The following is a 56,487-nucleotide window of genomic DNA, read 5'->3' as shown; positions in this document are numbered from 1 at the left end:
GAGAAGATGCGCAAGATCGCCGAGGCCATGGGGCCCAAGGCGCTCACCGCATCGATGAAGGACTTCGGCGAGCATTTCGATGCCACCACCTACCAGACCACCCACCTCAACGGCGGCGCGATCATGGGCACCGATCCCAAGACCAGCGCCATCAATCGCTACTTGCAGAGCTGGGACGTGCACAACGTGTTCGTACCGGGCGCCTCGGCCTTCCCCCAAGGGCTGGGCTACAACCCCACCGGGCTGGTGGCGGCGCTGACCTACTGGTCGGCACGGGCCATTCGCCAGGTGTACCTGAAGAACCCAGGTCCACTGGTGCAGGCATAGGAGGCCGAGCATGAAACGATTTCTGATCGCCGCCCTGAGCCTGGGCGTCAGTACCCTGTCGTACGCGGTAGACGCCGTCGACCCAGCGCTGGTGAAGCAGGGCGAGTACCTGGCTCGCGCCGGCGACTGCGTGGCCTGCCACACGGCCAAGGGCGGCAAGCCGTTCGCCGGTGGCCTGCCCATGGAGACGCCCATCGGTACGCTGTATTCGACCAACATCACCCCCCACCCGACCGGCATCGGCGACTACCGCTACGAGGACTTCGAGCGCGCCGTGCGCCAGGGCATCGGCAAGAACGGCAGTACCCTGTACCCGGCCATGCCGTATCCCTCCTACGCCCGGGTCAGCGACGACGACATGCGTGCCCTCTACGCCTACTTCATGCACGGCGTGCCGCCGGTGGAACAGGCCAACCAGGACAGCGACATCCCCTGGCCGTTGAGCATGCGCTGGCCGCTGGCGTTCTGGCGCGGGTTGTTCGCCCCCGAGGTCAAGCCGTTCGAGGCCGCTGGCCGCGACCCGGTGCTGGCCCGTGGCGCATACCTGGTCGAGGGCCTGGGGCATTGTGGTGCCTGCCACACGCCCCGGGCGCTGACCATGCAGGAAAAAGCCCTGGACGCCTCTGAGGGCGATGCTTACCTGTCTGGCAGTGCTCCGCTGGAAGGCTGGATCGCCAAGAACCTGCGTGGAGACCACAAGGACGGCCTGGGCAGTTGGAGCGAGGCGCAGATCGTCGACTTCCTCAAGACTGGGCGCAACGAGCGCACCGCGGTGTTCGGCGGTATGAGCGACGTGGTCGAGCACAGCATGCAGTACATGAGCGATGCCGACCTCACCGCCATTGCCCGCTACCTGAAGTCGTTGCCGCCGGTGAACCCGAACGACACGCCGTTCCAGGAGGACCGCCAGGTCGCCGAAGCCTTGTGGAAGGGCGATGACGGCAAGACTGGCGCGGCGCTCTACGTGGACAACTGCGCCGCCTGCCACCGTACGGATGGCAAGGGGTACGCGCGGGTGTTCCCGGCCCTGGCCGGCAACCCGGTCTTGCAGGGCGAGGATGCCACCTCGCTGATCCATATCGTGCTCGAAGGCGGGACCCTGCCGGCTACGGCGACAGCGCCTTCTACCTTCACGATGCCGGGCTTCGCCTGGCGGATGACGGACCAGGAGGTGGCCGATGTGGTCAACTTCATCCGCGGCAGCTGGGGCAACCAGGGCGCGACCGTGACGGCGCGCCAGGTGGCCGGTTTGCGCAAAGGGCCACGGCCTGCGCTGACGGTCGACTCGCTGATCGGCGATACGACAGAGGTGAAGGAGCCCTGACCTGCCAGGGGGCTGCAAGGCAGCCCCCGCTCAAGCACCGCGAAACACCACGCCGATACGCCTGCACTCCCATCGTTCTGCTCATCGCCCTCCCGGCCTGTCACCAGGGGCAAGGCCTGTAGCTGTGTTCGCAAAGCCACGAAACAGGCCGTGCAGGCTATTCTGACAAGCCAGCAGCCCGGACTATGCTTGCCAGCGAGAGGAACGAGCTTGCCACCTGCGGCAAATACGACAACTGCCGGCAGCACCTTGAACAGGGTGCCGTTGCTGGACACGAGGGAGAGCGTCCATGAGCGAGGAGTCCAGGCCGGTACCCGCCGGCTTCAGCGAGCAGCAACTGCACACCTTGTTCGACCTGATCAGCGACGGCATCTGGGACTGGAACGCCAATACCGGTTATGTCTACCGCAACCCCGGCTGGTACGCCATGCTCGGCTATGAGAGCCATTCCATGGCCAACAACGTGCTCACCTGGGAGAGCGTGATCCACCCGGAGGACTATCCACGGGTGATGGCCCACTTCGAGGCGTACATCAACCAGCGCAACGAACGCTACCGTATCGAATACCGCTGCCGTTGCCAGGATGGCAGCTATATCTGGATCGAGGACAGCGGCCACATCATCGCTCGCAACGAGGATGGTTCGGTGGCGCGCATGCTCGGCGCCCACCGCAACATCGACGCGGGCAAGCGCCTGGTGATCGAGCTCCAGCAGAAGAACCAGTCCCTGGAGAGCCAGGTGGCCGAACGGACGCGCGAACTGTCCTGGGTGAACCAGCAGTTGCAACGGCAACTGGACGAGAACCGCGAACTGGCCGAGCGCGATGCGCTGACCCGGACGGCCAATCGCTATCGCCTGGAAAAGACCCTGCAGCAGGAATGCGAAAGGGCCCGGCGCTTCCGCCAGTCGCTGGCGTTGATCGTCATGGACGTGGACGACTTCAAGCCGATCAACGACCACTACGGCCATGCCCGTGGCGATGCGGCGCTGCTCGAGGTGGTGGAGCGCATCCGCCAGTGCCTGCGCGACCAGGACCTGCTGGCGCGCTGGGGTGGGGATGAGTTCGTCGTGGTGCTGCCGCAGACAGGTCTGGAGGAGGCGCTGCAGGTGGCGAGGGCGATTCGCCAGGCCATGGAGGCGGTCGAGCCGGTGGGGGATTACCGCCTGACCATGAGCTACGGGGTGGTGCAGTGGCGGGAGGACGAAGACCAGTACTGCCTGCTGGCCCGTGCCGACAAGGCCCTGTACCGGGCCAAGGCGGCTGGCAAGGATACCGTGGGTGAGTAGGGGAGCCGAGGCGGCCACCCGCACATGAAAAAAGACCCGCGGCGCCTGTGGCGCAGCGGGTCAAGTCGGCTGTCGCCGCTTCAGTATCAGATGTGCAGGGCGTGGCCCAGGGCGCGCAAGGCCGCTTCCTGGACGGTCTCACCGAGGGTGGGATGGGCATGGATGGTGCCGGCGACGTCTTCCAGGCGCGCACCCATCTCCAGGGACTGGGCGAAGGCGCTGGCCAGCTCCGAGACACCCACTCCCACAGCCTGCCAGCCGAGGATCAAATGGTTGTCACGGCGCGCCACCACCCGCACGAAGCCACTCTTGGACTCCAGCGTCATGGCCCGCCCGTTGGCGGCGAAGGGGAACTGCGCGACGATGCAGTCCAGCCCCTCCTGGCCCGCCTGTTCCGGGCTCTTGCCGACCACTACCAGCTCCGGGTCGGTGAAGCACACCGCAGCGATCGCGGTGGGTTCGAAGCGCCGCGCCTTGCCGGCGATCAGCTCGGCGACCATCTCGCCCTGGGCCATGGCCCGGTGGGCCAGCATCGGTTCGCCGGTCAGGTCGCCGATGGCCCAGACATTGCGCATGCTGGTCTGGCAGCGCGCATCCACGGCCACGGCCGGGCCGTTCATCTTCAGGTCCAGGCACTCCAGGTTGAAGCCCTGGGTACGCGGCCGGCGGCCGACCGCCACCAGCACCTGGTCGGCCTCCAGGCGCAGTTGCCCGCCCTGGCCATCGCTGGCCAGCAGGCAACCCTCTTCGTAGCCTTCGACGCTGTGCCCCAGGTGCAGGGCGATGCCTAGCTTCTTCAGCGACTCGGCCACCGGTTGGGTGAGTTCGGCGTCATAGGTCGGCAGGATGCGCTCGCGCGCCTCCACCACGCTGACCTGGGCCCCCAGCTTGCGGTAGGCGATGCCCAGCTCCAGGCCGATGTAGCCGCCACCGACCACCACCAGGTGCCGGGGCAGGGCCTTCGGCGCCAGCGCCTCGGTCGAGGAGATCACCGGGCCGCCCAGGGGCAGCATGGGCAGCTCCACGCTATTGGAGCCTGTGGCCAGCAGCAGGTGCTCGCACTGGATGTGCTGGCCATCGACTTCCACGCGCTTGCCATCGATGATCTTCGCCCAACCATGGATCACCTTGACCCCATGCTTCTTCAGCAGGGCGGCGACGCCACTGGTCAGGCGGTCGACGATGCCGTCCTTCCATTCGACGCTGCGGCTGATGTCCAGGCGTGGCGAAGACACGCTGATGCCCAGGGCGGACTGCTCATTGTGCTGGCAGGCCTGGTGGAACTGCTCGGCGACATGGATCAATGCCTTGGACGGGATACAGCCGATGTTCAGGCAGGTGCCGCCCAGGGCCTGGCCTTCGACCAGCACGGTGGGGATGCCCAGTTGTCCGGCGCGGATGGCGGCCACGTAGCCGCCGGGGCCGCCGCCGATGATCAGCAGGGTGGTATTGAGGATCTGTTGCATGCTCACTCCACGAACAGGCAGGCGGGCTGTTCCAGCAGGCCGCGCACGGCCTGAATGAACAGGGCTGCATCCATGCCATCGACCACGCGGTGGTCGAAGGAACTGGACAGGTTCATCATCTTGCGCACGACGATCTGGCCGTCGATCACCATGGGCCGCTCGACGATGCGGTTGACGCCGACGATGGCCACTTCCGGGGTGTTGACCACCGGCGTGCTGGCGATACCGCCAAGGGCCCCGAGGCTGGTCAGGGTGATGGTCGAGCCGGACAGTTCCTCGCGGCTGGCCTTGTTGCTACGGGCGGCATGGGCCAGGCGGGCGATCTCGCTGGCATTGCTCCACAGGCTGCCCGCCTCGGCATGGCGCAGTACCGGCACCATCAGGCCGTTGTCGCCCTGGGTGGCGATCCCCACGTGCACCGCGCCATGGCGGGTGATGACCTGGGCCTCGTCGTCGTAGGTGGCGTTGATCTGCGGGAAGTCACGCAGTGCCACGACCATCGCACGCACCAGGAACGGCAGCAGGGTCAGCTTGCCACGGCTGTCGCCATGCTTCTGGTTGAGCTGCTGGCGCAGGGCCTCGAGGGCGGTGACGTCGATTTCCTCGACATAGCTGAAATGAGCGACACGGCGCTTGGCATCCTGCATGCGCTGGGCGATCTTGCGGCGCATGCCGATCACCGGCACCTGTTCACTGTCGCTGCGCTTGGCGTAGCCGCCCGGCGCCTGGCCGGCGCTGGTCTGCGGCTTGCGCATGAAGGCATCGAGGTCTTCGTGCAGGATGCGCCCGGCGGGGCCGCTGCCATGCACGTAGCGCAGCTCGATACCGGCATCCAGCGCGCGCTTGCGCACGGCAGGGGAGGCCAGCGGTTTCTCGTGGGCCTGGCGTGGCACGATGGGCGCGGCGGGCGCGGCGGGCGCGCTGGCGTGTGCGACGGGCGCCTGGGCCTCGACATGCGGCGCGGGCTCGGCCGGGGGCGGCGCGGCCTCGGCTGCCAGCGGCCTGGCCTGAGGCTCGTCGACATGGTTGCCGCTGCCTTCGACCTCGATGCGGATCAGCTCGCTGCCCACCGCCATGACTTCACCCGGCTGGCCGCCCAGGGACAGCACCTTGCCGCTGACTGGCGAGGGGATTTCCACGGTGGCCTTGTCGGTCATGACATCGGCCACCACCTGGTCCTCGGCGATCATGTCGCCGACCTTGACGAACCACTCCACCAACTCGACCTGCGCGATGCCTTCGCCAATGTCCGGCATCTTGATGACGTGCGTGCCCATTCAGACCTCCATGACCCGTTTCAATGCCGCGCCTACCCGCGAAGGGCCGGGGAAGTAGGCCCATTCCTGTGCGTGGGGGTAGGGGGTGTCCCAGCCGGTGACGCGCTCGATCGGCGCCTCGAGGTGATGGAAGCAATGCTCCTGGACCAGCGCCACCAGTTCGGCGCCGAAGCCGCAGGTACGGGTGGCCTCGTGGACCACCACGCAGCGGCCGGTCTTCTTCACCGACTCGACGATGGTCTCCAGGTCCAGCGGCCAGAGGCTGCGCAGGTCGATGACCTCGGCGTCGACGCCGGTCTCCTCGGCAGCCGCCTGGGCCACGTAGACCGTGGTGCCGTAGGTCAGCACGGTGACGTCGTTGCCCGGGCGGGCGATCGCCGCCTTGTCCAGGGGCACGCTGTAGTAGCCATCCGGCACGGCGCTGTGCGGGTGCTTGGCCCAAGGCGTCACCGGGCGCTCGTGGTGGCCGTCGAAGGGGCCGTTGTACAGGCGCTTGGGCTCGAGGAAGATCACCGGGTCGTCGCATTCGATCGAGGCGATCAGCAGGCCCTTGGCGTCATAGGGGTTGGACGGCATCACCGTGCGCAGGCCGCAGACCTGGGTGAACATCGCCTCCGGGCTCTGGCTGTGGGTCTGGCCGCCGTAGATGCCGCCGCCGCAGGGCATGCGCAGGGTCAGCGGGGCGATGAACTCGCCGGCCGACCGGTAGCGCAGGCGCGCCAGCTCCGAGACGATCTGGTCGGAGGCCGGGTAGAAGTAGTCGGCGAACTGGATCTCCACCACCGGGCGCAGGCCGTAGGCGCCCATGCCCACGGCGGTCCCGACGATGCCGCTCTCGGAGATCGGCGCGTCGAACACCCGCGACTTGCCGTACTTGTTTTGCAGGCCTTCGGTGCAACGGAACACGCCGCCGAAGTAACCGACGTCCTGGCCGTAGATCACCACATTGTCGTCGCGCTCGAGCATGACATCCATGGCCGAGCGCAGGGCCTGGATCATGGTCATGGTGGTGGTGGACATGGCGGTTTCCAGATGGATGCTGTTGTTGTGGTCGTTCATCTCAGACCCCCAGTTCCTGGCGCTGGCGGCGCAGGTGTTCGGGCATCTCCTTGTACACGTCCTCGAACATCGAGGCGGCACTGGGGATATGGCCATTGCTCAGGGTGCCGTACTGCTCGGCTTCCTTCTGGGCCTTGAGGACCTCGGCCTCGAGCTCGGCGGTGACCGCCTGGTGCTCTTGCTCGGACCAGTGGCCGATGGCGATCAGGTGCTGTTTCAGGCGAGCGATCGGGTCGCCCAGCGGGAAGTGGCTCCAGTCGTCGGCCGGGCGGTACTTGGACGGGTCGTCCGACGTCGAGTGCGGGCCGGCGCGGTAGGTCACCCATTCGATCAGGCTCGGGCCCAGGCCGCGGCGGGCGCGCTCGGCAGCCCAGCGCGAGGCGGCGTACACCGCGAGGAAGTCGTTGCCATCGACCCGCAGCGAGGCGATGCCACAGCCGACGCCACGGCCGGCGAAGGTGGTCGCTTCGCCACCGGCGATGGCCTGGAAGGTGGAGATGGCCCACTGGTTGTTGACCACGTTGAGGATCACCGGGGCGCGGTAGACGTGGGCGAAGGTCAGGGCGGTGTGGAAGTCGGACTCGGCGGTGGCGCCATCGCCGATCCAGGCCGAGGCGATCTTGGTATCGCCCTTGATCGCCGAGGCCATGGCCCAGCCGACCGCCTGGACGAACTGGGTCGCCAGGTTGCCGCTGATGGTGAAGAAGCCGGCTTCGCGCACCGAATACATGATCGGCAGCTGGCGGCCCTTGAGCGGATCGCGCTCGTTGGACAGCAACTGGCAGATCATCTCCACCAGCGACACGTCGCGGGCCATCAGGATGCTCTGCTGGCGGTAGGTGGGGAAGCACATGTCGGTGCGGTTCAGCGCCAGGGCCTGGGCGCTGCCGATGGCCTCCTCGCCCAGGCTCTGCATGTAGAAGGACATCTTCTTCTGGCGCTGGGCGACGACCATGCGGTTGTCGAAGATCCGCGTCTTGAGCATGGCACGCATGCCTTGGCGCAGGATTTGCGGGTCGATGCCTTCGGCCCATGGGCCCAGGGCATTGCCCTGCTCGTCGAGCACGCGGACCAGGCTGGAGGAGAGGTCTGCGGTGTCGGCGGGTTCGACATCGATGGGCGGTTTACGGACTTGCCCTGCGTCGTTCAGGCGCAGGTAGGAGAAATCGGTCTGGCAGCCTGGCCGGCCGGTAGGCTCGGGCACATGCAAACGCAGGGGGGCGTACTCGTTCATGCTTTTTACGCTCGCTCGGATGTTGTTTTTGTGAGCTTTGAAGCGGCCGCCGCTGGATACCGGCTTGTGACCGGTAGGTCAGCGTTAAATACAATCATAGGGGCATGGCAGGAGAATTTTTCTCTCAAGTTGATTGCCTTCGCCGCCAGACGCAGATAAATATTCTGTACAAACACAAGAAACAGGTGAATTTGTCTCATGCGCAAACTGGATCGCACGGATATCGGCATTCTCAACAGCCTTCAGGAAAACGCCCGGATCACCAACGCCGAGCTGGCCCGTTCGGTGAACCTGTCGCCCACGCCCTGTTTCAACCGGGTCAAGGCCATGGAGGAGCTGGGGGTGATCCGCCAGCAGGTGACCCTGCTGTCGCCCGAGGTGCTGGGGCTGGACGTCAACGTGTTCATCCACGTGAGCCTGGAGAAGCAGGTGGAGCAGTCGCTGCATCGCTTCGAGGAAGAGATTGCCGAGCGGCCGGAGGTGATGGAGTGTTACCTGATGACCGGTGACCCGGACTACCTGTTGCGCGTGTTGCTGCCCAGCATCCAGGCGCTGGAGCGTTTTCTCGACTACCTGACGCGCCTGCCGGGGGTGGCCAACATCCGCTCCAGCTTTGCCCTCAAGCAGGTGCGTTACAAGACCGCCTTGCCGTTGCCGGCCAATGGCATGACCTTGCGCGAGTGAGCGGGGGCAGTGTCAGCCCCTTCCCACAAGTTTCTCGCGAGATCAGTCCCCCGCTGTTCATAAATTGCTACGGAAACCTTCCGGGCTGCTTGATATTTTCAACGCCCAGCGCCTATGGTTGTGCCTGTCGCCGTTCACGGCATACGAAAACAATAAGGACAGTGTCATGACGACCAATGACCAGCGCTCGTTCGCCGAGCGCTTGACGGGCATTGACGAGATCGAGTGCATAACCCCCGACCTCAATGGCATCCCTCGCGGCAAGGTAATGACCGCCGAGGGTTTCCTCGAGGGCCGGCGCCTGCAGATGGCGCGAGGGGTATTGCTGCAGTGCATCATGGGCGGCTACCCGCCGGCCAGGTTCTATGGCAGCGACGACGGCGACCTGGCCCTGGTGGCCGACCCTGCGCAGGTCCACCGCCTGCCCTGGAGCGACGAGCCGCGGGCGCTGGCCATCTGCGACGCGGTCGAGTTGGACGGCGCGCCATCGCGGCTGTCCAGCCGTGGTCAGCTCAAGGCGGTGATCGCCCGCTACGCGGCCAAGGGGCTGGCGCCGGTGGTCGCCACCGAGCTTGAGTTCTTCGTCTTCGCGCCCAACCCGGACCCCACCCAGCCCTTCCTGCCGCCGCAGGGCCTGGACGGCCGCCGCGAACTGGGGCACTCGGCCTTCAGCGTCAGCTCCAACAACGGCCTGCGCCCCTTCTTCAACGAGGTGTACCGGTGCATGGCGGCCCTTGGTTTGCCGCGCGATACCTTCATGCACGAGATGGGCGTCAGCCAGTTCGAGATCAACCTGCTGCACGGCGACCCGCTGTTGCTGGCCGACCAGACGTTCCTGTTCAAGCACCTGCTCAAGGAGGTGGCGCTCAAGCATGGCCTGACCGTGGTATGCATGGCCAAGCCGCTGGCCCACACGCCGGGCAGTTCGATGCACCTGCACCAGAGCCTGGTACAGCTCGACACGGGGCGCAATGTGTTCAGCGACGCGCAGGGCCAGCCGACCGAGACGTTCCATCACTTCATCGGCGGCCTGCAGGCCTGCATGGCCGACTTCACCGCGCTGTTCGCGCCCAACGTCAACGCCTACCAGCGCCTGTGCCACCCGTACGCCTCGCCGAACAATGCCTGCTGGTCGCACGACAACCGTGCCGCGGGCTTGCGCATCCCGGCCAGTTCGGCGGCGGCGCGACGGGTCGAGAACCGCCTGCCAGGCGCCGACGCCAATCCTTACTTGGCCATTGCCGCCAGCCTTGCCGCCGGCCTGCACGGCATCGAACAGCGCTTGCAGCCGGAACCGGCCATCCAGGGCGAGTTCGCAGTGCCTGACCACCTCAGCCTGCCCTGCACCTTGCATGCGGCCCTGGAGCGCCTCAAGCGCAGCGCCCTGGCCCGGGAGCTGTTCGGCGAGGAATTCATCGATGGCTACGTCGCCACCAAGTCCCTGGAGCTGACCGACTTCCTCGATGAGATCACGCCCTGGGAGCGACGTGTGCTGGCGGCACAGGCCTGATCGCGACACAACCGGCACTGGACGCGCCCCCGGCGATTTTTTTCCGCGCCGGGGGCCTGCACCACCCTGGATTTCCCCTTATGCTTGCCCTGCAGTGGCCATGCAGGCCACCCGTCTTCTCCACCTGACCAGGGAGCCCACCGGGACGCATGCGCCAGATCTGGAAGTCTTTTCGTTCGCTGTATTTCGCCGCCCTGATGATGCTGATCGGTTCGGGCCTGCTCAGTACCTACCTGGCCTTGCGCCTGGCTGCCGACAACGTGGACAGCCTCTGGGTCGGTGCCTTGATGGCGGCCAACTATTTCGGTCTGGCGGTGGGGGGCAAGATCGGCCACCGGCTGATTGGCCGGGTCGGGCATATCCGGGCCTACGCCACCTGTGCCGGCATCGTCGGCGCCGCCGTGCTGGGCCATGGCCTGACGAGCTGGCTGCCGGCCTGGGTGGGCCTGCGGATGGTCGTCGGCCTGGGGATGATGTGCCAGTACATGGTCATCGAGAGCTGGCTCAACGAGCAGGCCGATGCCAAGCAGCGTGGCGCGGTGTTCGGCGGCTACATGATCGCGTCCTACCTGGGGCTGGTGCTCGGGCAACTGATATTGGTGGTACACCCGCAGCTCGGCCCCGAGCTGTTGATGCTGGTCGCCATGTGCTTCGCCCTGTGCCTGGTGCCGGTGGCCATGACCCGGCGGATCCACCCGGCGCCGCTGCGCCCGGCGCCGATGGAACCGAAGTTTTTCATCAAGCGCGTGCCCCAGTCGCTTTCCACGGTGCTCGGCGCGGGCCTGATCGTCGGCTCGTTCTATGGCCTGGCGCCGCTGTACGCGGCCAACCAGGGGCTCTCCACCGAGCAGGTCGGCCTGTTCATGGGTAGCTGCATCTTCGCTGGTCTGGTGGTGCAGTGGCCGCTGGGCTGGCTGTCGGACCGCTACGACCGCGCGGTGCTGATCCGCAGCGTGGCAGTGGGCCTGGCGCTGGCCGCGTTGCCGCTGGCGGTGCTGCCCAGTGTGCCGCTGGAGCTGCTGTTCGCCGTGGGCTTCCTGATCTCGTTGCTGCAGTTCTGCCTTTATCCGCTGGCGGTGGCGTTTTCCAACGACCACGTCGAGGGCGAGCGGCGGGTTTCCCTGACGGCGATGCTGCTGGTCACCTATGGCGTGGGCGCCTGTATCGGCCCTCTGGCGGCGGGGGTGTTGATGAAGCTGCTGGGGGCGCAGATGCTCTATGCCTTTTTTCTGTTCTTCGCCCTGGTGCTGGTCTGGCGTATCCGGCCGAAGGCGGTCACCGGGTTGCACCAGGTGCAGGATGCGCCGCTGGGTCACGTGGCCATGCCGGCGGCGGGTTCGCCATTGTCGGCGGCGCTCGACCCGCGGGTCGATGAGCAGACGGTGCAGGAGGTGATGCAGGCGCCGGTGGCGGCGGAGGACACCGAGGAAGAGGAGGAGCCTGGGGAGGATATGGCGCAGACGGAGGTCAACAGGACGGTTTGAGGTGGGGCGTGATGCGGCCTTAGCTACAGCGCACCCAAATAAAAACGCCACCCGGGCAGGTTAATGCTGTTCACTTAAGTCTGATGTGACATCGATTGGGGCTGCTTTGCAGCCCTTCGCGGGCAAGCCCGCTCCCACAGGATCGTGCATTTGCAGCGTACTTGTGGGAGCGGGCTTGCCCGCGAAGGGCCGCAAGGCGGCCCCAATTGCTTAAGTGAACAGCATTAACCCGGGCAGGTGGCGTTTTGCTCAGCGTACAAGCCTCAATAATCGTCCTTGTCGAACCGCCGCGCTTCGCGCTGCAACTGGTACACGAAGCTCTCGACCTTGCGCTGCATCTGCCCGTTGAGGTTGTGGAAGCGCACCCCGGCGAAGGTGGTGTTGAAACGCTCCTCGAAATGCAGGTGGCGCAGCTCCACCATGACCTGCGACATGCCCAGTGGGCCACTGGCGCCGAAGCGCTCATAGACCTGGCCCAACTGCAGGCGTTCGCCAACGTTACCGTCGAAACGCAACTTGCAGCCGGTGGCGGAGATGTCCAGCAGCTTGCCGCGCAGGGCGCCGTTGCCCTTGAGCTTGTCACCGTCGAGCACCACGTCGACCAATTGCGACAGCTTGAGCGCGGCCCGGAAGGCGTTGCGCCGCTGGTGGTAGGTCACCTCGGTGGGCAGGGGGCCACGGTAGCAGCGGTGGCCGTCGATTTCGCCGATGCGCAGCGGGGTGTCGCATTCCCAGGCGATGCGTACACCCTCATGGAAGCCTTCGACGCGGAACGGTTCGCCGTTCTCTATGTATTTCTCGCCATCACGCGGGATCATTTCGTCCAGCGCCAGGGTATTGCCGTCACGGTCCACCTGAACCACGTAGCTCTGGAAGCGTTGGCTACGTTCATGGAAGGTGATGATCAGCGGATCGTGGCTATCCAGCAGCTGGCGCAGGTTGGCTGCGATCTCCAAAGGAGTGGTGAGCACCTTTGGCGGCTGGGGAGCATCGGACTCATTGAACACGGGTTATCAATCTCCAGGCAAAAACGACACACGCAAGTAACGGCATTTTGCCAGTATGTTCCGTGCCTTGATAGAAATAATCACACTTGGCTGAGCGCCCGGGGCTTGGCCAGTGGCGAGGTGGCGCCACGGCTGTCGTAGAGCGACGGAGAATCGCCGCCCATGAGGATCCTGATCTGGTTGGCCGTGGCGTGCTGCTGCACCTGGATGATCCGCCCGTTGGTCTCGTTGACCTTCTGGCAGGCATCCATCAACTGGCTGAGCACGTCGAGCTGCTGCAGCAACACCGCGCCGTTGGGCGATTGCGCGGCCAGTGCCTGCACGCCGGCACGATCGGCGCTCAGGCCGAGGCTGGTGAGCAGGTGGTTGCGCCGCTGCCCTTGCTGTTCGAGCAAGGCGATCAACGACTGCTTGCGTGCCAGGATGTGCTCCAGCATCGCCATGTCCCGGCCGTGCAGGGCGACCGCTTCGTTCTGGAGCAGTTCGAGCAGTTGCTGGGTTGGCGCGATGTCGTTTTCGATCAGTTGCAGCAGGGTGATGTCGTGCATGGCTGGCTCTTGGCGTGTGGCGTCCTTGAAGTCAGCGCGCCGGAAGGTCAGCGCTGGGCTTCGAATTCAAGCAGTTTGCTGGCGACCCGGCCGGCATCGACCTGGTAGCTGCCGTCTGCGATCGCCTGTTTCAACTGGGCCACGCGGGCACTGTTGACTTCGGGCTGGTCGCGCAGCTTGTCGCTGATCTTCTGCAACTGCTGGGCCTCTTGGCTGAGGTGTACCGCTTCTCCGCTGACGCTGGAGCGCTTGGGCGCTTCGCTGGTTTCGCCGGCTTTCTCGGCGTTGCCGGCCGCGGTGTTGCCGCGAACGCCGCCCGTGACGGACGGAGAGTTATTCAAACGACTGAAGTCGATGACCATGATCAGAAACCTCTGGGGATTTGGACGCTTGCCATGTTTTCGGCCAACCCGAAAGAAACTTTAGCCGCGAATGCATCGCTGCCCGTCGGCAAGCTCGCACGACCCGTTTTCTGACACAGTTTAGGAAAAGCGGTTCCGCGCCGCCAGCCTTATATCCCCGGCGGTCGGGGCTGCCTTGCAGCCCATCGCCCCCCAATGACAGTTGAAACCGCTACATCGCCACCTCGACCTGCCCCGGCCCGGTCACCCGTGCCTTCACCACGCGCTTGGAGTTCAGGTTGCGCACCCGGATCTGTTCGGACAGGCCGCCCTTGGCCAATGCTTCGCCCGGCATGCGCACGCTCAGGCTGCCGCTGCGGGCGACGATCACGACATGGTCGCCCTTGCGCACCACCTCGGCCTGCTCCAGATGCTGCGGCGTGAGCACCTGGTCGAGCACGGCCGGGCGCAGCAGCTTCATGCCCACGGCCTGCTCCAGGTCGCTGAGGAAACCCTGGTTGAGCGTACCCACGTCGCGCTCGCGCAGGGCCACGTCGTCCTCGCCGATGACGCTTTCGCGCTTGAGCGGACGGGTCATCACCACCACGTCGCGAAACAGCCGCACCTGAGCTGGCACGAACACCGTCCACGGCCCGCTGCCGTTGCAGCGCAGCCGCACCGTGACCCGGCCCAGCGGCTGCGCCGGGCTCTCCAGCGAAGCGTCAAGTTGCTGGCTGCACAGCGGCATGCGCAGGCGCGGGTCGAGCGAGTTGACCTGGATCTCGTAGCGGCCTGGTGTCTGGCTGGTGGCCAGGTAGTCCTCCACGGCGAATTCAAGAAACCCTTGGGTGACGCCGATAAGTTGTTCAGGCAAGGTAAACGCATCCGCCAGCGTGCGGGCGCCGGGTGCCAGCAGGCACAGCGCGGCCAGCGAGCCGGTCAGCAGGTGCGTCAATCGTCGGGAAAATGTCGTTTTCGTGTACATGACGCTCAAAAAAGCAAAGCCCGTGCCGATCTGGTACATAGGCTGATACGTATGAAGGAGTCTGGCATGGCTGGTGTTATGGATTCGGTCAACCAGCGCACGCAACTGGTGGGGCAGAACCGCCTGGAGCTGTTGCTGTTTCGCCTCAATGGCGATCAGCTCTACGGCATCAATGTGTTCAAGGTCCGGGAGGTGCTGCAGTGCCCGGAGCTGACGCTGTTGCCCAAGTCCCACCCGGTGGTGCGCGGCGTGGCCAACATTCGCGGGGCGACCATCCCGATCCTCGACTTGTCGATGGCGACCGGCCTGCCGGCCCTGCAGGAGGAGGCGCGCAACAGCTTCGTGATCATCACCGAGTACAACACCAAGACCCAGGGCTTTCTGGTGCATTCGGTGGAGCGCATCGTCAACATGAACTGGGAGGAGATCCACCCGCCACCCAAGGGCACCGGCCGCGATCACTACCTGACCGCTGTCACCCGGGTGGACGAGCGCATGGTGGAGATCATCGACGTGGAGAAGGTTCTCGCCGAGGTCGCGCCTTCCTCCGAGGCGGTGTCGGCCGGGGTGATCGACGCCGAGGTGCAGGACAAGGCGGTGCTGCTGCGGGTGCTCACGGTCGATGACTCGTCCGTGGCGCGCAAGCAGGTCAGCCGCTGCCTGCAGACCGTCGGTGTCGAGGTGGTGGCGCTCAACGACGGGCGCCAGGCGCTGGACTACCTGCGCAAGCTGGTGGACGAGGGCAAGCGTCCGGAGGAAGAGTTCCTGATGATGATCTCCGACATCGAAATGCCCGAGATGGATGGCTATACCCTCACTGCGGAGATTCGCAGCGATCCGCGCATGCAAAACCTGCACATCCTCCTGCATACTTCCCTGTCGGGGGTATTCAACCAGGCCATGGTCAAGAAGGTCGGCGCCGATGACTTCCTGGCCAAGTTCAAGCCGGACGACCTGGCCCAGCGAGTGGTCGACCGGATCAAGGCGACGCATTGAAACGGCCGGGGCGTGCCCCGGCCTCAGCGATTGAAAAGAGGCGGTAGCCGTGTCTACGGGTAATTTGGATTTCGAACAGTTCCGGGTCTTCCTGGAGAAAGCCTGTGGCATCCTGCTGGGCGAGAATAAGCAGTACCTGGTCTCCAGCCGTCTCAACAAGCTGATGGAGCAGCAGGGCATCAAGACGCTCGGCGAGCTGGTGCAGCGCATCCAGACCCAGCCGCGCGGCGGCCTGCGCGAGCAGGTGGTCGATGCCATGACGACCAACGAGACCCTCTGGTTCCGCGATACCTACCCGTTCGAGGTGCTCAAGAGCAAGGTCATCCCGGAGTTCGTGCGCGGCAACCCGGGCCAGCGCCTGCGTATCTGGTCGGCGGCGTGCTCGTCGGGGCAGGAGCCGTACTCGCTGTCGATGGCCATCGACGAGTTCGAGCGCAGCAACCTCGGCCAACTGAAGATGGGCGCGCAGATCGTCGCCACCGACTTGTCCGGGGCCATGCTGAACAACTGCAAGACCGGCGAGTACGACAGCCTGGCCATCGCCCGCGGCCTGTCCCAGGAGCGCCTGCAGCGCTATTTCGACCCTAGGGGGGCTGGGCGCTGGGCGGTCAAGCCGGCGATCCGCAGCCGGGTCGAGTTCCGCTCCTTCAACCTGCTCGACAGCTATGCCAGCCTGGGCAAGTTCGACGTCGTGTTCTGCCGCAACGTGCTGATCTACTTCTCGGCCCAGGTCAAGAAGGACATCCTCATGCGTATTCACGGCACGCTCAAGCCGGGGGGCTACCTGTTCCTGGGGGCGTCCGAGGCGCTCAACGGGTTGCCGGACCATTACCAGATGGTCCAGTGCAGCCCGGGGATCATCTACCAGGCCAAGTAAAGGGCGGGGTCGCTGTGCGGCCCCGGCTTCATTTCATCCCCCCATTGCCGCTTTGCTGACGCCAAGCGGTAAGGCATTGCCGCTTTTCTGGCATTGCCGCCCCCGGCAAACGGCCCGGAGTGCCGGATTCATTGGGTCGTGCATGTTGGCACAGACCTTGCTCAAGCTTGCTCACGATTCTTCCGGTCACCTTCGAAGGTTTCCCCGACATGAGCATCAGTTTCGACAAGGCGCTCGGCATCCATGAAAAGGCCCTGGGCTTTCGCGCCCAGCGCGCCGAAGTCCTGGCCAACAACATCGCCAACGCCGACACGCCCAACTACAAGGCGCGCGACATGGATTTCTCTTCGGTGCTCGCCGCCGAGGCCGAGAAGCAGCAGGGCGGCCGCATCGCCCTGGACCGTACCAACACCCGGCACATCGAGGCCCAAGGCCTGGCCATGGGCGACGATACCCTCAAGTACCGCACGCCGATGCAGCCTTCGATCGACCAGAACACCGTGGACGCGCAGATCGAGCAGTCGAACTACGCGGAAAACGCCATCGGCTTCCAGGCCAGCTTCACCCTGCTCAACAGTAAATTCAAAGGGCTGGTTTCGGCCCTGCGTGGAGAGTGACCATGTCCCTTGCCAGTGTCTTCAACATTGCCGGTAGCGGCATGAGCGCGCAGAACACGCGCCTGAACACCGTCGCCTCGAACATCGCCAACGCCGAGACCGTGTCCTCGAGCATCGACCAGACCTACCGCGCACGCCACCCGGTGTTCGCCACCACCTTCCAGCAAGCGCAGAACGGCGCTGGCCAGTCGCTGTTCCAGGACCAGGGCGAGGCCGGCCAGGGCGTGCAGGTGATGGGTATCGTCGAAGACCAGAGCAACCTCGAGGCACGCTACGAGCCCAATCACCCGGCGGCGAACAAGGACGGCTACGTCTACTACCCGAACGTCAACGTGGTCGAGGAGATGGCCGACATGATCTCCGCCAGCCGCGCGTTCCAGACCAACGCCGAGCTGATGAACACCGCCAAGACCATGATGCAGAAAGTGCTGACCCTGGGTCAGTGATAAGGAATCCCGACCATGGCAGTCGATAGCACAGGTGTGAACCTCAACGATGTTCTCTCGGCGTCGGGCGTGAGCACCGGCACCAAGAAGACCACGCCCGAGAACACCGACAAGAATGCGCTGGGCAAGGATGCGTTCCTGCAGTTGCTCGTGACCCAGATGCAGCACCAGAACCCGCTGGACCCGCAGGACAACGGCGAGTTCATCGCCCAGCTGGCGCAGTTCAGCAGCCTGGAAGGCATCACCACGCTCAACGACACGGTCAACTCGATCGCCGGTGCCCTGGGCTCGTCCCAGGCTCTGCAGGCGTCATCGCTGGTCGGGCGTTCGGTGGTGGTGCAGAACGACAAGGCGGTGGTCGATACCGCCGAGAGCTTCAACGGCCAGATCGTCGTTCCGCAAGCGATCGGCGAAGCGAAGATCACCATCAAGGACAAGGACGGCAACGTGGTCAAGACCATCGAGCTGGGCGAGCAGAAGGCTGGCTACGCCGACTTCATCTGGGATGGCACCAACGAGAAGGGCGAAAAGGTCGATCCGGGCACCTACAGCTTCTCCGCCACCACCACCGTGGATGGCAAGGCGGTGGAGATGTACACGCTGCTGCCGGCCAAGGTCACCAGCGTCAGCATCAACCCGAGCGGCGAGATGATGCTCAACCTTGCAGGGCTCGGGAAGGTTCCCCTGTCCAGTGTGCAAACCATCGGTATCTAAGGCCGGTTTAACGCGGCACAAGGAGCGAATTCATGTCTTTCAATATCGGCCTTAGCGGTCTGTACGCAGCCAACAAGCAGTTGGACGTCACCGGCAACAACATCGCCAACGTCAACACCATTGGTTTCAAGTCGTCCCGTGCCGAGTTCGCCGATGTCTACGCCGGCGCCAACCGCCTGGGCGTGGGCAAGAACCAGGTCGGCAACGGTGTGCGCCTGGGGGCTGTCTCCCAGCAGTTCGGCCAGGGTGACATCAACAACACCGGCAACGTGCTGGACATGGGCATCCAGGGCCAGGGCTTCTTCGTCCTGTCCGACAACGGCTCGCTGGTCTACACCCGTGCCGGTGCCTTCCAGACCAGCAAGGACAACTACGTGGTCACCTCGGACGGCCTGCGCCTGCAGGGCTACGCCGCCGACTCGACCGGCAAGATCCAGAAGGGCGTGCTGACCGACCTGAAGATCGATACCTCGGCACTGGCACCCAAGGCCACCACCCTGATCGACCAGGGGATCAACCTGAACTCCTCGGCCACCGACATCCCGCTGGAAGTGGATGACGGCACCGGCACCATGATCCCGAACAAACCGTTCGACCCGGCTGACGAGACCACCTACACCAAGTCGTTCCCCACCAAGGTGTACGACAGCCAGGGCAACGAGCACACGATGGAGCAGTTCTATCGCAAGACCGGCACCAACGAGTGGACCATGTACACCCTGGTCGATGGGCGCAACCCCTTCGACCCTGCGAGCACCGCACCGCTGACCGGCACCATCAGCTTCAACAGCGACGGTTCGGTCAAGAGCATGACGGCTGACAGCACCGGCCTGCCGCCAGGCTCCTCCTTCACCGTGGCCAACAACACCTTCACCATGAGTGGCTGGATCCCGGCGGTACAGGATGCGTCCGGTAACTGGATCTCCAACGGTGCCGAGGGCAATGCCGACGGCATGCGTCTGTCGATGAACAGCACCACCTCGTACAACACCGAGACCGCACGCATGTCGCAGTCCCAGGACGGCTATGCCACTGGTATCCTGTCGAGCTTGTCGATCGACTCCACCGGTGTGCTGTTCGCCAGCTTCAGCAACCAGCAGTCCCGTGCCATCGGCCAGGTTGCCGTCGCCAGCTTCGCCAACGAACAGGGCTTGCAGCAGATCGGCGGTACCCGTTGGACGGAAACCTTCGCTTCGGGCATCCCGGGCATCGACGCGCCGAAGACCGGTACCCTGGGGAGCGTCGAGTCCAACTCGCTGGAGGCGTCCAACGTCAACCTGACCCAGGAACTGGTCGAGCTGATCAAGGCACAGAGCTACTACCAGGCCAACGCCAAGACCATTTCCACTGAAAGTACCGTCATGCAGACCATTATCCAGATGACCTGACGGTCGCTGGTTGGTCGAACCTGCACGAACCCCTTTCCCGAGAAGGGGTTCGTCGTTTTCGAGGGTGTCATGAAAAGACTGATCGTTGCGCTCGCCGCGCTGTTCTGCCTGTTTCAGGCCCAGGCTGCCATGGCGCCCTGGTGGCGCTGGGAAAGCCAGGCCGATGGTCGCCTGGTGTGCTCCCAGTGGTCGCCGGGGGAGGGCTGGAAGCGTTTTGCCGGGCCTTACAACAACGCCGGTTGCCGTGAGCGCTGATGCTGTGTCTGGGGCTGCTTTGCATGGCGCAGGATTTGTGAGCGCCGCGGACCCTGCGGGAGCGGGCTTGCCCGCGAATAAGCCGGCACAGCCTGCGCAAAGGCAATACCCTGGTCTGCCGCCTCGTTGCCACCTGCGGCAATGAGGCGCCGGATATCCGGCGGCAGCCCTTGCCAAGCACTCGAAAAAAGCCCGTATCCACGGGCTTTTTCGCGTTTCAGTAAAGTTGGTTCGGAACTTGCTTTAGTGCCTGCACAGCAGCGGCGAGCGGCAACCGGTCGCCAGTGCAGCGGAGGATGACTGTGGACAAGATGCTTTACGTGGCCATGACCGGCGCCAGCCAGAACGCGCTGGCGCAGAAGGCCCACGCCAACAACCTGGCGAACATTTCCACCAACGGTTTCCAGCGTGACCTGGAGCAGGCGCGCTCGATGCCGGTGTTCGGCGACAGCTTTCCGGCGCGGGCCTTCGCCATGACCGAGCGTCCGGCCACCGACTTCAGCGCCGGCCCCATGGTCGAGACCGGGCGTGAGCTGGACGTGGCCGTCAGCGGCGACGGTTTCATCGCCGTGCAGGCACCGGACGGCAGCGAAGCCTACGTGCGCACCGGCAGCCTGAACATCGACGCCCTGGGCGTGCTGCGTGCCGGCAACGGCATGCCGGTGATCGGCAACGGCGGCCCCATCGCCATTGCGCCGGAGCAGAAGGTGGAGGTCGGCGAAGACGGCACCATCAGCATCCGCGCCATGGGCGAGGACCCGCGGGTGATGGCTGAGGTCGACCGGATCAAGCTGGTCAACCCCGACACCCGCGGCCTGGTCAAAGGCCCGGACGGGCTCATCCACACCAAGAGCGGCCAGCCGGCCGACGCCGATGTGAACGTCAAGGTGGTGTCGGGCTTCCTCGAGGGGAGCAATGTCAATGCCGTCGAGGAAATGACCTCGGTGCTGGCGCTGTCCCGCCAGTTCGAGCTGCACGTCAAGATGATGAACACAGCCAAGGAAGGCGACGAAGCCATGGCTCGGGTTTTGCAAATCGGCTAATCACATTTGAACGGGTGCCGTAAAACAGGCGCACGAGGAGAACACTGAATGCTTCCGGCTCTTTGGGTCGCTAAAACCGGCCTGTCCGCCCAGGACACCAACCTGACGGTCATTTCCAACAACCTGGCCAACGTCTCGACCACCGGCTTCAAGCGCGATCGCGCCGAGTTCCAGGACCTGTTGTACCAGGTCAAGCGCCAGCCGGGCGCGCAGTCCACCCAGGACAGCGAACTGCCGTCGGGCCTGCAGGTCGGTACTGGCGTGCGCATCGTCGGCACCCAGAAGAACTTCCAGACCGGCAGCCTGCAGACCACCGAGAACCCGCTGGACATGGCGGTCAACGGCCGTGGCTTCTTCCAGGTGCTGCAACCGGACGGCACCGTGTCGTACACCCGTGACGGCACCTTCCACCTGAACTCCGACGGCCAGATCGTCACCGCCAACGGTTTCGCCCTGGAGCCTGCGATCGTCGTGCCGCCGGATGCCCAGACCTTCACCGTCGGCCAGGACGGCACCGTGTCGATCACCACCGCCGGCAACCCGGCCGCGCAGATCATCGGCAACATCCAGACCGCCGACTTCATCAACCCGGCTGGCCTGCAGGCGATCGGCAACAACCTGTTCCTCGAGACCGCCGCCAGCGGCGCGCCGCAGATCGGCACCCCGGGCCTGAACGGCTTCGGCACCACCCAGCAGCAGACCCTGGAGAACTCCAACGTCAGCACCGTGGAAGAGCTGGTGAACATGATCACCACCCAGCGCGCCTACGAGATGAACTCCAAGGTCATCTCCACCGCCGACCAGATGCTCTCGTTCGTCACCCAGCAGCTGTAAGCCCTAAGCCTGTTACACCCGTGAGGTAAGCGTCATGAATCGTCTGTTGTCCGTCTTCGCCCTGGGGGGCGCGGTGTTGCTGGCCGGTTGCGTCGCACCGACGCCCAAGCCCAACGACCCGTACTATGCGCCGGTCCTGCCGCGTACCCCGTTGCCGGCGGCGGCCAACAACGGTTCGATCTACCAGGCCGGTTTCGAGCAGAACCTGTACTCCGATCGCAAGGCGTTCCGGGTGGGTGACATCATCACCATCACTCTCAACGAGCGCACCTCGGCGAGCAAGAACGCCGGCTCGCAGATCCAGAAGGACAGCAACGCCAACATCGGCCTGACCTCGCTGTTCGGCGCCACGCCGAACACCAACAACCCGTTCGGCGGTGGCGACCTGTCGCTCAACGCCGGCTACAGCGGCGAGCGCGCCACCAAGGGCGACAGCAAGGCCACCCAGGGCAACACCCTGACCGGCTCGATCACCGTCACCGTGGCCGAGGTGCTGCCCAACGGCATCATCGCCGTGCGCGGGGAAAAATGGATGACCCTGAACACCGGCGAGGAGCTGGTGCGCATCGCCGGGCTGGTCCGTGCCGACGACATCGCCACCGACAACACCGTGCCCTCGACCCGCGTGGCCGATGCGCGCATCACCTACTCGGGCACCGGCTCGTTCGCCGATGCCAGCCAGCCCGGTTGGCTGGACCGCTTCTTCCTCAGCCCGCTTTGGCCTTTCTGAGTCCGGATGACCATGTTCAACGTAAGGCAGCTGATTGCCGCAACCCTTCTCTTGTCCTGTGCGTTCGGCGCCCACGCCGAGCGCCTGAAGGACATCGCCAGCATTTCTGGCGTGCGCACCAACCAGCTGATCGGCTATGGCCTGGTGGTGGGGTTGAACGGCACGGGTGACCAGACCACCCAGACCCCCTTCACCCTGCAGACCTTCAACAACATGCTCTCGCAGTTCGGCATCAAGGTGCCGGCCGGCTCCGGCAACGTACAGCTGAAGAACGTCGCCGCGGTGTCGGTGCATGCCGATCTGCCGGCTTTCGCCAAGCCGGGCCAGGTGGTGGACATCACCGTGTCGTCGATCGGCAACTCCAAGAGCCTGCGCGGCGGCAGCCTGCTGATGACCCCGCTCAAGGGGATCGACGGCAACGTCTATGCCATCGCCCAGGGCAACCTGGTGGTCGGCGGCTTCGACGCCGAGGGGCGCGACGGCTCGCGGATCACGGTCAATGTCCCGTCGGCCGGGCGCATCCCTGGCGGCGCCACGGTCGAGCGCGCGGTGCCGAGCGGCTTCAGCCAGGGCAACAGCCTGACCCTGAACCTCAACCGCCCGGACTTCACCACCGCCAAGCGCATCGTCGACAAGGTCAACGAGCTGCTCGGCCCGGGCGTGGCCCAGGCCGTGGACGGCGGCTCGGTGCGGGTCACCGCACCCATGGACCCGAGCCAGCGGGTGGACTACCTGTCGATCCTCGAGAACCTGGAGATCGACCCAGGCCAGGCCGTGGCCAAGGTCATCATCAACTCGCGTACCGGCACCATCGTCATCGGCCAGAACGTCAAGGTCTCGCCGGCGGCGGTGACCCACGGCAGCCTGACCGTGACCATCACCGAAGACCCGATCGTCAGCCAGCCGGGGCCGTTCTCCAATGGCCAGACCGCCGTGGTGCCGCGTTCGCGGGTCAATGCCGAGCAGGAAGCCAAGCCGATGTTCAAGTTCGGCCCGGGCACCACGCTGGATGAGATCGTCCGCGCGGTGAACCAGGTGGGCGCGGCGCCCAGCGACCTGATGGCGATCCTCGAAGCCCTGAAGCAGGCCGGCGCCTTGCAGGCCGACCTGATCGTGATCTGAGGACGCCACGCATGAACCCCAAGAGCCTGGTTTCCAGCCCCGTCGACAGCGGCGCCTACACCGACCTCAACCGCTTGAGCTCGCTCAAGCATGGCGATCGCGACAGCGACGCCAACATACGCAAGGTGGCCCAGGAGTTCGAGTCGCTGTTCATCAGCGAGATGCTCAAGGCCTCGCGCAAGGCCAGCGACGTGCTGGCCGCCGACAACCCGATGAACACCGAGACGGTCAAGCAGTACCGCGACATGTACGACCAGCAACTGGCCGTGAGCATGTCCCGCGAGGGCGGCGGCATCGGCCTGCAGGACGTGCTGGTGCGCCAGCTCTCGAAGAACAAGAGCGCATCGGTCAACACCAGCCCGTTCCCGCGTATCGAGGGCCATGCCCCGGCGTTGTGGGGCAGCAAGGTGGCCGCGCCGGTGCATGCCATTGAGTCGACCGCCACCCGCAACGACGTCGCCGCGCTCAACTCCCGGCGCTTGGCGTTGCCGGGCAAGCTCACCGATCGCCTGCTGGCCGGGATCGTGCCGTCGGCGAGCGCCCCTACCGCCGCTGTACCGGCCGGTGAAGGCCAGCCGGTCTCGGGCGTCGCCCAGGCTTTCGCCGCACCCGATAGCGGCCTGCGCATCCTCGGCCGCGCCGTGGCCCAACCGCCGCTGGCACCGAAGAAAGCCTTCGCCGACAGCGATGCGTTCGTCGCCACCATGCTGCCGATGGCCGAGCAGGCCGCCAAGCGCATCGGTATCGACCCACGCTACCTGGTGGCCCAGGCCGCCCTGGAAACCGGCTGGGGCAAGTCGGTCATGCGCAATGCCGACGGCACCAGCAGCCACAACCTGTTCGGCATCAAGGCCAGCGGCAACTGGCAGGGCGGGCAGGCGAGGGCGATCACCAGCGAGTTCCGTGGCGGGCAGTTCGTCAAGGAGACGGCGGCGTTCCGTTCGTACGATTCCTACCAGGACAGCTTCCACGACCTGGTGAGCCTGCTGCAGAACAATTCGCGCTATCAAGATGCGCTGAAGGCCGCCGATAAACCGGAACAGTTCGTGCGGGAACTGCAGAAGGCCGGGTACGCCACCGACCCGAACTACGCCAGCAAGATCTCGCAGATCGCAAGACAGATGAAGTCGTACGAGAGCTACGCGATGCTCGGTACCATCACGAAACTTTAAGGGCAGGAAACCATGGCGAGTTTGATCAATATTGGCATGTCGGGGCTTGGCGCCGCGCAGTCGGGGATGTACACCCTGGGTAACAACATCGCCAACGCCGATGTGGACAGTTACTCTCGCCAGCAGAACATCCAGAAGACCAAGGGCTCGCAGCAGTACGGGCAGGTGTTCATCGGCAGCGGCACGACCCTGGCCGACGTGCGCCGGGTGTACAACGCCTTTCTGGAAAACCAGCTGCGCACCACTACGTCGCTGTCCAGCGACGCCGCGTCCTACCTGAACCAGATCTCGCCGCTGGATACCGCCTTGTCGAGCAGCGACACCGGCATCACCGCCGCGCTGCAGAGCTTCTTCAGTGCCATGCAGGATGCCTCGGCCAAGCCCACCGAGGACGCCTCGCGCCAGCTTTTGCTGACCAGCGCCCAGACCCTGGCCAAGCGTTTCAATACCTTGTCGGCGCAGCTCAACCAGCAGAACAGCAACATCAACGCCAACATGGCCTCGATCGCTGACCAGGTGAACAAGCTCACCGCGACGATCGCCCAGTACAACGAGCAGATCGCGCGGATCTCGGCGGTGCAGGGCAGCCCCAACGACCTGCTCGACCAGCGTGACGGTGCCGTGCGCGAGCTGACCGCGCTGATCGGCGCCGACGTGGTGGAGCGCGACGGCAACTATGACATCTACCTGAAGAACGGCCAGGCCCTGGTGCTGGGCAAGACCACCCAGACCCTGGGTGTGGAGCCGAACGCGACCGACCCGACCCGCATGAGCCTGGTGCTCAACCGCGGCACCACCAAGATGGACATCACCAACAGCGTCACCGGCGGCGAGCTCGGTGGCCTGATTCGCTACCGCAAGGAAACCCTGGACCCGGCGCTCAACGAGCTGGGCCGCGTGGCGCTGGTGGTGGCCGATGCGATCAACAGTCAGTTGGCCCAAGGCATCGACAAGAATGGCGAGTTCGGCGCCATCCTGTTCGGCGACATCAACAGCGCCAAGGCCATCAGCGAGCGCAGCGTGCCCAAGCTGGGCAACAGCGCAGGTTCCGGCAACCTCGACGTGACCATCAAGGACACCGGCAAGCTGACCACCAACGACTACCAGGTGACCTTCACCAGCGCCACCGAGTACACCGTGCGCCGGCTGCCCGACAACACCGAAATGGGTAGCTTCGACCTCAACGACGACCCACCCCCGGTGATCGACGGCTTCACCCTGTCGCTCAATGGCGGTGGCTTGAGCGCCGGCGACAGCTTCAAGATCACCCCGACGCGCAATGCCGCGGCCAACATCGAGTCGGTGCTCACCGATCCCAAGCGACTGGCGCTGGCCTCGCCGCTGACGGGTACCAGCGGTTCGGGCAACCAGGGTACCGGGCTGATTACCCAGCCGAACCTGACTTCCGAGCTGGATATCTACGATGCCCTGCAGCGTGCCGACCTGCAGACGGGCCTCAAGTACTCCACGCCGGTCAAGCTGGTGTTCGGCGACGACAGCAGCTCGCCCCAGGCCTACACCGTGTACGACGCCAAGGGCAATGCCATCGGCAGCGGCACCATCGTTCCCGGCCAGGAAAACAAGCTGCAGATCTCGGTACCGATGGTCGACGGTAGCGGCAACCCGATCCTTGACGGTAGCGGCACGCAGAAGGCTTTCACCTTCGAGATGAACGTCTCCGGTGCGCCGAAGAACGGCGACAACTTCACCGTGTCGCTGACCGGCGCAGGCTCGGCCGACAACCGCAACGCCCAGTCGGTGATCGACCTGCAGACCAAGTCCACCGTCGACGTAGGGGCCGACGGCAAAGGCATCAGCTTCACCGACGCCTACGCCAAGCTGGTTTCCAATGTCGGTGGCAAGACCGGCCAGGCGCAGATGGACAGCAGCGCCACCGAGGCACTGCACAGCTCGGCGCTCGACAGCCGCAACTCGGTGTCGGGCGTATCGATCGACGAAGAGGTCGGCAACCTGGTCAAGTTCCAGCAGTACTACACCGCGTCGTCGCAGATCATCAAGGCGGCCCAGGAAACCTTCGCCACCTTGATCAACAGTCTTTAAGGAGCCGTAGACCGTGCGCATCTCCACTTCGCAGTTCTACAACACCAGCAGCGCCAACTACCAGCGCACCTTCTCCAACGTCAACAAGACGACCCAGGAGGCCAGCGACTTCCTGCGCATCCGCACTGCCGCCGACGACCCGGTGGGCGCCGCGCGCCTGCTGCAGCTCGAGCAGCAGCAGGACATGCTCAAGCAGTACAGCGGCAACATCGTCAACGTGCGCAACGCGCTGGGGACTGCCGAGAGTACGCTCAATGCCATCGGTACCCTTCTGCAGCGCGTCAACGAACTGGCGCTCAGCTCGGGTAACGGCGCCTTCACCGACGCAGACCGCAAGGCCAATGCCGACGAACTGGCTTCCCTGGAAGACCAGTTGTTCACCTTGATGAACAGCAAGGACGAGAACGGCAAGTACCTGTTCTCCGGCTCCAAGGGCGACACTCCCCCTTACGTGCGCAACGCCGACGGCACCTACACCTACCAGGGCGACCAGAGCAGCCTGATGCTGCAGGTCGGCGACATGCTCAGCCTGGCCGCCAACGAGACCGGCTACAGCGCCTTCGAGCAGGCCCTGAACACCAGCCGCAGCGAGACACGCTTGACTGCGCCGGCTACCGATGACGGCCGTGTCAGCCTGTCCAATGGCCAGGTTTCCGGCAGCGCGACCTACAACGATCGCTTCCGCAGCGGCGAGCCGTACAGCATCGAGTTCACCAGCAGCACCGAGTACAAGATCCTCGATGCCAATGGCAACGATGTGACCCTCGAAGCCAGCCAGGGCGGCAAGTTCGATCCAAACGGCGACAACACCACCATCAGCTTCCGTGGCGTCGACCTGCGCCTGAATATCTCGTTCAAGGCTGGCGACGAGGCCAATCCGGACGCAGCCATTGCCGGCCACACCTTCAGCCTGAGCTCCAAGGCCGATTCGATCGCCGGTACCCGTAGCCCGGGCAATAGCTCGTCGACCCAGATCACTGGCGCCAACATCACCGACCCGGCGCTCTACAAGGCAGCGTTCCCCGGTGGCGGCGCGGTGCTCAAGTTCACCAGTGCCACGGAGTTCGAGCTCTATGCATCGCCAGTGACTGCCGACAGCCGGCCAGTTTCCACCGGCACCCTGAGCGGCACCACCGCCACGGCGGCGGGGGTGAGCTTCGAGCTGTCGGGGGCGCCGAATGCCGGGGATTCGTTTGGGGTCAAGGTCGATACCCACCAGACGCAGAATCCGCTCGACACCATTGCACAGTTGCGCGCGGCGCTGATGACGCCCCAGGACAACGACCCAGTGGCCCGGCAGAATTTCCTGGCTTCGCTGGATTCGGCGATCGGGAATGTCGCCAGTGCGATCGACCAGGTGTCTTCGTCGGTCTCCTCCATTGGTGGGCGAGGGCAGGCCCTGGATGTGCAGGCCGAGACCAACGAGGCGTTGAGTACCGAGAACCTGAAGACCCAGAGCTCGATTCGTGACAGTGATCCGGCGGAAGTGATGCTGCGCTTGGAGATGCAGAAGAACATGCTGCAGGCTTCGATGCAGTCGTTTGCGAAGATTGCTGGGTTGTCGTTGGTTAATTATCTTTAAAATCTGCTGTCCTTCCTGTGTTATCTCCCGTGCGTCCAACTCCAGGTTGTGGTGCATGGGGTTCTATCCAGTTTGCGGTCTCGGTGTACGAGCGTCGATCATGTGGCGTCGTGCTGCATACCGACAATGACCGCTGCAGCAACCTGCTCAGGCACTGTTTCGACGGTCGCTGATCATTTGGTCGATTCTCCCTGTTCCGGCGCCTGGAGGCATGGCCGTTTGATGGCGTGTATGGCTTACCTCTACTATGGCTGGGAAGCCTTTACCCTCCCTTGCTGAAATCGACAAAAAGAGCGTGACCTGGGAGTCAGAACGCGCATCTTCACTGTATATTGTCGAAACCGGGAACCGCTGCGTCGTGCCCGGACAAGCCGTCAGGGGCCGGAACCCGTCCGTACCGTCTGGCGTTTTGCCCTTGAAGACGCAGCGGGTATTTCGCTGTTACTGAATTGGGAAGCCATATGATTGGCATTAAAAGCATCGCCAGTTACGTGCCTGTCGAGGGGGTGGACAACTACGCCCAGGGTGCGAAATTCGGCAAGGATCAGGATTTCATCTTCGGCAAGATTGGTGCGACCTTCTTGCCGCGCAAGGATGCCGGCCAGGAAACCTCCGACCTCTGCGTCGAGGCCGTCAGGACCCTGTTCGCTGCCAATCCATCGCTGGACCCGGCATCCATAGATGTCGTGATCGTCGTCACCCAGAACGGTGACGCCGAAGGCCTGCCCCATACCGCAGCCATCGTCCAGCACAAGCTGGGGCTGTCGACCCATGTCGCCGCCTTCGACATCTCCCTGGGGTGCTCCGGTTACGTTTATGGCCTGTATGCCATGAAAGGCTTCATGGAAGCCGCGGGCCTGAAGAACGGCCTGCTGATCACCGCCGACCCCTATTCGAAGATCGTCGATCCCGAGGATCGCAATACCACCATGCTGTTCGGTGACGCCGCTACCGCGACTTGGATGGCCGACGATGCTACCTGGCAATTGGGCCAGTCGCTGTTCGGCAGCGATGGCGCAGGCGCCGAGCACCTGCGTACGACCGAAGGCACGTTCTTCATGAACGGCCGCCAGGTCTATAACTTCGCTCTGGTGAAAGTGCCCGCCCACCTGCAGCAATTGCTCGAAGCCAGCGAGCTGAAGGCCGATGACATCGATCTGTACTGCCTGCATCAGGGTAGCGCGGCTATCGTCGATGCTGTTTCCCTGCGCTTCAATGAGGGCGCACAGCGGGCAAGGTTCGTCAAGGATATGGTCGAGACCGGCAACACTGTGTCGTCTAGTATTCCGCTGTTGCTGGAGAAGCATGTGCTCGGCTCGCAGCTCAAGCGCGTTGCCCTCAGTGGCTTCGGTGTGGGCCTGTCCTGGGGTTCGGCGATCATCGAGCGTCGTGATTGATCTGCTGCTCGCCAGCCTGAACGCCGCCGCTTTCCAGGCGGCGTTTTTGTTCCTGCCCGTTCGATCAAGAGAATGAGCATGCCAGTGGTTGTCGGTATCTTGGCGTCAAGTCCTTGATTTCACTGGGCTGGCAGGATGCCAGCAATTTTTTTTGAAAAATCCCTAAAGCAACCCGCCCTGGCGACGATAACAATTACGAAGGTTCTCTGTGCCACCCCCGGCGAATTGCCAAGGCCGGAAGCCGTAGTACCCATCCAACGAGGAATTCGTCATGGCTTTGACTGTAAACACCAATACCACCTCTCTGGGCGTTCAGAAGAACCTGAACCGTGCTTCCGACGCACTGAGCACCTCGATGACTCGTCTGTCCTCTGGCCTGAAAATCAACAGTGCCAAGGATGACGCCGCTGGCCTGCAGATCGCTACCCGCATGACTTCGCAGATCCGTGGTCAGACCATGGCGATCAAGAACGCCAACGACGGTATCTCCATCGCCCAGACCGCTGAAGGTGCGATGCAAGAGCAAACCAACATCCTGCAGCGTATGCGTGAACTGGCTGTTCAGTCGCGAAACGACTCCAACAGTGAAGACGATCGCGCAGCTCTGGATGCTGAATACCAATCTATGCTCGAAGAGATTGACCGGATTGCAGCCAGTACTCAGTTGAATGGAAAGTTCCTGCTGGATAGCACTGCTGGTTCGATGACATTCCAAGTTGGTTCTGGTGCGACCGCTAACGATCAGATCACAATCGACCTGTCCAAAGATATGAGTAGTGGTGGCGCGCTCAGTGATTTGGCTGGCACCATTATTACGGGTGCCGATAGTGCTACCGCTGAAACCAACTTCCAAGCTGCTATCGCGGCAATTGATACGGCTCTGCAAGAAATCAACACTACTCGTGCTGACCTGGGTGCCTCTCAGAACCGCCTGACCAGCACCATCAACAACCTGCAGAACATTAACGAGAACGCCGAAGCTGCCCGTGGCCGTGTACAGGACACCGACTTCGCCGCTGAAACTGCTCAGTTGACCAAACAGCAGACCCTGCAGCAAGCTTCGACCTCGGTTCTGGCTCAGGCCAACCAGCTGCCATCCGCTGTTCTGAAGCTGCTTCAGTAATCGCTGATGGTTATCGGCGGGGAAGTGCACGCGCGGCGCTTCCCCGCTTTTTCATTGTGAGGTGCTGGAGATGGACATGAGCGTCACGCTGAACCTGTCTTACCCGGCTGCGCGTTCAACTGAGCAGGTTGCCGAAAATCCGGCCGCCCGGTTGGTCGTTGATGCTTCCGGCGATGGCGAAAAGAAAAGCCCTGTCGAAGTGCAGGATACCGATAAGGTCAAGGATGCCGTCTCGGAGATCGAGAAGTTCCTGAAAGAGACCCGGCGCAACCTGGAATTCTCCACCGACGAGGATTCCGGCAAGATCGTGGTCAAGGTCATCGCCAGCGACACGGGTGAGCTGATTCGCCAGATTCCCTCGGAGGAGGCCCTGCGGATCGCCCACAGCCTGAGCGATGTCAAGAGTGTTCTGTTCGACGCCAAGGTCTGACCGGCGGCGAGCGAAATGACGTGATTCATGTCAGTCTTGCAGCAGCGAGGCTGACGCGTTAACGAGAGGGACAACAGCATGGCAAGCCCGATTACTTCTTCCACTGGCCTGGGTTCCGGTCTCGATATCTCGGGCATCGTCAAGGCCTTGGTCGAGTCCGACACTGCGGCGAAACAGGCGCAGATCAAGCGCCAGACCAGCAACAACAGTGCGATGATCTCGGGTATCGGTGCGCTGCGCAGTGCCCTCACGGCGTTCCAGGACGCCATGAAGAAGCTAAACGACAAGAATGCGCCGTCCTTCAATGCCTACGCGGCTAAGTCGGCCAACGAGGCTGTGATCAAGGTCAAGTCCAGCAATAGCGCAGTAGCTGGAAATTACGACATCGTCGTTAATCAGTTGGCCACCGGTTCCAAGGTCGCCAGTCAGCAGTTCGAGGGAGGCGCTACTTCCGCGATCACTGCGGGTGAGATGACCATCAGCCAAGGTGGCAAGACCTACAAGGTCGACGTAGCCAGCGACGCGACGTTGCAGAGCGTGCGGGACCAGATCAACAAGGAGCTGGGGGCCAGCGGTATCTCTGCCAACATCATCAACGAGGAGGGTGGTGCGCGGCTCGTGCTCAGTTCTGCCACCACCGGTGCTGGTAGCGATATCTCCGTGAGCGGGATCCCTGAGCTGGAAATCGATGGCACCGCGCAGATGAGTGGTACGGGGGCTGGCTATATCACAGCCATGGCTCAAGATGCCGAGCTGACGATCGATGGTCTGAAGGTCAAGAGCGCGAGCAATACCGTCAGCGACGCTATCAGTGGCATGACACTCGAACTCACGGGCGTCAGCGCCAAGGCCGCTGACGGTACCCGTTCGCCGACGGCGCTTACCATCGCAGCGGACAATGAGGGGTTGAAAAAGTCTGTCCAGAGTTTCGTCGATGCCTACAACACGTTGCAAAAGGCGATTATCTCGCTGACCACCAGCACTCGCGACGATGATGACAATCTACTGCTTGGTCCGCTTACCAACGATCCTACCACTCGCTCCTTGCTGGGCGACATTCGCAAGGTATTGAGCGAGGTGGGCGCCGGTGACAAGCTCACCTCTCTGAGTCAGTTGGGTATCAATACCCAGAAAGATGGCACGCTCGAATTCAATAGTGTCAAGTTTACTGCTGCGCTGGATGACAAGAAGCTCGGTCCCGAGATCCAAGAGCTTTTTACTGGCACGAATGGTGTCTTCGAGCGGATGAATAAGGCCATTGATCCGTACAATAAGACCGATGGTAGTCTGGCGACGCGCAAGTCCAACCTGGACAAGACCGCCAAGAACCTGTTGGATCAGCAGGAAGCCTTGGATCGTCGCACCGAGTCCCTAACCGAGTCGCTGACCAGGAAATACGTGGCCCTGGACGCCGCCCTGGGCAAGATGAAAGCCCAGGCCGACCAGATCACCTCGATCTTCGAAGCGATCAACGCCCAAGCCAAGAAGTCCTGATCGACGCCTGGTGCCAAAAGCCCGGCAGCGTCACGTTCGACGCGCCGGGCTTTTTGCTTCCCCGCTAAAGTTTTTTGACGTACCGACGATACACAGGTATACGCAACCTTTTCGCTGCAACGAGGTAGATCCATGAACCCGATGTTGGCCCTTCGGCAGTACCAGAAAGTCAATGGTGTGGCGCAGACCTCCGAGGCCAGCCCGCACCGTCTGGTGCAGATGCTCATGCAAGGCGGCCTCGATCGCCTGGCCCAGGCCAAGGGCGCCATGGCGCGCAACGATATCGCCCAGCGCGGCATCCTGATCGGCAAGGCCATCGACATCATCGGCGGCCTGCGCGAAGGGTTGGATCTGGAAAACCATGCTGACAGTCTGGCCGACCTGGACAGCCTATATACCTACATGAGCCGGCGCCTGGTCGAGGCCAACGTGCAAAACGATCCGGCGATCATCGATGAAGTGGCGCGCCTGCTGATCACGGTCAAGGAAGGCTGGGACGCGATTGGCGACCCGTCGCCATCCATCTGATTGGGAGATTGCCATGAGCGAGGTGATCGAGCGTATAGAGCAGACCCGTGAGGCGCTGCTGGCGGCACTGGATAGTCGGGATTGGGATACGATTGGCGAGCTCGATCTCGAGTGCCGGCTGTGTGTCGATGAGGTGCTGGTCGAAGCCTCGCTCAATGAGGAAGCGGTAAGGGGCAGTCTAGAGCAGCTGCTCGGCGTTTATCGGCAACTCATTGAAATTGCAAGTGGTGAACGTCAATCGATAGTCGACGAGATGACGCAGATTCGTCAGGCGAAAAATGCCGCAAAGGTATACCATTTGTTCAGCTGACGCTGGACGGTATAGAAAAACGCGCCATTAATTTGACAGTGTGCGTTTTTTTAACTTAACTAGTGACTGTTTTCGCAAATTCAGACGTCCGAGCACTGATCATCCAGTCGGAATGATGTCGAGCACGCCCTCGGGCGTCGAAATGACTAGGGAAGTTCCTAACGCATGTGGCGTGAAACCAAGATCCTCTTGATCGATGACGACAGCGAACGCCGCCGCGATCTGGCGGTGGTCCTGAATTTCCTCGGCGAGGAAAACCTCTCCTGCTCCAGCCTGGATTGGCAGCAGGTGGTCGAGTCGTTGTCTTCCAGTCGTGAAGTGCTGTGCGTGCTGATCGGGACTGTGAATGCTCCGGCAAGTCTCCTGGGGCTGCTTAAGACAGTGGCTGGGTGGGATGAGTTCCTTCCGGTTCTGCTTTTAGGTGAAATTTCTTCTGCGGAGTTCCCCGAGGACCTGCGACGCCGGGTGCTGTCGAACCTCGAGATGCCGCCGAGCTACAGCCAGTTGCTCGACTCCCTGCACCGTGCCCAGGTCTATCGCGAGATGTACGACCAGGCTCGCGAGCGCGGCCGCCAGCGCGAGACGAACCTGTTCCGCAGCCTGGTCGGTACCAGTCGGGCGATCCAGCATGTGCGGCAGATGATGCAGCAGGTGGCCGACACCGACGCCAGCGTGCTGATCCTGGGTGAGTCCGGGACCGGCAAGGAAGTGGTGGCGCGCAACCTGCACTACCATTCCAAACGCCGCGAGGCGCCGTTCGTGCCGGTCAACTGCGGGGCGATCCCGGCCGAGTTGCTCGAGAGCGAGCTGTTCGGCCACGAGAAGGGTGCCTTCACCGGGGCGATCACCAGCCGGGCCGGGCGTTTCGAGTTGGCCAATGGCGGCACCCTGTTCCTCGACGAGATCGGCGACATGCCGTTGCCGATGCAGGTCAAGCTGCTGCGCGTGCTGCAGGAGCGTACCTTCGAGCGGGTCGGCAGCAACAAGACCCAGAGCATCGACGTACGCATCATCGCCGCGACCCACAAGAACCTCGAGACGATGATCGAGGAGGGGGCTTTCCGCGAGGACCTGTACTACCGCCTGAACGTCTTCCCCATCGAGATGGCGCCATTGCGCGAGCGGGTCGAGGATATCCCGCTGTTGATGAACGAGCTGATCTCGCGCATGGAGCACGAGAAGCGGGGCTCGATCCGCTTCAATTCGGCGGCGATCATGTCGCTGTGCCGCCATGGCTGGCCGGGTAACGTGCGTGAGTTGGCCAACCTGGTCGAGCGCATGGCGATCATGCATCCGTACGGGGTGATCGGCGTTTCCGAGCTGCCGAAGAAATTCCGCTACATCGACGATGAAGACGAGCAATTGGTCGACAGCCTGCGCAGCGACTTGGAAGAGCGCGTGGCGATCAACGGCAATACCCCGAACTTCGCAGGCCACGCCATGTTGCCGCCTGAAGGGCTGGACCTGAAGGACTACCTGGGCAGCCTGGAGCAGGGGCTGATCCAGCAGGCCTTGGACGACGCCAATGGCATCGTCGCGCGAGCCGCGGAGCGTTTGCGCATTCGCCGCACCACCTTGGTGGAGAAGATGCGCAAGTACGGCATGAGCCGGCGGGATGGGGAAGAGCAGGCGGAAGGTTGACGCAGATCGCTGCGTTACACCGCCTGACTGCACCATCGGGGTTTGCAAGGGCTGCGAAGCGGCCCCAAAGACGGCTATCGAAGGCTTGACTGACATTAGAGCAATGTCTGCACAGGTTCGGTATTGTCCCGAGAAGCAGTGAGAGCCTTCGAGGCCTGGGGCTGCCTTGCAGCCCATCGCCGGTAAACCGGCTCCCACAGGGGGCTCTGCAAGCCCCATCATCCGTGATCGACTCGACCCCTTGTGGGAGCGGGCTTGCCCGCGAATAGGCCGGAACAGCCAACCAAAAGGCCATTGCCTTGCCCCGCCTTGCCCCAGCAGGCGCGCAGCGACCTGCCCGGCTCTTGATCTTGTCGCACGCCAGCTCAGGCGCCGCCAATCGCGACTTCAGGAGGCCGAGCAGAGGCATTGCGTAGTGAGGTGACGGCCATGGATGGCCGTCAAGCGCTGCGGGCCAGGACGGCCCGTCAGCGCGGTCCTCACGGGAGCAATGCCGGCGCGAGGGAACCCCGGAGCGCAGCGTAGGGGCCGTATGATGGAGCAGGCGGTTTTTGCCTACTTTTGCCCGAGAGCAAAAGTAGGTCGCCGTAAAGGCGAAAAGCGCCAGTGGCATCGCCGCCGCGAATGGATATTCACACCATCCCAATAATGTAGTGCCAGGGATTGCACAGCTCTGCCAGTGAAATGAGGTGGCCTATTCGCGGACAAGCTCCTACAGGGTTCGGTGTTGCCCCGAGACAGTCAGGGGCGTAATTGGTAAAGCAGCCCGCACATCCATGCTCCTCCGTCAGCCGAAAGTTCCCCCGCTCCCCCACCCGGCACGGCTATTGCTACACCGCTGGCACCATACCGGTTTTATGACGGTCAGCCACGCGAGAAAGCACGATGCCCCAGGCCGCCCACATTTCCCGAATCCCCGATCCGCAGGGCCGAACCCTGGTCGAGCAGGAAAGCCGACAGGGCCTCGAGCAGGCGTTCGCCCTGTTCAACCAGGTGTCCAGCCAGCTCAACGCGTCCTACAGCATGCTCGAGGCGCGGGTCAGCGAGCTCAAGGGCGAGCTGGCGGTGGTCAGCGCCCAGCGCATGGCCGAGCTGGGCGAGAAGGAACGCCTGGCCAACCGCCTGCAGAACCTGCTGGACCTGCTCCCAGGCGGCGTGATCGTGATCGATGGCCAAGGCTATGTGCGCGAAGCCAACCCCGCCGCGTGCGAGCTGCTTGGCGAACCCTTGGTCGGCGAACTGTGGCGCCAGGTGATCGCCCGCAGCTTCGCCCCGCGCAAGGACGATGGCCACGAAGTGTCCCTGCGCGATGGCCGACGCCTGTCCATCGCCACGCGCTCGCTGGATGCCGAGCCCGGGCAACTGGTGCTGCTCAACGACCTGACCGAAACCCGCCGCCTGCAACACCAGCTGGCGCGCCACGAGCGCCTGTCGTCCCTGGGGCGCATGGTCGCCTCCCTGGCCCACCAGATCCGTACCCCCTTGTCGGCGGCCATGCTCTACGCCAGCCACCTGGCCGATAGCGAAAACGACCTGCCAACAGAAACCCGCCAACGGTTCGCCGGCAACCTCAAGGAGCGCCTGCACGAGCTGGAGCATCAGGTCCGCGACATGCTGGTGTTCGCCCGTGGCGAGCTGCCGCTGGGCGACCGAGTGAGCCCGAAGGCATTGTTCCAGGCCTTGCAGCAAGCGGCCCAGGCCCATGTCCAGGGGCATGCGGTGCGTTGGCAGTGCGACAGTCACCTGGGCGAGTTGCTGTGCAACCGCGACACCCTGGTGGGTGCCTTGCTCAACCTGATCGAGAATGCCCTGCAGGCCAGCCAGGGGCCGGCGCGGCTCAAGGTGCACCTGTACCGCCGGGAGCAGTCGCTGCACCTGTGCGTCAGCGATGCCGGCTGCGGCATCGACGCCGAATTGCTGGCGCGCCTGGGCGAGCCGTTCCTGACCACCAAGGCCACCGGCACCGGCCTGGGGCTGGCGGTGGTCAAGGCTGTGGTGCGCGCGCACCAGGGCAGTCTGCAGGTGCGCTCGAAGGTGGGTCGTGGCACCTGCGTGCGGGTGGAGCTGCCGTTGATCGGCGCTGATCGGGCGGGGGGCGTGTGATGGCCATCAAGGTGTTGCTGGTCGAAGACGATCGCGTCCTGCGCCAGGCCCTGGCCGATACCCTGGAGATCGGTGGTTTCTCCTACCACGCCGTGGGCAGCGCCGAGGCGGCGCTCGAAGCGGTGGCTGGCGAGTCCTTCAGCCTGGTGGTCAGCGATGTGAACATGCCGGGTATGGACGGCCACCAGTTGCTGGCCCAATTGCGCCGCCATCACCCGCAGTTGCCGGTGCTGCTGATGACCGCCCATGCGGCGGTGGAACGTGCCGTGGAGGCCATGCGCCAGGGCGCCGTCGATTATTTGGTCAAGCCGTTCGAGCCCAAGGCCCTGCTCAGCCTGGTGGAGCGGCATGCCGCTGGGCGCATGGGCGGTGCCGATGAGGAAGGGCCGGTGGCTTGCGAGCCGGCCAGCCGGCAATTGCTCGAGCTGGCGGCGCGGGTGGCACGCAGCGACTCGACCGTGCTCATCTCCGGTGAGTCCGGCACCGGCAAGGAAGTCCTGGCGCGCTACATCCACCAGCAGTCGCCACGGGCAGCGCAGCCTTTCGTGGCGATCAACTGCGCGGCGATCCCCGACAACATGCTCGAAGCCACGCTGTTCGGCCACGAGAAGGGCGCCTTCACTGGCGCCATCGCCGCCCAGGAAGGCAAGTTCGAGCAGGCCGACGGTGGCACCCTGCTGCTCGACGAGATCTCCGAGATGCCCCTTGGCCTGCAGGCCAAGCTCCTGCGCGTGCTGCAGGAGCGGGAAGTGGAGCGGGTCGGCGGGCGCAAGCCGATCGCCCTGGACATTCGCGTGCTGGCCACTACCAACCGCGACCTGGCGGGCGAAGTGGCGGCCGGGCGTTTCCGCGAAGACCTGTACTATCGCCTGTCGGTCTTCCCCCTGGCCTGGCGCCCGCTGCGCGAACGCAGCGCCGATATCCTGCCGCTGGCCGAGCGCCTGCTGGCGCGCCATGTGGCGAAGATGAAGCACGCGCCAGTGCGCCTGTCTGCCGACGCCCGCGCATGCCTGGTAAGCCATGCCTGGCCGGGCAACGTGCGCGAGCTCGACAACGCCCTGCAACGGGCGCTGATCCTGCAGCAGGGCGGGGTGATCGAAGCGGCGGATTTCTGTCTGGGCGGTGCTGTTGCCTTGTCGGCCCCCGCGCCAATGGCCGTCACGCCACAGGCGGTCGAGGCGCAGCAAGTCGGCGCCCTGGGCGACGACATGCGCCGCCACGAATTCCAGATGATCATCGACACCCTGCGCGCCGAGCGCGGCCGCCGCAAGGAAGCCGCCGAACGCCTGGGCATCAGCCCGCGCACCCTGCGCTACAAGCTGGCCCAGATGCGCGATGCTGGCTTGGACGTCGACGCCAGCCTGTTCGGCTGAAGCGGCAACGAGCTATCAACTACAAGCAACAGCAGTCCGACGCACGCCCGCTCTTGCTTGCCGCTCGCCGTTCGAATCCAGCCCAGGCTGGCACTCTTGTTGCTTTACCCAGGCATTCGCCGCATGAGCGTCAAAAAAATGCGGCCGCCGGAGAGAGAAGTTCATGAACCAAGGTGTTGAATTCAATCGTCTGATGTTGGACATGCGCGCCATGCAGGCCGATGCCATGTCCCTGCCCAAGGCCTCTGCCGCCCCCGAGCTGGCGCCAGGGCAGAGCAGCTTCGCCGACATGCTCGGCCAGGCCATCAACAAGGTGCATGACACCCAGCAGGCCTCCAACCAACTGGCCAACGCCTTCGAGATCGGCAAGAGCGGTGTCGACCTGACTGATGTGATGATCGCTTCGCAGAAGGCTTCCGTGTCGTTCCAGGCCCTGACCCAGGTGCGCAACAAGCTGGTCCAGGCGTACCAGGACATCATGCAGATGCCGGTTTGAGGGCAGAGTGAACCATGGCCGAAGCAGTCGTCGATAACGCCCCCGCCAAGAGCGGCCCGCCAGCGGCCAAGCCGCCGCTGTTCGGCATGGCGTTCCTGGAAAACATCTCGCAGATGCCCATGCTGCGGCAGGTCGGCCTGTTGGTCGGCCTGGCGGCGAGCGTGGCGATCGGCTTCGCCGTGGTGCTCTGGTCGCAGCAGCCGGACTACCGGCCGCTGTACGGCAGCCTGGCGGGCATGGACACCAAGCAGGTCATGGAGACCTTGTCGGCCGCTGACATCGGCTACCGCGTCGAACCCAACTCCGGCGCGCTGTTGGTCAAGGCCGACGATCTTTCCCGTGCGCGCCTGAAACTGGCCGCCGCCGGCGTGGCGCCGAGCGATGGCAATGTCGGTTTCGAGATCCTCGACAAGGACCAGGGCTTGGGCACCAGCCAGTTCATGGAAGCCACCCGCTATCGTCGTGGCCTGGAGGGTGAACTGGCCCGCACCGTCGCCAGCCTGAACAACGTCAAGGCCGCACGTGTGCACCTGGCGATCCCCAAGAGCTCGGTATTCGTGCGTGACGAGCGCAAGCCCAGCGCGTCGGTGCTGGTCGAGCTGTATCCCGGCCGCGCCCTGGAAGCCGGCCAGGTGATGGCGATCGTCAATCTGGTGGCCACCAGCGTACCGGAGCTGGACAAGTCCCAGGTCACCGTGGTCGACCAGAAGGGCAACCTGCTCTCCGACCAGTTGCAAGACACCGCCCTGACCATGGCTGGCAAGCAGTTCGACTACAGCCGCCGCATGGAAGGCATGCTCACCCAGCGCGTGCACAACATCCTCGAGCCGGTGCTGGGCAATGACCGCTACAAGGCCGAGGTGTCCGCCGACATCGATTTCAGCGCAGTGGAGTCCACCTCCGAGCAGTTCAACCCCGACCAGCCGGCCCTGCGCAGCGAGCAGTCGGTCAATGAGCAGCGCGCCAGCAGCCAGCCGCCGCAAGGCGTGCCAGGCGCCCTGAGCAACCAGCCGCCGGCCGGCGCCGCCGCGCCGGAAAATGCTACCGCTGCCGCGCCGGCAGCCGGTGCCGTGCAGCCTGGCCAGCCGCTGGTGGACGCCAACGGCCAGCAGATCATGGACCCGGCCACCGGCCAGCCGATGCTCGCGCCGTATCCGGCCGATAAGCGCCTGCAGACCACTCGCAACTTCGAGCTGGACCGCTCCATCAGCCACACCCGCCAGCAGCAGGGGCGCCTGACCCGCCTGTCGGTGGCGGTGGTGGTGGACGACCAGGTCAAGCTCGACGCCGCCACCGGCGAGGCCGTCCGCGCGCCCTGGGGCGCCGAGGACCTGGCACGCTTCACCCGCCTGGTGCAGGATGCGGTGGGCTTCGACGCCAGCCGTGGCGACAGCGTGACCGTGATCAACGTGCCGTTCGCCGCCGACCGGGGCGAGGTGCTGGCCGACATTCCGTTCTACTCGCAGCCGTGGTTCTGGGACATCGTCAAGCAGGTGCTCGGCGTGCTGTTCATCCTGGTGCTGGTGTTCGGCGTGCTGCGGCCGGTGCTCAACAACATCACCGGCGGTGGCAAGCAGGCCGCTGCCGACAGCGACATGGAACTGGGCGGGATGATGGGTCTGGATGGCGAGCTGGCCAACGACCGCGTCACCCTGGGTGGCCCGACAAGCATCCTGTTGCCGAGCCCGAACGAGGGCTACGAGGCGCAGCTGAACGCAATCAAGGGCCTGGTGGCCGAGGATCCGGGCCGCGTGGCCCAGGTCGTGAAAGAGTGGATCAACGCCGATGAGTGACAACCGAGCCGTTACCGCCAAGCTGAGCCGTGTCGACAAGGCGGCGATCCTGCTGCTCTCCCTGGGCGAGACCGATGCCGCCCAGGTGTTGCGGCACATGGGCCCCAAGGAAGTGCAGCGGGTTGGCGTGGCCATGGCGCAGATGGGCAACGTCCACCGCGAGCAGGTCGAGCAGGTGATGAGCGAGTTCGTCGAGATCGTCGGCGACCAGACCAGCCTGGGCGTGGGCTCCGACGGCTACATCCGCAAGATGCTCAACCAAGCCCTCGGCGAGGACAAGGCCAACGGCCTGATCGACCGCATCCTGCTCGGTGGCAACACCAGCGGCCTGGACAGCCTCAAGTGGATGGAGCCACGCGCCGTGGCCGATGTGATCCGCTACGAGCACCCGCAGATTCAGGCCATCGTGGTCGCCTACCTCGACCCGGACCAGGCCGGCGAGGTGCTGAGCAACTTCGACCACAAGGTGCGCCTGGACATCATCCTGCGCGTGTCGTCGCTCAATACCGTACAGCCTGCGGCGCTCAAGGAGCTGAACCAGATCCTCGAGAAGCAGTTCTCCGGCAACTCCAATGCCGCGCGCACCACCCTGGGCGGTATCAAGCGTGCTGCCGACATCATGAACTTCCTCGACAGCTCGGTCGAAGGCCAACTGATGGACTCGATCCGCGAGATCGACAACGACCTGTCGGAGCAGATCGAAGACCTGATGTTCGTCTTCAACAACCTGGCCGACGTCGACGACCGCGGCATCCAGGCGCTGCTGCGCGAGGTGTCCTCGGACGTGCTGGTGGTGTCGCTCAAGGGCGCCGACGAAAAGGTCAAGGACAAGATCTTCAAGAACATGTCCAAGCGTGCCTCGGAGCTGCTGCGCGACGACCTGGAGGCCAAGGGCCCGGTGCGGGTCAGCGACGTGGAAGCGGCGCAGAAGGAAATCCTCACCATCGCCCGGCGCATGGCCGAGGCCGGCGAGATCGTGCTCGGCGGCAAGGGTGCCGAGGAGATGATCTAAGCCAAGCAGCGCGCTTCAAGCGGCAAGAAAAAGCAGATCGCATGCTGCCGCTCTTGCTTGCAGCTTGACGCGCGCCGCTAAAACCGATTCCACCAGCAGGCATTTGCATGTCCACCAAAGAACACCCCAGCGACCTGATCCGCGCTCGTGACCTCGAAGGCGTCGATGTCTGGCCGCTGCCCAGCTTCGATCCGGAGCCGGAGCCCGAACCTGAGCCGGAACCTGTGCCTGAGGTCGTCGAGGACGAAGTCGAGGAGGTGCCGCTGGACGAGGTCCAGCCGCTGACCCTCGAGGAGCTCGAGGCCATCCGCCAGGAGGCCTATAACGAAGGCTTCGCCACCGGTGAGCGCGAAGGTTTCCACAGCACCCAGTTGAAGGTGCGCCAGGAGGCCGAGGTCGCCCTGGCGGCCAAGCTGGACAGCCTGGAGCGGTTGATGGGCCACCTGCTCGAGCCCATCGCCGAACAGGACACGCAGATCGAGAAGTCCTTGGTGCACCTGGTCGCCCACGTGACCCGGCAGGTGATCGGCCGCGAGCTGCGCAGCGACTCCAGCCAGATCACCCACGTGCTGCGCGAGGCGCTCAAGCTGCTGCCGATGGGCGCCGACAATATCCGTATCCACCTCAATCCCCAGGACTTCGAGCTGGCCAAGGCCCTGCGCGAACGCCACGAGGAACGCTGGAAGCTGCTCGAAGACGAATCGCTGCTGCCGGGGGGCTGCCGTATCGAGACCGCCCACAGCCGCATCGACGCGACCATGGAAACGCGGATCGAGAAGGCCGTGGCGCAACTGTTCGACCAGCTCCACGACCAGGCCCTGCACCCGGCTGCGCCGGACCTGTCGATCGAACTGGATAATCCCGATGCGCCTTGACCGCACCAGCTTCGGCAAGCGCCTGGGCAGCTATGCCGGGGCGGTGAAGTTGCCTGCGCAACCGCTGGTCGAGGGCCGCCTGCTGCGCATGGTCGGCCTGACCCTGGAAGCCGAGGGGCTACGGGCGGCGGTGGGCAGCCGCTGTCTGGTGATCAACGACGACAGCTACCACCCGGTGCAGGTGGAGGCCGAGGTGATGGGCTTTTCCGGTAGCAAGGTGTTCCTCATGCCGGTCGGCAGCATCGCCGGCATCGCCCCGGGCGCGCGGGTGGTACCGCTGGACGACAGCGGCCGCCTGCCCATGGGCATGAGCATGCTTGGCCGGGTGCTCGACGGTGCCGGCCGTGCGCTGGACGGCAAAGGCGGGATGAAGGCCGAGGACTGGGTACCGATGGACGGGCCGGTCATCAACCCGCTCAACCGCGACCCCATCAGCCAGCCGCTCGACGTGGGCATCCGCAGCATCAATGGGTTGCTCACCGTCGGCCGGGGCCAGCGCCTGGGCCTGTTCGCCGGTACCGGCGTGGGCAAGTCGGTGCTGCTGGGCATGATGACCCGCTTCACCGAGGCCGAGATCATCGTGGTTGGGCTGATCGGCGAACGGGGCCGGGAGGTCAAGGAGTTCATCGAGCACATCCTCGGCGAGGAGGGGCTAAAGCGCTCGGTGGTGGTGGCCTCGCCAGCCGACGACGCGCCGCTGATGCGCTTGCGCGCGGCCATGTATTGCACGCGCATCGCCGAGTACTTCCGCGACAAGGGCAAGAACGTCTTGTTGCTGATGGACTCGCTGACCCGTTTCGCCCAGGCCCAGCGCGAGATCGCCCTGGCCATCGGCGAGCCGCCGGCGACCCGGGGCTATCCGCCTTCGGTCTTCGCCAAGCTGCCCAAGCTGGTGGAGCGGGCGGGCAATGGCGAGCCGGGTGGCGGTTCGATCACGGCGTTCTATACCGTGCTCTCGGAAGGCGACGACCAGCAGGACCCGATCGCCGACTCGGCGCGGGGCGTGCTGGATGGCCACTTCGTGCTGTCCCGGCGCCTGGCCGAGGAAGGGCACTATCCGGCCATCGATATCGAGGCTTCGATCAGCCGGGTCATGCCCCAGGTGGTCGATGCCGATCACCTGCGCCAGGCGCAGAAGTTCAAGCAGCTGTGGTCGCGCCTGTCGCAGAGCCGCGACCTGATCAGCGTCGGCGCCTACGTGGCTGGCGGCGATCCAGAGACGGACCAGGCCATCGCCTTGCAGTCCAAGCTGGTGGGCTTCTTGCGCCAGGGGCTGGACGAGAATGTCGGCATGGCCCAGAGCCGCGAACAGCTGGGCGGTATCTTCGCCGCGCCGGCGGGCGGTTGATAGCCCATGGCCTTGCCCAGCAGAGCGGCACGCCTGGCGCCGGTGGTGGAAATGGCCGAGGAGGCCGAGCGCAAGGCTGCCCAGCGCCTGGGGCATTTCCAGCAGCAGGTGGTGCAGGCCCAGGCCAAGCTGGCCGAGCTTGAGCGTTTTCGCGAGGACTACCAGCAGCAATGGATCAACCGTGGCGGGCAGGGGGTCAACGGCAGCTGGCTGGTCAACTATCAGCGCTTCCTGGGGCAACTGGAGGCGGCCATGACCCAGCAGCGGCAGAGCCTGACCTGGCACCAGAACAACCTCAACGGTGCCCGCGACACCTGGCAGCAGGCCTATGCCCGGGTCGAAGGCCTGCGCAAGCTGGTGCAGCGCTATATGGACGAGGCCCGGCGTGCCGAGGACAAGCGCGAGCAGAAGCTGCTCGACGAGCTGTCCCAGCGCCTGCCGCGCCAGGGGCATCTGTAGTCCTGCGTCGGTCAGCGAGCATCTGGGGCCGCTTCGCGCCCCATCGCCGGCAAGCCGGCTCCCACAGGTCGGCGGTGCTCACGGAGCCTGAGTCATGCAGAGGACTTGGCGATGGGCAGGCCCCTGAAACCCGAACCTCACGAACGGTCCTGCCCCCGCCTTGCGACCCCGCTCCATGCCTGCTAAACCTTCAAAAGTCGTATTCGCCATCATCGAAGGAATCGCTGGCATGGCTGTCGAATCCGATTTCTCCCAGGACGATAAAAAGCTGACGATCAAGGTCAAGGGCCGCTTCGATTTCGGCAGGCACCAGGAATTTCGCAATGCCTACGAAAGGCAACCGGTACGGCCCAACTCGGTCGTGGTCGACCTCAAGGACGCCACCTACCTGGACAGCTCGGCGCTGGGCATGTTGCTGCTGCTGCGCGACCACGAAGGCGGTGATGACTCCTGCATCAGCGTGATCAACACCAGCCCCGACGTGCGCAAGATCCTGGCCATTTCCAATTTCGAAAAGCTGTTCGACATCAGTTGAGTATCGACATGCCGGCCGAACGGGCGCTGAGCGTGCTGGTTGCCGAGGACGGGGCGGCAGACCGCATGCTGCTCGCGCAGATCGTCCGGCGCCAGGGCCATGAGGTGTTCACCGCGGAAAACGGCGAGCAGGCCGTGGCGCTGTTCGCCGAGCGGCGCCCGCAACTGGTGCTGCTCGACGCGCTGATGCCGGTGATGGACGGCTTCGAGGCTGCGCGGCAGATCAAGGCGCTGGCCGGCGAAGCGCTGGTGCCGATCATCTTCCTTACGTCGCTGAACGAAGAACAGGCTCTGGTGCGCTGCCTGGAGGCTGGCGGCGACGATTTCATGGCCAAGCCCTACAGTGCGGTGATCCTCGGCGCCAAGATCCGTGCCATGGACCGCTTGCGCCGGCTGCAGGCCACGGTGCTGGAGCAACGGGACCAGATCGCCCGCCACCATCACCACCTGCTCAACGAGCAGCGCGTGGCCAAGGCCGTGTTCGACAAGGTGGCCCATTCCGGCTGCCTGCAGGCGCCGAACATCCGCTACCTGCAATCGCCCTACGCCCTGTTCAACGGCGACCTGCTGCTGGCGGCCTACACCCCTTGTGGCGACATGCACGTGCTGCTCGGCGATTTCACCGGCCATGGCCTGCCTGCCGCGGTCGGGGCCATGCCCCTGGCCGAGGTGTTCCATGGCATGACAGCCAAAGGCTATGGCCTGGGCGAGATGCTGCGGGAGATGAACGCCCGGCTCAAGCGCACGCTGCCGGTGGACATGTTCTGCTGCGCGCTGTTGCTCGAACTGAGTTTCCAGCGCGGCACGGTGCAGGTGTGGAACGGCGGCATGCCTGACGGCTACCGCTTGTCCGCGGCTGGCGAGGTGCTTTCGACGCTGGTTTCCCGCCATCTGCCGCTGGGGATCCTGGCCCCCGAGCGCTTCGACGACAGTACCGAAGTGCTGCCGCTGGCGGTGGGCGAACGCTTGTTCCTGTTGTCCGACGGTGTCGTCGATACCGCTGACGCGCAGGAGCGGCTGTTCGGCGTGCAGCGCCTGCGCCAGGTGCTGGCCGACAACCGGGATCCGGCCCGGCTGTTCGACGAGGTGATGCTGGCCCTGGAGCGGTTCGGCGGGCGCCCCCGGGACGATATCAGCCTGTGCGATATCCGCATGAGCGAGCCAGTACCGCCGACCCCGCTGGCCGTGGCCCCTGGCGGTGGTGGGCACTCCGGCCCGCTGGCGTGGTCGATGCGCTTCGAATTGCGTGCCGACAGCTTGAAACGGTTCAACCCGGTGCCCTACCTTGTGCAACTGCTGCAGGAAGTCCAGGGGTTGCGATCGCATGGTGGGGCGCTGCACAGCGTGCTCAGCGAACTGTACGCCAATGCCTTGGAGCACGGGGTGCTGGGCCTGGACTCGCGGCTCAAGTGCGACGCCCAGGGTTTTGCCGATTATTATCGCGAGCGCGACCGGCGCCTGGCGCAACTGGCCGAGGGGTTCGTGCAGATCGTCATGAAGGTGGAACCACAACCCTGTGGCGGGCGTCTGACGATCGAGGTCGGCGACAGTGGTGCCGGCTTCGACGTGGCGCGGGAACTGGCGCGCTCGATGACGGCGCACAGGCTCAGCGGCCGCGGCCTGAACATGGTCCGGCGCCTTAGCCAGGGGGCCGAGTGGCTCGACGGTGGCCGTTGCGCACGGGTGATGTTTTTCTGGTGAATGGGTGGCGAACTGCCACGCAGGCTGGGGCATAATCAAGCTTGATCAAGGAGTGAACAAGTACGTGGACATGCATATCGATCACAAGCTGCTCACCGACCTGCAGGAGGTCATGGAAGACGGCTACCTGCAATTGCTGGAAACCTTCCTCGAGGATTCCGAGCGGCGCCTGAGCCAGTTGCACGAAGCCAGGAACGCCGATGAGCTGGGCCTTGCCGCGCACAGCTTCAAGGGCAGCAGCAGCAACATGGGCGCCGTTGGCCTGGCCGAACTGTGCCGCCAGCTCGAGGAGCGGGCGCGGCAGCGGCCGCTGTATGGCATCGAGGACCTGGTCAACCGCATCGACCAGGAATATCAGGAGGTCCAGCGCTTCTACCGCGACGAGCGAGAACGGATTTCCGCCAGCTGAGGGAAACCTGGCGCGAGTCTTGCCTGTCTTTGCCCGGACGATTTCACGATTTCCGGCGCGGAGACCTTTCAATGCCTGTCGCACCCAATCCTTTGTTGCAAGCCAGTGTCATGGACAAGCCGTCGCGCTCGGCTGCCAGCGTGGTGGACAAGCCGCAGCAGGGCGCGGGCGGGCAGGGCACTGGCTTCGACCAGGTCATGGCCCGCCAGGGGCGTGACGACAAGCCCGTCCAGGCCAAGCCGAAGGACAGGCCCGAGGCGGCGTCGGGCGGCAAGCAGGATGATGGCAAGGGGGCAGCCGTTGCCAAAGGCGGCAAGAACTTGCCGGCCACCGACCAGGCTGGCGAAACCGCTGAAGCCGATGGCCCGGGCTCGCTCGATGCTCGCCTGGTGGCGGGCCAGGTCACCGATGCGCAACCCGGCGCGCAGCTGATTCAGGCCCAGGCCGAGGCCGTGGCGCCTGCCCTGCAGGCGGCCCAGCCAGCAGACGCATCGACGGCTACCGAGCAGGCGTCCGAAGATTTCGACCCGCAGGCTGACCCCTTGGCCGACCTGCCAGCCCTGCGCCTGGCCCTGGAGCAGAATGCCCAGGCCAAGGGCACCACCTGCGCCCATGCCAGCCGGGCTGACGAGCGCCAGGCCCAGGCCGACGATGGCCGGGGAGCCGTCAATACCTTGGCGAACCTGGTCGATGAAGCTGGAGAGTCGGAGCCGGGCGGCAAGGCATTCGACAACCTGCTCGACGATGGCCTCAAGGACCTCAAGAGCGCCAGCAGCGACACCCGCGTCGACGATTTCGCCAACCGCCTGGCCAGCCTGACCCAGGCCGCCACGCCGAAGACCGCCAACGCCATGCCGGCCAACCCCCTGCACCAGCCGCTGCCGATGAACCAGAACGCCTGGGCCGAGGGGTTGGTCAACCGGGTCATGTACCTGTCCAGCCAGAACCTCAAGTCGGCCGACATCCAGCTCGAGCCCGCCGAACTCGGGCGCCTCGATATCCGCGTCAACGTGGCGACGGACCAGACCACCCAGGTGACCTTCATCAGCGGTCATGCCGGCGTGCGCGATGCCCTCGACAGCCAGGTGCACCGCCTGCGCGAGCTGTTCGCCCAGCAGGGCCTGGCCCAGCCTGACGTCAACGTCGCCGACCAGTCCCGTGGCCAGCAGCAACAGCAGGGGCAGCAGGAGAGCTCGAGCCTGTCCGGCGTCGCCGCGCGCCGGGCCGCCGAGGCCGGTGGGGAGGCCGACGAGCTGGCCGATGCCACGCGGCCGGTGGAGCGGCAGGTGGTCGTCGGTGACAGTGCGGTGGATTACTACGCTTGAATCGATTGCGGCGATCCGTCTGCGGGGCAAGCTCCCGGTTGGTCGACACCCCCTGCGATAAATCTGGCATAACACTTGCTCAAGCCACGTCATTCTCCTGTGAAACCCTAATGGACGACGGATTATTGGCATGGCCAAGAGCGAAGCAGTCAAAGACCCCGCCACCAAAGGCAAACTCAAACTGATCCTGCTGCTGGTGCTGGCCCTGTTGCTGGCGGTCGGCCTGTCGGTGGGTGCCACCTGGTTCGTTATGCACAAAAGCGAGTCGGCACCCGCCGCCGACCCGGCCCAGGCCAATGCCAAGCCAGCGGCGATCTACGAGCCCCTGGCCCCCGCCTTCGTGGTCAACTTCAACCAGAACGGCCGGCAGCGCTACATGCAGGTGAGCATCACCCTGCAAGGGCGCAACCAGGCCGACCTGGACGCGCTCAAGGTGCACATGCCGGTCATCCGCAACAACCTGGTCATGATGTTCTCAGGCCAGGGCTTCGACACCCTGGCCAGCAGCGCGGTGGGGCAGGAGATGCTGCGCCAGAAGGCCACCGCGGTGGTCCAGGAAGTGGCGCAGAAGGAAGTCGGCAGGCCGGTCGTCGACCAGCTGCTGTTCACCAATTTCGTATTGCAGTAGGAGCCCGAAATGGCCGTGCAGGACCTGCTGTCCCAGGATGAGATCGATGCCCTGTTGCACGGGGTCGACGATGGGCTGGTACAGACCGAAAGCGTTGTCGAGCCCGGCAGCGTCAAGAGCTACGACCTGACCAGCCAGGATCGGATCGTGCGCGGTCGCATGCCGACCCTGGAGATGATCAACGAGCGCTTCGCCCGCTACACCCGCATCAGCATGTTCAACCTGTTGCGCCGCTCCGCCGACGTGGCGGTCGGGGGCGTGCAGGTGATGAAGTTCGGCGAGTACGTGCACTCGTTGTACGTGCCCACCAGCCTGAACCTGGTCAAGATCAAGCCGTTGCGCGGTACCTCGTTGTTCATCCTCGACGCCAAGCTGGTGTTCAAGCTGGTGGACAACTTCTTCGGCGGCGATGGCCGCCACGCCAAGATCGAGGGCCGCGAGTTCACTCCCACCGAGCTGCGCGTGGTGCGCATGGTGCTGGACCAGGCCTTCGTCGACCTCAAGGAAGCCTGGCAGGCGATCATGCCGGTCAACTTCGAGTACATCAATTCCGAGGTCAACCCGGCCATGGCCAACATCGTCGGGCCGAGCGAGGCGGTGGTGGTGTCGACCTTCCACATCGAACTCGACGGTGGTGGAGGCGATCTGCACGTGACCATGCCGTACTCGATGATCGAGCCGGTGCGGGAAATGCTCGACGCCGGTTTCCAGTCCGACCTGGACGACCAGGACGAGCGCTGGGTCAAGGCCCTGCGCGAGGACGTGCTGGATGTCAGCGTGCCGCTCTCGGCCACCGTGGCCCGTCGCCAACTGAAGCTGCGCGACATCCTGCACATGCAGCCGGGCGACGTGATCCCGGTGGAGTTGCCCGAGCACCTGGTGCTGCGCGCCAACGGCGTACCGTCGTTCAAGGCGCGGCTGGGCTCGCACAAGGGCACCCTGTCGCTGCAGATCATCGACCCGATCGAACGCCGCTGACGGCGTGCCGGTCGCAATCCCGAATCGAATGCCAGTCGAGGACACTATGGCTAACGAAAACGAAATCACCTCCCCGGAGGATCAGGCCCTGGCCGACGAGTGGGCCGCAGCCCTGCAAGAAACCGGCGATGCCGGCCAGGCCGATATCGACGCGCTGCTGGCCGCCGATGCTGGCAAGCCGTCCGCCGGCACCGGCCGCCTGCCGATGGAAGAGTTCCCTAGCTCGCCCAAGCCGAACGAAAACGTCAGCCTCGAAGGCCCGAACCTGGACGTGATCCTGGACATCCCGGTGAACATCTCCATGGAAGTGGGCAGCACCGAGATCAGCATCCGCAACCTGCTGCAGCTCAACCAGGGCTCGGTGATCGAGCTCGACCGCCTGGCCGGCGAGCCACTGGACGTACTGGTCAACGGCACCCTGATCGCCCATGGCGAGGTGGTGGTGGTCAACGAGAAGTTCGGCATCCGCCTGACTGACGTGATCAGCCCCAGCGAACGCATCAAGAAGCTGCGCTGAGTGAAAGGCCGGATTCGGGCCGCGATGGCCCTTGGCGCGCTGTTGGCCAGCGAGGCGGTGATCGCCGCCGCCCAGCCGGTAGCGCCGGCGCCTGCCACCCCGGGCAGCCTGGGCGGGCAACTGGCGCAGATGGTCCTGGGCCTGCTGCTGGTGGTCGGCCTGATCTTCTTCCTGGCCTGGCTGCTGCGCCGCTTGCAGGGCGCCGCGCCGCGTGGCGCGCAAGTGATCGAGATCGTCGGCAGCCGGGCCATCGGCCCGCGCGACAGGTTGTTGCTGGTGCAGGTGGGCAAGGAGCAGATCCTCATCGGCCATACCCCTGGCAGCATCGAGGCGTTGCACGTGCTGGCCGAGCCCGTGGAGGTGCCGGCTGGCGCCCGCCCGGCCACGCCGGAATTCGCCCAGCGGCTGTTGGAGCTGATGGGCAAGGATCAGAAGGACAAGAAGTGATGAGTGGCGCCCTGCGCACCCTGTTGAGCACCTTGCTGCCAATCGCGCTGCTACTGGCCGCGCCGTCGGTCCTGGCCGCCGACCCGTTGTCGGTGCCGGCCATCACCCTGTCCAGCGGTCCGGACGGGCAGCAGGAATACTCGGTCAGCCTGCAGATCCTGCTGATCATGACGGCGCTGAGCTTCATCCCGGCGTTCGTCATCCTGATGACCAGCTTCACCCGCATCATCATTGTCTTCTCCATCCTGCGCCAGGCCCTGGGCCTGCAGCAGACGCCGTCGAACCAGGTGCTCACCGGCATGGCGCTGTTCCTGACCCTGTTCATCATGGCGCCGGTGTTCGACCGGGTGAACCAGGATGCCATCCAGCCCTACCTGAACGAGCAACTGACCGCCCAGCAGGCCATCGACAAGGCCCAGGGGCCGTTGAAAGACTTCATGCTGGCGCAGACCCGGCAGAACGACCTGGACCTGTTCGTGCGCCTGTCCAAGCGCACCGACATCGACAGCGCCGAGCAGACGCCGCTGACCATCCTGGTCCCGGCCTTCGTCACCTCGGAGCTCAAGACCGCGTTCCAGATCGGCTTCATGATCTTCATCCCGTTCCTGATCATCGACATGGTGGTCGCCAGCGTGCTGATGGCCATGGGCATGATGATGCTGTCGCCGCTGATCATCTCGCTGCCGTTCAAGATCATGCTGTTCGTCCTGGTCGATGGCTGGGCGCTGATCATGGGTACCCTGGCCGGCAGTTTCGGTGGCGTCTGACGCCATCAAGGAGAGCCTTGCATGACACCTGAAGTCGCCGTAGACCTGTTCCGCGATGCCTTGTGGCTGACCACCCTGATGGTCGCCACCCTGGTGGTGCCGAGCCTGCTGGTGGGGCTGGTGGTGGCCATGTTCCAGGCCGCCACGCAGATCAACGAACAGACCCTGAGCTTCCTGCCGCGCCTGCTGGTGATGCTGGTGACCCTGATCCTCGCCGGGCCCTGGCTGGTGCAGAAGTTCATGGAGTATTTCATCGGCCTGTACACCAGCATTCCCCAGTTGATCGGTTGAAACGGCCATGCTGGAGCTGACCGACACGCAGATCGGCACCTGGGTCGCCACCTTCATCCTGCCGCTGTTCAGGGTGACCGCGCTGCTGATGACCATGCCGATCTTCGGTACGCGCATGCTGCCGGCGCGCATCCGGCTGTACGCCGCCCTGGCCATCACCGTGGTGATCGTGCCGGGCCTGCCACCGTTGCCTGAGATCGACCCGTTGAGCCTGCGCGGCGTGCTGCTGTGCGGTGAGCAGATCATCGTCGGCGTGCTGTTCGGCCTGTCGTTGCAGATGCTGTTCCAGGCCTTCGTGGTGGCTGGGCAGATCATCGCCGTGCAGATGGGCATGGCCTTCGCCTCCATGGTCGACCCGGCCAACGGCGTCAACGTGGCGGTGGTCAGCCAGTTCATGACCATGCTGGTGAGCATCCTGTTCCTGGTGATGAACGGCCACCTGGTGGTGTTCGAGGTGCTGACCGAAAGTTTCACCACCTTGCCGGTGGGCAACGCCCTGGTGGTCGGCCACTTCTGGGAAATGGCCGGGCGCCTGAGCTGGGTGCTCGGCGCCGGGCTGCTGTTGATCCTGCCGGCGATCGCCGCATTGCTGGTGGTCAACATCGCCTTCGGCGTGATGACCCGTGCCGCGCCGCAGCTGAATATCTTCTCCATCGGCTTCCCGCTGACCCTGGTGCTGGGCATGGGCATCTTCTGGGTCGGGCTGGCCGACATCCTTTCCCACTACCAGGCATTGGCCAGCGAAGCGCTGCAATGGCTGCGTGAACTGGCACGGGCGCGCTGAGCATGGCAGAGAGCGAAAGCGGTCAGGACAAGACAGAAGAGCCCACCGACAAGCGCAAGCGCGACGCGCGCGAGAAAGGCGAGATCGCCCGCTCCAAGGAGCTCAACACGGTAGCGGTGACCCTGGCCGGCGCTGGCGGCCTGCTGGCGTTCGGTGGCTACCTGGGCGAGACCTTGATGGAACTGATGCGCCTGAACTTCAACCTGCCGCGTGAGGTGCTGGTGGACGAGCGGGCCATGGGCGCCTTTTTGCTCGCCTCGGGCAAGATGGCGTTGTGGGCGGTGCAGCCGGTGCTGATCCTGCTGTTCGTGATCGCCTTCATCGCCCCCATCGCCCTGGGTGGTTTCCTGTTCTCCGGGAGCCTGCTGCAACCGAAGTTCAGCCGCATGAACCCGTTGTCGGGGATCAAGCGCATGTTCTCCTTGAACGCCTTGACCGAGCTGCTCAAGGCCATCGCCAAGTTCTTCGTGATCCTCGTGGTGGCGCTGGTGGTGCTGGCCAACGACCGCCAGGCGCTGCTGGCGATCGCCAACGAGCCGCTGGAGCAGGCGATCATCCACAGTGTCCAGGTGGTGGGCTGGAGCGCCTTGTGGATGGCTGCGGGGCTGCTGTTGATCGCGGCGGTGGACGTGCCGTTCCAGCTCTGGCAGGCGCACAAGAAGCTGAAGATGACCAAGCAGGAAGTGCGCGACGAGTACAAGGACACCGAGGGCAAGCCGGAGGTCAAGCAGCGCATCCGCCAGTTGCAGCGCGAAGTGTCGCAGCGGCGCATGATGGCCGCGGTGCCGGAGGCTGACGTGATCATCACCAACCCGACCCATTACGCTGTGGCGCTCAAGTACGACCCGGAGAAGGGCGGTACGGCGCCGTTGCTGCTGGCCAAGGGTACTGACTTCATCGCCCTGAAGATCCGCGAGATCGGCATGGAGCACAAGGTGCAGATCCTCGAATCGCCGGCCTTGGCGCGAGCGATCTACTACTCCACGGAGCTCGAGCAGGAAATCCCGGCGGGGCTGTACCTGGCGGTGGCCCAGGTACTGGCCTACGTCTTCCAGATCCGCCAGTACCGGGCGGGCAAGGGCAAGGCGCCAGAACCGCTCAAGCCGGACCTGCCGATTCCGCCGGATTTGCGTCGGGATAGCTGATTGAATGCCGAAAGTATTTGCTTTTTCTGTGTAAGGGGAGAACTCAAGCGCTACCAGTGCTGCACATTACGGGTGGCGCTTGATCCCGTACCTGAATCAATCAAGGAAACTGATTGTTGAGCACAACGCATTGCGCACCTATAAAGATAGATATTAAACACGGCCTGTGCTATTGTTTAACTATCGCAAACTGGATGTAAATTATTTAATAAAAGGACTAGTTCATCAAATTCAATTCCACACTCGTGGCATGCTTTGGGGAAAAGGCTATGGCTTGTTAAGCCGGGCAGGGTATTGAGCTCTATAAGATAGGGTTTTTCATCGTGAATGATAATGTCTGCTCTAAAATAATCAAGGTCAATTGCTTCGGCAATGGATTTGCAGTCTTTTTTTAGTTTCTGGTTGATGTGTCTGGGCAAAGTAATTAGTTTGGCAGTTGTCTTGGTGGATAAAAATTTTGCCTCATATGAGAAGAAGTCGCTTGTGAATCCGAGGGCAAAAATTGGTAGTACGTGCCCGAATAAATAACAGACTGATAGTTCTGGGCCGGCGATGAACTCTTCAATAAGTATGCCGCTCTTATAATGAAGCGCTCTTTCAATAGCTGCGTAAAAATCTTTGGGGTTGTCGTGTACTAGCGATACACCAAAACTGCAGCCTTCACTGTTAGGTTTGATAATACAGGTGTCGCCAAGTTGTTGTTTTGCCTCATCGAAGGAGGCGCTGCGGATATCTCTTAAATATAGATAATTCGCTACGTTGATGCCCAGCCCTCTGGCAATATGCTTTGTTAGCAATTTGTCCATGCATATTGCGCTTGCCTGAGGAGAAGGTCCGTTATAAGGCATGTTCAGGCCTTCCAGATACGCCTGTGCCATTCCGTTTTCACCGCATCCACCGTGAAAAGCCAGAAAAACCCTTGTGAAGCCCTCTAGCTTTAGTTCAAACAGATTCTTGTATTCGGGTATAGTAAAGACTTCATGACGTACCTGAGATCTGCGTAATGATTGTGAAACAGCCTCAGCGGTCTGGAGAGAAACGTCACGTTCCGAGGAGTCTCCACCAGTTATTATTGCAATATTTTCTGTCATATTTTTCACTGATTTAGTGTAGTTAGCTTTAGTACAGTTTTTGCAAATATTTCCACGCCAGTTTTAATGTCGTTGATATCCATGTCGCTAGTGAAGGAGAGGCGAATTGCACTGTTTGCTCTATCGGGGCTATATCCGATGCCCGTAATGACGTGAGAGGGTTTCAGGTTGTTCGAGTTGCAGGCCGAACCTGATGAGACACATACGCCATCTAGACAGCTAATGATAGTTTCTGCGCCTATGCCAGGAATCGAGATATTCAAAATATGAGGTATGGAATTTTTTTCGGGAGAATTTAGTTGGAATGATATTTTATGAGAGTTTAACGTTTCGAGGATAGCGATTCGTCGTTGAGTTGCTGATTTCCACGAAGCATGGAGACTATTGGTGTTAATACGTTGGGCGGCAATGCCAAAGCCGACAATAAGTTGAGTTGGAAGTGTTCCGCTGCGGAGTTTAGATTGTTCACCACCGAATGTAAGAGGACGCAAGCGCGAAACAGTGGAGGGTGAAGCGTAAAGGGCACCTATTCCTTTAGGGCCTTGAATCTTATGCGCTGAGATAGAGACACAGTCTACTCCAAGATTCTTGACATTAATCGGTAGTTTCCCTACTGCCTGTGCGGCATCGATATGAAATAAGGCGGATGACTTATTCAATATTTTTCGAATTTCCGACAAATCTTGATAGGTGCCTATTTCAGAATTTACATATGATAGAGAAAGCAGTGCGGTATTTTGGTCTACAAGAGTAGATAAGTGTTCAAGATCAATTCGTCCGCATCTATCAATTTTCATTCTGCGAACTTCGATATTTTTTCTTTCAAGCTCTTCTGCGGCTAAAATGCTTGATTTGTGATCAATTGGGCAAATTACAATGTTTTTTTTGGCGGCGTTAGCACCAAGAATCACAATGTTGTTGCTTTCGGTTGCTCCTGACGTGAACGTTATTTCATTCGGCGCGCAACCTAGCATGCTAGGCTCTGTACGAAAAGTACTGTCGTAGACATCGCCGCCAGCAGGCCAATGTGACCATGGCGGCATAGCTTTTCGCGAGCTTGCAGTAACGGGTCGCCAAGCGACGATGCTCCTTCAGCCAGCCGAACAGTCGCTCGATA

58 protein-coding genes (1 of these 58 only partly in view) are annotated in these 56,487 nt (G+C 63.6%); 47 read left to right on the top strand and 11 right to left on the bottom strand.

Translation table 11 applies throughout. The features are described from left to right. From NJF35_RS16130 to NJF35_RS16120, 3 genes are all read left to right on the top strand, one after another. Positions 1-327 carry the final stretch of a GMC family oxidoreductase gene (locus NJF35_RS16130; protein WP_225789340.1) on the top strand. 1,461 nt of this gene lie to the left of the window's left edge, so only the last 327 of its 1,788 coding nucleotides appear in the window; its start codon lies beyond the left edge, outside the window; its stop codon occupies positions 325-327. Positions 328-337: 10 nt separating this feature from the next. After that, entirely contained in the window at positions 338-1,651 is a 1,314-nt protein-coding gene (locus tag NJF35_RS16125; protein ID WP_253091261.1) for a cytochrome c, read from the top strand. A gap of 289 nt (positions 1,652-1,940) precedes the next feature. After that, the gene (locus NJF35_RS16120; protein ID WP_225789338.1) at positions 1,941-2,939 is read left to right on the top strand and encodes a diguanylate cyclase domain-containing protein; all 999 of its coding nucleotides are present in this window, start codon (positions 1,941-1,943) and stop codon (positions 2,937-2,939) included. A gap of 86 nt (positions 2,940-3,025) precedes the next feature. Here the strand turns inward: NJF35_RS16120 and lpdA are convergent, their stop codons facing one another. The 4 genes from lpdA to NJF35_RS16100 are packed head-to-tail and all read right to left on the bottom strand — an operon-like array spanning position 3,026 to position 7,975. Next, a complete protein-coding gene (gene lpdA / locus NJF35_RS16115; RefSeq protein WP_253091260.1) occupies positions 3,026-4,405 on the bottom strand; it encodes a dihydrolipoyl dehydrogenase in 1,380 nt (459 codons plus the stop codon). Positions 4,406-4,407: 2 nt separating this feature from the next. Then, entirely contained in the window at positions 4,408-5,682 is a 1,275-nt protein-coding gene (locus NJF35_RS16110) for a dihydrolipoamide acetyltransferase family protein (RefSeq protein ID WP_253091259.1), read from the bottom strand. Further along, a complete protein-coding gene (locus tag NJF35_RS16105; RefSeq protein WP_225789335.1) occupies positions 5,683-6,741 on the bottom strand; it encodes an alpha-ketoacid dehydrogenase subunit beta in 1,059 nt (352 codons plus the stop codon). Between the two features lies 1 nt (position 6,742). Then, positions 6,743-7,975, bottom strand: a complete 1,233-nt coding sequence (locus NJF35_RS16100) for a 3-methyl-2-oxobutanoate dehydrogenase (2-methylpropanoyl-transferring) subunit alpha (RefSeq protein ID WP_225789334.1) — start codon at positions 7,973-7,975, stop codon at positions 6,743-6,745. A 198-nt stretch (positions 7,976-8,173) separates the two neighbouring features. Between NJF35_RS16100 and bkdR the strand changes: the two genes are divergently transcribed. From bkdR to NJF35_RS16085, 3 genes are all read left to right on the top strand, one after another. Continuing rightward, entirely contained in the window at positions 8,174-8,659 is a 486-nt protein-coding gene (bkdR, locus tag NJF35_RS16095; RefSeq protein WP_054891915.1) for a Bkd operon transcriptional regulator BkdR, read from the top strand. A 268-nt stretch (positions 8,660-8,927) separates the two neighbouring features. After that, positions 8,928-10,169, top strand: coding sequence for a glutamine synthetase family protein (locus NJF35_RS16090; RefSeq protein ID WP_225789374.1), 1,242 nt, complete (start codon positions 8,928-8,930; stop codon positions 10,167-10,169). 149 nt (positions 10,170-10,318) lie between these two features. Then, a complete protein-coding gene (locus NJF35_RS16085; RefSeq protein WP_225789333.1) occupies positions 10,319-11,653 on the top strand; it encodes an MFS transporter in 1,335 nt (444 codons plus the stop codon). 263 nt (positions 11,654-11,916) lie between these two features. Here the strand turns inward: NJF35_RS16085 and NJF35_RS16080 are convergent, their stop codons facing one another. From NJF35_RS16080 to flgA, 4 genes are all read right to left on the bottom strand, one after another. Further along, the gene (locus NJF35_RS16080) at positions 11,917-12,660 is read right to left on the bottom strand and encodes a flagellar brake protein (protein ID WP_225789332.1); all 744 of its coding nucleotides are present in this window, start codon (positions 12,658-12,660) and stop codon (positions 11,917-11,919) included. Positions 12,661-12,740: 80 nt separating this feature from the next. Further along, entirely contained in the window at positions 12,741-13,208 is a 468-nt protein-coding gene (locus NJF35_RS16075; RefSeq protein WP_225789331.1) for a flagella synthesis protein FlgN, read from the bottom strand. 47 nt (positions 13,209-13,255) lie between these two features. Further along, positions 13,256-13,570 (bottom strand): flagellar biosynthesis anti-sigma factor FlgM, encoded by a 315-nt coding sequence (flgM, locus tag NJF35_RS16070; RefSeq protein ID WP_225789330.1) that lies wholly within the window; start codon positions 13,568-13,570, stop codon positions 13,256-13,258. A gap of 211 nt (positions 13,571-13,781) precedes the next feature. Continuing rightward, positions 13,782-14,534 carry a flagellar basal body P-ring formation chaperone FlgA gene (flgA, locus tag NJF35_RS16065; protein ID WP_253081016.1) on the bottom strand — a complete coding sequence of 251 codons (753 nt, stop codon included), beginning with the start codon at positions 14,532-14,534 and terminating at the stop codon, positions 13,782-13,784. Positions 14,535-14,600: 66 nt separating this feature from the next. Between flgA and NJF35_RS16060 the strand changes: the two genes are divergently transcribed. The 41 genes from NJF35_RS16060 to flhB all read left to right on the top strand — a co-directional run bounded on the left by NJF35_RS16060 (position 14,601) and on the right by flhB (position 54,279). Next, the gene (locus NJF35_RS16060; RefSeq protein WP_253091258.1) at positions 14,601-15,530 is read left to right on the top strand and encodes a chemotaxis protein CheV; all 930 of its coding nucleotides are present in this window, start codon (positions 14,601-14,603) and stop codon (positions 15,528-15,530) included. A 49-nt stretch (positions 15,531-15,579) separates the two neighbouring features. After that, complete coding sequence (cheR, locus tag NJF35_RS16055) at positions 15,580-16,407, top strand: protein-glutamate O-methyltransferase CheR (protein WP_225789327.1); 828 nt, start codon at positions 15,580-15,582, stop codon at positions 16,405-16,407. Between the two features lie 209 nt (positions 16,408-16,616). Next, the gene (gene flgB, locus NJF35_RS16050; protein WP_225789326.1) at positions 16,617-17,024 is read left to right on the top strand and encodes a flagellar basal body rod protein FlgB; all 408 of its coding nucleotides are present in this window, start codon (positions 16,617-16,619) and stop codon (positions 17,022-17,024) included. Positions 17,025-17,026: 2 nt separating this feature from the next. Further along, the gene (gene flgC, locus NJF35_RS16045; protein ID WP_043210925.1) at positions 17,027-17,470 is read left to right on the top strand and encodes a flagellar basal body rod protein FlgC; all 444 of its coding nucleotides are present in this window, start codon (positions 17,027-17,029) and stop codon (positions 17,468-17,470) included. Positions 17,471-17,485: 15 nt separating this feature from the next. Next, positions 17,486-18,184 carry a flagellar hook assembly protein FlgD gene (gene flgD, locus NJF35_RS16040; protein WP_225789325.1) on the top strand — a complete coding sequence of 233 codons (699 nt, stop codon included), beginning with the start codon at positions 17,486-17,488 and terminating at the stop codon, positions 18,182-18,184. Between the two features lie 32 nt (positions 18,185-18,216). Then, positions 18,217-19,572 carry a flagellar hook protein FlgE gene (gene flgE / locus NJF35_RS16035; RefSeq protein WP_225789324.1) on the top strand — a complete coding sequence of 452 codons (1,356 nt, stop codon included), beginning with the start codon at positions 18,217-18,219 and terminating at the stop codon, positions 19,570-19,572. A 69-nt stretch (positions 19,573-19,641) separates the two neighbouring features. Next, positions 19,642-19,827 carry a hypothetical protein gene (locus NJF35_RS16030; protein ID WP_253081018.1) on the top strand — a complete coding sequence of 62 codons (186 nt, stop codon included), beginning with the start codon at positions 19,642-19,644 and terminating at the stop codon, positions 19,825-19,827. A gap of 302 nt (positions 19,828-20,129) precedes the next feature. After that, the gene (locus tag NJF35_RS16025; protein WP_253091257.1) at positions 20,130-20,870 is read left to right on the top strand and encodes a flagellar basal body rod protein FlgF; all 741 of its coding nucleotides are present in this window, start codon (positions 20,130-20,132) and stop codon (positions 20,868-20,870) included. A gap of 48 nt (positions 20,871-20,918) precedes the next feature. Next, positions 20,919-21,704 carry a flagellar basal-body rod protein FlgG gene (flgG, locus tag NJF35_RS16020; RefSeq protein WP_225789321.1) on the top strand — a complete coding sequence of 262 codons (786 nt, stop codon included), beginning with the start codon at positions 20,919-20,921 and terminating at the stop codon, positions 21,702-21,704. Positions 21,705-21,738: 34 nt separating this feature from the next. Beyond that, complete coding sequence (gene flgH / locus NJF35_RS16015) at positions 21,739-22,434, top strand: flagellar basal body L-ring protein FlgH (protein WP_225789320.1); 696 nt, start codon at positions 21,739-21,741, stop codon at positions 22,432-22,434. A gap of 12 nt (positions 22,435-22,446) precedes the next feature. Beyond that, entirely contained in the window at positions 22,447-23,556 is a 1,110-nt protein-coding gene (locus NJF35_RS16010) for a flagellar basal body P-ring protein FlgI (protein ID WP_410045386.1), read from the top strand. Positions 23,557-23,567: 11 nt separating this feature from the next. Then, positions 23,568-24,728, top strand: a complete 1,161-nt coding sequence (gene flgJ, locus NJF35_RS16005) for a flagellar assembly peptidoglycan hydrolase FlgJ (RefSeq protein ID WP_225789318.1) — start codon at positions 23,568-23,570, stop codon at positions 24,726-24,728. A 12-nt stretch (positions 24,729-24,740) separates the two neighbouring features. Next, positions 24,741-26,789, top strand: coding sequence for a flagellar hook-associated protein FlgK (gene flgK, locus NJF35_RS16000; protein ID WP_225789317.1), 2,049 nt, complete (start codon positions 24,741-24,743; stop codon positions 26,787-26,789). Positions 26,790-26,802: 13 nt separating this feature from the next. Beyond that, entirely contained in the window at positions 26,803-28,371 is a 1,569-nt protein-coding gene (locus NJF35_RS15995) for a flagellar hook-associated protein 3 (protein WP_225789316.1), read from the top strand. Positions 28,372-28,832: 461 nt separating this feature from the next. Beyond that, positions 28,833-29,768: a ketoacyl-ACP synthase III gene (locus NJF35_RS15990; protein WP_225789315.1), complete on the top strand. Its 936-nt coding sequence runs from the start codon at positions 28,833-28,835 to the stop codon at positions 29,766-29,768. A 271-nt stretch (positions 29,769-30,039) separates the two neighbouring features. After that, positions 30,040-30,891, top strand: a complete 852-nt coding sequence (locus tag NJF35_RS15985) for a flagellin domain-containing protein (RefSeq protein WP_253091255.1) — start codon at positions 30,040-30,042, stop codon at positions 30,889-30,891. Between the two features lie 70 nt (positions 30,892-30,961). Beyond that, complete coding sequence (locus tag NJF35_RS15980; RefSeq protein ID WP_253091254.1) at positions 30,962-31,321, top strand: flagellar protein FlaG; 360 nt, start codon at positions 30,962-30,964, stop codon at positions 31,319-31,321. A gap of 78 nt (positions 31,322-31,399) precedes the next feature. After that, complete coding sequence (gene fliD, locus NJF35_RS15975) at positions 31,400-32,815, top strand: flagellar filament capping protein FliD (RefSeq protein ID WP_253091253.1); 1,416 nt, start codon at positions 31,400-31,402, stop codon at positions 32,813-32,815. Positions 32,816-32,947: 132 nt separating this feature from the next. Further along, positions 32,948-33,343 carry a flagellar export chaperone FliS gene (gene fliS / locus NJF35_RS15970; protein WP_225789311.1) on the top strand — a complete coding sequence of 132 codons (396 nt, stop codon included), beginning with the start codon at positions 32,948-32,950 and terminating at the stop codon, positions 33,341-33,343. A 13-nt stretch (positions 33,344-33,356) separates the two neighbouring features. Continuing rightward, positions 33,357-33,653 (top strand): flagellar protein FliT, encoded by a 297-nt coding sequence (locus NJF35_RS15965; RefSeq protein ID WP_225789310.1) that lies wholly within the window; start codon positions 33,357-33,359, stop codon positions 33,651-33,653. Positions 33,654-33,818: 165 nt separating this feature from the next. Further along, positions 33,819-35,294: a transcriptional regulator FleQ gene (gene fleQ, locus NJF35_RS15960; RefSeq protein ID WP_225789309.1), complete on the top strand. Its 1,476-nt coding sequence runs from the start codon at positions 33,819-33,821 to the stop codon at positions 35,292-35,294. Between the two features lie 885 nt (positions 35,295-36,179). Then, entirely contained in the window at positions 36,180-37,397 is a 1,218-nt protein-coding gene (locus NJF35_RS15955; RefSeq protein ID WP_253091252.1) for a sensor histidine kinase, read from the top strand. Continuing rightward, positions 37,397-38,770, top strand: coding sequence for a sigma-54-dependent transcriptional regulator (locus NJF35_RS15950; RefSeq protein ID WP_225789307.1), 1,374 nt, complete (start codon positions 37,397-37,399; stop codon positions 38,768-38,770). The genes NJF35_RS15955 and NJF35_RS15950 overlap by 1 nt, the downstream gene beginning before the upstream one ends. Before the next feature lie 163 nt (positions 38,771-38,933). Then, positions 38,934-39,266, top strand: coding sequence for a flagellar hook-basal body complex protein FliE (gene fliE / locus NJF35_RS15945; protein ID WP_225789306.1), 333 nt, complete (start codon positions 38,934-38,936; stop codon positions 39,264-39,266). 14 nt (positions 39,267-39,280) lie between these two features. Further along, positions 39,281-41,059, top strand: coding sequence for a flagellar basal-body MS-ring/collar protein FliF (gene fliF, locus NJF35_RS15940; protein WP_225789305.1), 1,779 nt, complete (start codon positions 39,281-39,283; stop codon positions 41,057-41,059). After that, positions 41,052-42,071, top strand: coding sequence for a flagellar motor switch protein FliG (fliG, locus tag NJF35_RS15935; protein ID WP_225789304.1), 1,020 nt, complete (start codon positions 41,052-41,054; stop codon positions 42,069-42,071). The genes fliF and fliG overlap by 8 nt, the downstream gene beginning before the upstream one ends. A 107-nt stretch (positions 42,072-42,178) precedes the next feature. Beyond that, positions 42,179-42,946 carry a flagellar assembly protein FliH gene (fliH, locus tag NJF35_RS15930; RefSeq protein ID WP_225789303.1) on the top strand — a complete coding sequence of 256 codons (768 nt, stop codon included), beginning with the start codon at positions 42,179-42,181 and terminating at the stop codon, positions 42,944-42,946. Beyond that, positions 42,936-44,294 carry a flagellar protein export ATPase FliI gene (gene fliI, locus NJF35_RS15925; protein ID WP_225789302.1) on the top strand — a complete coding sequence of 453 codons (1,359 nt, stop codon included), beginning with the start codon at positions 42,936-42,938 and terminating at the stop codon, positions 44,292-44,294. The genes fliH and fliI overlap by 11 nt, the downstream gene beginning before the upstream one ends. A 6-nt stretch (positions 44,295-44,300) precedes the next feature. Continuing rightward, positions 44,301-44,753, top strand: coding sequence for a flagellar export protein FliJ (fliJ, locus tag NJF35_RS15920; RefSeq protein ID WP_225789301.1), 453 nt, complete (start codon positions 44,301-44,303; stop codon positions 44,751-44,753). Between the two features lie 229 nt (positions 44,754-44,982). After that, the gene (locus NJF35_RS15915; protein ID WP_225789300.1) at positions 44,983-45,288 is read left to right on the top strand and encodes an STAS domain-containing protein; all 306 of its coding nucleotides are present in this window, start codon (positions 44,983-44,985) and stop codon (positions 45,286-45,288) included. A gap of 8 nt (positions 45,289-45,296) precedes the next feature. Beyond that, positions 45,297-46,988 (top strand): fused response regulator/phosphatase, encoded by a 1,692-nt coding sequence (locus tag NJF35_RS15910; protein WP_225789299.1) that lies wholly within the window; start codon positions 45,297-45,299, stop codon positions 46,986-46,988. Between the two features lie 70 nt (positions 46,989-47,058). Further along, positions 47,059-47,397 carry an Hpt domain-containing protein gene (locus tag NJF35_RS15905; protein WP_225789298.1) on the top strand — a complete coding sequence of 113 codons (339 nt, stop codon included), beginning with the start codon at positions 47,059-47,061 and terminating at the stop codon, positions 47,395-47,397. A gap of 71 nt (positions 47,398-47,468) precedes the next feature. Then, positions 47,469-48,722, top strand: coding sequence for a flagellar hook-length control protein FliK (locus NJF35_RS15900; RefSeq protein ID WP_253091251.1), 1,254 nt, complete (start codon positions 47,469-47,471; stop codon positions 48,720-48,722). Between the two features lie 130 nt (positions 48,723-48,852). Further along, positions 48,853-49,350 carry a flagellar basal body-associated protein FliL gene (gene fliL, locus NJF35_RS15895; protein ID WP_253091250.1) on the top strand — a complete coding sequence of 166 codons (498 nt, stop codon included), beginning with the start codon at positions 48,853-48,855 and terminating at the stop codon, positions 49,348-49,350. A 9-nt stretch (positions 49,351-49,359) separates the two neighbouring features. Next, entirely contained in the window at positions 49,360-50,328 is a 969-nt protein-coding gene (gene fliM / locus NJF35_RS15890; RefSeq protein WP_225789295.1) for a flagellar motor switch protein FliM, read from the top strand. A 46-nt stretch (positions 50,329-50,374) separates the two neighbouring features. Continuing rightward, positions 50,375-50,845 (top strand): flagellar motor switch protein FliN, encoded by a 471-nt coding sequence (gene fliN, locus NJF35_RS15885; protein WP_225789294.1) that lies wholly within the window; start codon positions 50,375-50,377, stop codon positions 50,843-50,845. Continuing rightward, entirely contained in the window at positions 50,846-51,292 is a 447-nt protein-coding gene (fliO, locus tag NJF35_RS15880) for a flagellar biosynthetic protein FliO (RefSeq protein WP_225789293.1), read from the top strand. After that, entirely contained in the window at positions 51,292-52,059 is a 768-nt protein-coding gene (gene fliP / locus NJF35_RS15875) for a flagellar type III secretion system pore protein FliP (RefSeq protein ID WP_253091249.1), read from the top strand. The genes fliO and fliP overlap by 1 nt, the downstream gene beginning before the upstream one ends. 21 nt (positions 52,060-52,080) lie before the next feature. Beyond that, a complete protein-coding gene (gene fliQ / locus NJF35_RS15870; RefSeq protein WP_225789291.1) occupies positions 52,081-52,350 on the top strand; it encodes a flagellar biosynthesis protein FliQ in 270 nt (89 codons plus the stop codon). 7 nt (positions 52,351-52,357) lie between these two features. Then, entirely contained in the window at positions 52,358-53,134 is a 777-nt protein-coding gene (fliR, locus tag NJF35_RS15865) for a flagellar biosynthetic protein FliR (RefSeq protein WP_225789290.1), read from the top strand. A 2-nt stretch (positions 53,135-53,136) separates the two neighbouring features. Next, positions 53,137-54,279 (top strand): flagellar biosynthesis protein FlhB, encoded by a 1,143-nt coding sequence (gene flhB, locus NJF35_RS15860; protein WP_225789289.1) that lies wholly within the window; start codon positions 53,137-53,139, stop codon positions 54,277-54,279. Positions 54,280-54,455: 176 nt separating this feature from the next. Here the strand turns inward: flhB and NJF35_RS15855 are convergent, their stop codons facing one another. From NJF35_RS15855 to NJF35_RS15845, 3 genes are all read right to left on the bottom strand, one after another. Next, on the bottom strand, positions 54,456-55,370 hold the full coding sequence (locus NJF35_RS15855) for a D-alanine--D-alanine ligase (protein ID WP_253091248.1): 915 nt from the start codon (positions 55,368-55,370) through the stop codon (positions 54,456-54,458). 5 nt (positions 55,371-55,375) lie between these two features. Continuing rightward, positions 55,376-56,344: a cysteine desulfurase family protein gene (locus NJF35_RS15850; RefSeq protein ID WP_253091247.1), complete on the bottom strand. Its 969-nt coding sequence runs from the start codon at positions 56,342-56,344 to the stop codon at positions 55,376-55,378. A gap of 1 nt (position 56,345) precedes the next feature. Continuing rightward, positions 56,346-56,487, bottom strand: a 142-nt coding sequence (locus tag NJF35_RS15845; protein WP_253091270.1) for a transposase, incomplete at its 5' end; no start/stop codon positions are given.

The sequence above is a fragment of the Pseudomonas guariconensis genome (assembly GCF_024127895.1).
Lineage (GTDB): Bacteria > Pseudomonadota > Gammaproteobacteria > Pseudomonadales > Pseudomonadaceae > Aquipseudomonas > Aquipseudomonas guariconensis_B.
The sequence above is the reverse complement of the archived record's forward strand: the minus strand, read 5'-3'. Positions and strand labels throughout refer to the sequence as shown.

Coding starts and splice junctions, on each gene's coding strand:
- NJF35_RS15985 (WP_253091255.1), top strand. CDS start 30,040: ATGGCTTTGACTGTAAACACCAATACCACCTCTCTGGGCGTTCAGAAG.
- flhB (WP_225789289.1), top strand. CDS start 53,137: ATGGCAGAGAGCGAAAGCGGTCAGGACAAGACAGAAGAGCCCACCGAC.
- fliF (WP_225789305.1), top strand. CDS start 39,281: ATGGCCGAAGCAGTCGTCGATAACGCCCCCGCCAAGAGCGGCCCGCCA.
- NJF35_RS16085 (WP_225789333.1), top strand. CDS start 10,319: ATGCGCCAGATCTGGAAGTCTTTTCGTTCGCTGTATTTCGCCGCCCTG.
- NJF35_RS16090 (WP_225789374.1), top strand. CDS start 8,928: ATGACCGCCGAGGGTTTCCTCGAGGGCCGGCGCCTGCAGATGGCGCGA.
- fliL (WP_253091250.1), top strand. CDS start 48,853: ATGGCCAAGAGCGAAGCAGTCAAAGACCCCGCCACCAAAGGCAAACTC.
- flgM (WP_225789330.1), bottom strand. CDS start 13,570: ATGGTCATCGACTTCAGTCGTTTGAATAACTCTCCGTCCGTCACGGGC.
- NJF35_RS15955 (WP_253091252.1), top strand. CDS start 36,180: ATGCCCCAGGCCGCCCACATTTCCCGAATCCCCGATCCGCAGGGCCGA.
- NJF35_RS15950 (WP_225789307.1), top strand. CDS start 37,397: ATGGCCATCAAGGTGTTGCTGGTCGAAGACGATCGCGTCCTGCGCCAG.
- fliD (WP_253091253.1), top strand. CDS start 31,400: ATGGCAAGCCCGATTACTTCTTCCACTGGCCTGGGTTCCGGTCTCGAT.
- bkdR (WP_054891915.1), top strand. CDS start 8,174: ATGCGCAAACTGGATCGCACGGATATCGGCATTCTCAACAGCCTTCAG.
- flgD (WP_225789325.1), top strand. CDS start 17,486: ATGGCAGTCGATAGCACAGGTGTGAACCTCAACGATGTTCTCTCGGCG.
- fliG (WP_225789304.1), top strand. CDS start 41,052: ATGAGTGACAACCGAGCCGTTACCGCCAAGCTGAGCCGTGTCGACAAG.
- NJF35_RS16105 (WP_225789335.1), bottom strand. CDS start 6,741: ATGAACGACCACAACAACAGCATCCATCTGGAAACCGCCATGTCCACC.
- flgH (WP_225789320.1), top strand. CDS start 21,739: ATGAATCGTCTGTTGTCCGTCTTCGCCCTGGGGGGCGCGGTGTTGCTG.
- fliP (WP_253091249.1), top strand. CDS start 51,292: ATGAGTGGCGCCCTGCGCACCCTGTTGAGCACCTTGCTGCCAATCGCG.
- NJF35_RS16110 (WP_253091259.1), bottom strand. CDS start 5,682: ATGGGCACGCACGTCATCAAGATGCCGGACATTGGCGAAGGCATCGCG.
- fliS (WP_225789311.1), top strand. CDS start 32,948: ATGAACCCGATGTTGGCCCTTCGGCAGTACCAGAAAGTCAATGGTGTG.
- flgE (WP_225789324.1), top strand. CDS start 18,217: ATGTCTTTCAATATCGGCCTTAGCGGTCTGTACGCAGCCAACAAGCAG.
- fliH (WP_225789303.1), top strand. CDS start 42,179: ATGTCCACCAAAGAACACCCCAGCGACCTGATCCGCGCTCGTGACCTC.
- NJF35_RS15965 (WP_225789310.1), top strand. CDS start 33,357: ATGAGCGAGGTGATCGAGCGTATAGAGCAGACCCGTGAGGCGCTGCTG.
- NJF35_RS15990 (WP_225789315.1), top strand. CDS start 28,833: ATGATTGGCATTAAAAGCATCGCCAGTTACGTGCCTGTCGAGGGGGTG.
- fliR (WP_225789290.1), top strand. CDS start 52,358: ATGCTGGAGCTGACCGACACGCAGATCGGCACCTGGGTCGCCACCTTC.
- flgJ (WP_225789318.1), top strand. CDS start 23,568: ATGAACCCCAAGAGCCTGGTTTCCAGCCCCGTCGACAGCGGCGCCTAC.
- NJF35_RS16075 (WP_225789331.1), bottom strand. CDS start 13,208: ATGCACGACATCACCCTGCTGCAACTGATCGAAAACGACATCGCGCCA.
- flgG (WP_225789321.1), top strand. CDS start 20,919: ATGCTTCCGGCTCTTTGGGTCGCTAAAACCGGCCTGTCCGCCCAGGAC.
- NJF35_RS15915 (WP_225789300.1), top strand. CDS start 44,983: ATGGCTGTCGAATCCGATTTCTCCCAGGACGATAAAAAGCTGACGATC.
- lpdA (WP_253091260.1), bottom strand. CDS start 4,405: ATGCAACAGATCCTCAATACCACCCTGCTGATCATCGGCGGCGGCCCC.
- NJF35_RS16120 (WP_225789338.1), top strand. CDS start 1,941: ATGAGCGAGGAGTCCAGGCCGGTACCCGCCGGCTTCAGCGAGCAGCAA.
- NJF35_RS16060 (WP_253091258.1), top strand. CDS start 14,601: ATGGCTGGTGTTATGGATTCGGTCAACCAGCGCACGCAACTGGTGGGG.
- NJF35_RS15900 (WP_253091251.1), top strand. CDS start 47,469: ATGCCTGTCGCACCCAATCCTTTGTTGCAAGCCAGTGTCATGGACAAG.
- NJF35_RS16100 (WP_225789334.1), bottom strand. CDS start 7,975: ATGAACGAGTACGCCCCCCTGCGTTTGCATGTGCCCGAGCCTACCGGC.
- flgK (WP_225789317.1), top strand. CDS start 24,741: ATGGCGAGTTTGATCAATATTGGCATGTCGGGGCTTGGCGCCGCGCAG.
- flgC (WP_043210925.1), top strand. CDS start 17,027: ATGTCCCTTGCCAGTGTCTTCAACATTGCCGGTAGCGGCATGAGCGCG.
- fliN (WP_225789294.1), top strand. CDS start 50,375: ATGGCTAACGAAAACGAAATCACCTCCCCGGAGGATCAGGCCCTGGCC.
- flgA (WP_253081016.1), bottom strand. CDS start 14,534: ATGTACACGAAAACGACATTTTCCCGACGATTGACGCACCTGCTGACC.
- NJF35_RS15850 (WP_253091247.1), bottom strand. CDS start 56,344: ATGCTAGGTTGCGCGCCGAATGAAATAACGTTCACGTCAGGAGCAACC.
- fliJ (WP_225789301.1), top strand. CDS start 44,301: ATGGCCTTGCCCAGCAGAGCGGCACGCCTGGCGCCGGTGGTGGAAATG.
- NJF35_RS15905 (WP_225789298.1), top strand. CDS start 47,059: ATGCATATCGATCACAAGCTGCTCACCGACCTGCAGGAGGTCATGGAA.
- fleQ (WP_225789309.1), top strand. CDS start 33,819: ATGTGGCGTGAAACCAAGATCCTCTTGATCGATGACGACAGCGAACGC.
- NJF35_RS16010 (WP_410045386.1), top strand. CDS start 22,447: ATGTTCAACGTAAGGCAGCTGATTGCCGCAACCCTTCTCTTGTCCTGT.
- NJF35_RS16125 (WP_253091261.1), top strand. CDS start 338: ATGAAACGATTTCTGATCGCCGCCCTGAGCCTGGGCGTCAGTACCCTG.
- NJF35_RS15980 (WP_253091254.1), top strand. CDS start 30,962: ATGGACATGAGCGTCACGCTGAACCTGTCTTACCCGGCTGCGCGTTCA.
- fliE (WP_225789306.1), top strand. CDS start 38,934: ATGAACCAAGGTGTTGAATTCAATCGTCTGATGTTGGACATGCGCGCC.
- NJF35_RS15910 (WP_225789299.1), top strand. CDS start 45,297: ATGCCGGCCGAACGGGCGCTGAGCGTGCTGGTTGCCGAGGACGGGGCG.
- fliI (WP_225789302.1), top strand. CDS start 42,936: ATGCGCCTTGACCGCACCAGCTTCGGCAAGCGCCTGGGCAGCTATGCC.
- fliQ (WP_225789291.1), top strand. CDS start 52,081: ATGACACCTGAAGTCGCCGTAGACCTGTTCCGCGATGCCTTGTGGCTG.
- NJF35_RS16030 (WP_253081018.1), top strand. CDS start 19,642: ATGAAAAGACTGATCGTTGCGCTCGCCGCGCTGTTCTGCCTGTTTCAG.
- fliM (WP_225789295.1), top strand. CDS start 49,360: ATGGCCGTGCAGGACCTGCTGTCCCAGGATGAGATCGATGCCCTGTTG.
- NJF35_RS15855 (WP_253091248.1), bottom strand. CDS start 55,370: ATGACAGAAAATATTGCAATAATAACTGGTGGAGACTCCTCGGAACGT.
- flgB (WP_225789326.1), top strand. CDS start 16,617: ATGAGCATCAGTTTCGACAAGGCGCTCGGCATCCATGAAAAGGCCCTG.